General features: G+C 60.8%; 35 protein-coding genes and 1 pseudogene. 30 read left to right on the top strand and 6 right to left on the bottom strand.

Going from position 1 to position 42,789, the window contains the following annotated elements; translation table 11 throughout:
- Positions 1-469 precede the first annotated feature (469 nt).
- The 6 genes from BGI27_RS09900 to BGI27_RS09880 all read left to right on the top strand — a co-directional run bounded on the left by BGI27_RS09900 (position 470) and on the right by BGI27_RS09880 (position 6,870).
- A complete protein-coding gene (locus BGI27_RS09900) occupies positions 470-1,897 on the top strand; it encodes a capsular polysaccharide export protein, LipB/KpsS family (protein ID WP_223871729.1) in 1,428 nt (475 codons plus the stop codon).
- Entirely contained in the window at positions 1,780-2,592 is an 813-nt protein-coding gene (locus BGI27_RS18060; protein ID WP_223871730.1) for a capsular polysaccharide export protein, LipB/KpsS family, read from the top strand. The genes BGI27_RS09900 and BGI27_RS18060 overlap by 118 nt, the downstream gene beginning before the upstream one ends.
- 50 nt (positions 2,593-2,642) lie before the next feature.
- Positions 2,643-3,911 carry a capsule biosynthesis protein gene (locus BGI27_RS09895; protein ID WP_095524710.1) on the top strand — a complete coding sequence of 423 codons (1,269 nt, stop codon included), beginning with the start codon at positions 2,643-2,645 and terminating at the stop codon, positions 3,909-3,911.
- A 109-nt stretch (positions 3,912-4,020) separates the two neighbouring features.
- Complete coding sequence (locus BGI27_RS09890; protein ID WP_223871728.1) at positions 4,021-4,764, top strand: SDR family NAD(P)-dependent oxidoreductase; 744 nt, start codon at positions 4,021-4,023, stop codon at positions 4,762-4,764.
- 70 nt (positions 4,765-4,834) lie between these two features.
- Positions 4,835-6,259: an LTA synthase family protein gene (locus tag BGI27_RS09885; protein WP_170942996.1), complete on the top strand. Its 1,425-nt coding sequence runs from the start codon at positions 4,835-4,837 to the stop codon at positions 6,257-6,259.
- A gap of 2 nt (positions 6,260-6,261) precedes the next feature.
- Positions 6,262-6,870, top strand: coding sequence for a GNAT family N-acetyltransferase (locus BGI27_RS09880; protein WP_095524707.1), 609 nt, complete (start codon positions 6,262-6,264; stop codon positions 6,868-6,870).
- 7 nt (positions 6,871-6,877) lie between these two features.
- Here the strand turns inward: BGI27_RS09880 and BGI27_RS09875 are convergent, their stop codons facing one another.
- A complete protein-coding gene (locus BGI27_RS09875; protein WP_095524706.1) occupies positions 6,878-8,224 on the bottom strand; it encodes an aminotransferase class I/II-fold pyridoxal phosphate-dependent enzyme in 1,347 nt (448 codons plus the stop codon).
- Positions 8,221-15,717 carry a type I polyketide synthase gene (locus BGI27_RS09870; RefSeq protein ID WP_095524705.1) on the bottom strand — a complete coding sequence of 2,499 codons (7,497 nt, stop codon included), beginning with the start codon at positions 15,715-15,717 and terminating at the stop codon, positions 8,221-8,223. The genes BGI27_RS09875 and BGI27_RS09870 overlap by 4 nt, the downstream gene beginning before the upstream one ends.
- 520 nt (positions 15,718-16,237) lie before the next feature.
- Between BGI27_RS09870 and BGI27_RS09865 the strand changes: the two genes are divergently transcribed.
- Positions 16,238-17,602: a TrpB-like pyridoxal phosphate-dependent enzyme gene (locus BGI27_RS09865; protein WP_095524704.1), complete on the top strand. Its 1,365-nt coding sequence runs from the start codon at positions 16,238-16,240 to the stop codon at positions 17,600-17,602.
- Positions 17,603-17,658: 56 nt separating this feature from the next.
- Here BGI27_RS09865 and BGI27_RS09860 read toward each other — a convergent pair whose 3' ends face one another.
- Positions 17,659-20,556, bottom strand: a complete 2,898-nt coding sequence (locus BGI27_RS09860) for an Rne/Rng family ribonuclease (protein WP_095524703.1) — start codon at positions 20,554-20,556, stop codon at positions 17,659-17,661.
- A gap of 520 nt (positions 20,557-21,076) precedes the next feature.
- Here BGI27_RS09860 and BGI27_RS09855 point away from each other — a divergent pair.
- The 4 genes from BGI27_RS09855 to BGI27_RS09840 are packed head-to-tail and all read left to right on the top strand — an operon-like array spanning position 21,077 to position 23,990.
- Positions 21,077-22,063 (top strand): RluA family pseudouridine synthase, encoded by a 987-nt coding sequence (locus BGI27_RS09855; RefSeq protein ID WP_095524702.1) that lies wholly within the window; start codon positions 21,077-21,079, stop codon positions 22,061-22,063.
- Positions 22,056-22,715, top strand: coding sequence for an HAD family hydrolase (locus tag BGI27_RS09850; protein ID WP_095524701.1), 660 nt, complete (start codon positions 22,056-22,058; stop codon positions 22,713-22,715). Before BGI27_RS09855 ends, BGI27_RS09850 begins: the two co-directional genes overlap by 8 nt.
- A complete protein-coding gene (locus tag BGI27_RS09845; protein ID WP_095524700.1) occupies positions 22,703-23,050 on the top strand; it encodes a Rieske (2Fe-2S) protein in 348 nt (115 codons plus the stop codon). Before BGI27_RS09850 ends, BGI27_RS09845 begins: the two co-directional genes overlap by 13 nt.
- Positions 23,043-23,990 (top strand): S49 family peptidase, encoded by a 948-nt coding sequence (locus tag BGI27_RS09840; RefSeq protein ID WP_095524699.1) that lies wholly within the window; start codon positions 23,043-23,045, stop codon positions 23,988-23,990. The genes BGI27_RS09845 and BGI27_RS09840 overlap by 8 nt, the downstream gene beginning before the upstream one ends.
- 115 nt (positions 23,991-24,105) lie before the next feature.
- On the opposite strand, the gene BGI27_RS09835 is transcribed toward BGI27_RS09840, so the two are convergent.
- Positions 24,106-24,816, bottom strand: coding sequence for an SAM-dependent methyltransferase (locus BGI27_RS09835; RefSeq protein ID WP_095524698.1), 711 nt, complete (start codon positions 24,814-24,816; stop codon positions 24,106-24,108).
- Complete coding sequence (locus tag BGI27_RS09830) at positions 24,813-25,409, bottom strand: Maf family protein (protein ID WP_223871727.1); 597 nt, start codon at positions 25,407-25,409, stop codon at positions 24,813-24,815. Before BGI27_RS09830 ends, BGI27_RS09835 begins: the two co-directional genes overlap by 4 nt.
- Before the next feature lie 48 nt (positions 25,410-25,457).
- On the opposite strand from BGI27_RS09830, the gene BGI27_RS09825 reads away from it, so the two are divergent.
- The 9 genes from BGI27_RS09825 (at position 25,458) to BGI27_RS09785 (ending at position 32,247) form a co-directional block, all read left to right on the top strand.
- On the top strand, positions 25,458-25,973 hold the full coding sequence (locus BGI27_RS09825; protein ID WP_095524696.1) for a YceD family protein: 516 nt from the start codon (positions 25,458-25,460) through the stop codon (positions 25,971-25,973).
- A 56-nt stretch (positions 25,974-26,029) separates the two neighbouring features.
- Complete coding sequence (rpmF, locus tag BGI27_RS09820) at positions 26,030-26,209, top strand: 50S ribosomal protein L32 (protein WP_095524695.1); 180 nt, start codon at positions 26,030-26,032, stop codon at positions 26,207-26,209.
- A gap of 180 nt (positions 26,210-26,389) precedes the next feature.
- Positions 26,390-27,430, top strand: a complete 1,041-nt coding sequence (plsX, locus tag BGI27_RS09815) for a phosphate acyltransferase PlsX (RefSeq protein WP_095524694.1) — start codon at positions 26,390-26,392, stop codon at positions 27,428-27,430.
- A 12-nt stretch (positions 27,431-27,442) separates the two neighbouring features.
- Entirely contained in the window at positions 27,443-28,408 is a 966-nt protein-coding gene (locus BGI27_RS09810; RefSeq protein WP_095524693.1) for a beta-ketoacyl-ACP synthase III, read from the top strand.
- An 11-nt stretch (positions 28,409-28,419) separates the two neighbouring features.
- Positions 28,420-29,370, top strand: a complete 951-nt coding sequence (gene fabD / locus BGI27_RS09805) for an ACP S-malonyltransferase (protein WP_095524692.1) — start codon at positions 28,420-28,422, stop codon at positions 29,368-29,370.
- A 12-nt stretch (positions 29,371-29,382) separates the two neighbouring features.
- The gene (gene fabG, locus BGI27_RS09800; protein WP_478210100.1) at positions 29,383-30,129 is read left to right on the top strand and encodes a 3-oxoacyl-ACP reductase FabG; all 747 of its coding nucleotides are present in this window, start codon (positions 29,383-29,385) and stop codon (positions 30,127-30,129) included.
- Positions 30,130-30,235: 106 nt separating this feature from the next.
- Positions 30,236-30,475 carry an acyl carrier protein gene (acpP, locus tag BGI27_RS09795; RefSeq protein WP_095524690.1) on the top strand — a complete coding sequence of 80 codons (240 nt, stop codon included), beginning with the start codon at positions 30,236-30,238 and terminating at the stop codon, positions 30,473-30,475.
- A 38-nt stretch (positions 30,476-30,513) separates the two neighbouring features.
- The gene (gene fabF, locus BGI27_RS09790) at positions 30,514-31,752 is read left to right on the top strand and encodes a beta-ketoacyl-ACP synthase II (RefSeq protein ID WP_095524689.1); all 1,239 of its coding nucleotides are present in this window, start codon (positions 30,514-30,516) and stop codon (positions 31,750-31,752) included.
- Positions 31,753-31,812: 60 nt separating this feature from the next.
- On the top strand, positions 31,813-32,247 hold the full coding sequence (locus BGI27_RS09785) for a protein YgfX (protein WP_095524688.1): 435 nt from the start codon (positions 31,813-31,815) through the stop codon (positions 32,245-32,247).
- Here the strand turns inward: BGI27_RS09785 and nadB are convergent.
- A pseudogene (gene nadB, locus BGI27_RS09780) lies at positions 32,212-33,688 on the bottom strand (L-aspartate oxidase). The gene BGI27_RS09785 and the pseudogene nadB sit on opposite strands and share 36 nt — an antisense overlap.
- Before the next feature lie 201 nt (positions 33,689-33,889).
- Here nadB and rpoE point away from each other — a divergent pair.
- The 10 genes from rpoE (at position 33,890) to era (ending at position 42,496) form a co-directional block, all read left to right on the top strand.
- On the top strand, positions 33,890-34,489 hold the full coding sequence (gene rpoE, locus BGI27_RS09775) for an RNA polymerase sigma factor RpoE (protein ID WP_095524687.1): 600 nt from the start codon (positions 33,890-33,892) through the stop codon (positions 34,487-34,489).
- A 1-nt stretch (position 34,490) separates the two neighbouring features.
- Positions 34,491-35,018, top strand: a complete 528-nt coding sequence (locus BGI27_RS09770) for a sigma-E factor negative regulatory protein (RefSeq protein WP_095524686.1) — start codon at positions 34,491-34,493, stop codon at positions 35,016-35,018.
- The gene (locus tag BGI27_RS09765) at positions 35,018-35,986 is read left to right on the top strand and encodes a MucB/RseB C-terminal domain-containing protein (RefSeq protein WP_095524685.1); all 969 of its coding nucleotides are present in this window, start codon (positions 35,018-35,020) and stop codon (positions 35,984-35,986) included. The genes BGI27_RS09770 and BGI27_RS09765 overlap by 1 nt, the downstream gene beginning before the upstream one ends.
- A gap of 12 nt (positions 35,987-35,998) precedes the next feature.
- Entirely contained in the window at positions 35,999-36,409 is a 411-nt protein-coding gene (locus BGI27_RS09760; RefSeq protein WP_095524684.1) for a SoxR reducing system RseC family protein, read from the top strand.
- Positions 36,409-37,821: a Do family serine endopeptidase gene (locus BGI27_RS09755; protein ID WP_095524683.1), complete on the top strand. Its 1,413-nt coding sequence runs from the start codon at positions 36,409-36,411 to the stop codon at positions 37,819-37,821. The genes BGI27_RS09760 and BGI27_RS09755 overlap by 1 nt, the downstream gene beginning before the upstream one ends.
- A gap of 103 nt (positions 37,822-37,924) precedes the next feature.
- Positions 37,925-39,718 (top strand): translation elongation factor 4, encoded by a 1,794-nt coding sequence (gene lepA, locus BGI27_RS09750; RefSeq protein WP_095524682.1) that lies wholly within the window; start codon positions 37,925-37,927, stop codon positions 39,716-39,718.
- Between the two features lie 21 nt (positions 39,719-39,739).
- Positions 39,740-40,558, top strand: a complete 819-nt coding sequence (lepB, locus tag BGI27_RS09745; RefSeq protein WP_095524681.1) for a signal peptidase I — start codon at positions 39,740-39,742, stop codon at positions 40,556-40,558.
- Positions 40,559-40,575: 17 nt separating this feature from the next.
- Positions 40,576-40,926 carry a DUF4845 domain-containing protein gene (locus BGI27_RS09740; protein WP_095524680.1) on the top strand — a complete coding sequence of 117 codons (351 nt, stop codon included), beginning with the start codon at positions 40,576-40,578 and terminating at the stop codon, positions 40,924-40,926.
- The gene (gene rnc, locus BGI27_RS09735; RefSeq protein WP_095524679.1) at positions 40,923-41,603 is read left to right on the top strand and encodes a ribonuclease III; all 681 of its coding nucleotides are present in this window, start codon (positions 40,923-40,925) and stop codon (positions 41,601-41,603) included. The genes BGI27_RS09740 and rnc overlap by 4 nt, the downstream gene beginning before the upstream one ends.
- Positions 41,600-42,496: a GTPase Era gene (gene era / locus BGI27_RS09730; protein WP_095524678.1), complete on the top strand. Its 897-nt coding sequence runs from the start codon at positions 41,600-41,602 to the stop codon at positions 42,494-42,496. The genes rnc and era overlap by 4 nt, the downstream gene beginning before the upstream one ends.
- Positions 42,497-42,789 lie beyond the last annotated feature (293 nt).

Raw genomic sequence — 42,789 nt, 5'->3', positions numbered from 1 at the left:
TCCGGCTCAGGCGCCCAGTGCTCAGTCACGGGCTTCAAACATCCCAGAGGCCGCTCGGGCTACCCGAGCCGGTCCGAGGCTTAAAGATACAAGGCCATGAGCTGGTTGCTGGATTCGAGCCTGCAGGTCAGTCGCTATCGATTGAGCGTATGCATGGTACCCGCAATTTGATTCAGGGCCGTTGGAATTCCGTGTGTCGAGCCCTCCAGAATTCCGGTATGTCTTTGGTTGGGTGCCACCTCGGTAGACTGGATTCGGCACGGAAAGCGTTGCCTGTGCAGAACCTCAAGTTGAGGAAGGCCAGAGGGAAGATCGCAGTCAGGTGCCTGTCGCACGGCTGAAAAAAAACTACGGTGACCGGTCTCAACCTGCCCGAAGGTCTGTGGTGGTAGCTGCTCGCATCTTTACAACAAGGTAAAATTTCACACTTTTGGTCACTTGGGCCGGTTTTCTGAGCTGGCTGGGTGACATGCATGCCTTGCTTGGCGTGCTTTCTGAGCTTACTGACTGGATATCTGTGGATCGCTTCCTGGCTTACGGCTGGTTCCTGCAAGGGACTACGTCGCTGGACTCATTGTTCGATGGCGCTGAGGTGCTGCGTGGCCGGGCTGCCCGCAGGCGTGCCGATCTGACGGGGGTTCTGGCTTGGGGGCGCAAGCCCAGTGCCCGGCGTGCGGAGGCGTTCGCGGCCCGGCGCGGGTTGCGTGTGATCCGGGCTGAGGATGGCTTCCTGCGTTCCTACGGCACCGGGGATCGCTTCCCACCGCTGGTCGTGACCATCGATGAGGAAGGGATCTATTACGACAGTACGGCTCCGAGTGTGCTGGAATCCCTGCTCAACTCTTCCACCGATGTGCTTGCCGGAATCCAGGAGGATGTCATCCGGGCCAAGGCCTTGATCCTGGGGAACAGGCTGAGCAAGTACAATCATGCTCCGCCTTTCGATCCAGCCTTGCTTCGCCCTGGGGATCGGCAGCGTGTGCTTGTGATCGATCAGACTGCGGGAGACCTGGCCATCGTCTGTGGAGGCGCCGGGCCGGAGAGCTTCGCGCGGATGCTTCAGGCGGCGCTAGATGAAAACCCCGATGCGACGGTCTATGTGAAGACCCACCCGGAGGTGACTGCAGGGCGCAAAGGAGGCTATCTCACCGATGTACGCGACGGTGATCGCGTCGTGGTGCTGCGTGGTTTCGTCAATCCACTGAGTCTGATCGAACACATGGACCGGGTTTATGCGGTCACTTCCACCATGGGTTTCGAGGCCCTGCTGGCCGGCAAGCAGGTGAGTTGTTTTGGCATGCCGTGGTATGCGGGCTGGGGCGCGACCGAGGATCGGCTGACCTGTGCCCGGCGTGTCCGCCGGCGTTCAGTGGATGAGATCTTCGCTGCGGCCTATTTTCATTATTCGCGTTACGTGAATCCGGATACCGATGAGCGCGGAACGATCTTCGACGTGATCGACTGGCTGATCAGGCAGTGCGCGATGGAGGCCCGGCAGGGCGGGCGCAGTATCTGGGTGGGCATGCAGCGCTGGAAGTTTGCTTATGTGCTGCCCATGCTGTCGTTGCACCAGGGGCGTGCATTTCTGGTCCAGGATGCTGCCGCTGCGGCCCGGTTGATGCCCACATCGGCAGACCGCCTGATCGTCTGGGGCGCGGAGGTTCAGGACGAAATCGTTCGATTGGCCGAGCAGACGGGGTGTCGTCTTGTCCGGGCGGAGGACGGTTTCTTGCGTTCGGTGGGGTTGGGGTCCAACTTCATCCCCCGTTGTCGTTGGTGCTGGATGAGCGTGGGCTGTATTTCGATCCCCGTCGTCCGTCGGATCTCGAATGCGTGCTGTCCGAGGGACGTTTTGACGAAGCAGAACTGGCCGAAGCGCGTGCGGTGCGGGCCTTGATCGTCGAGCAGGGGTTGAGCAAGTACAACGTGGCGAGCCGGAATGCTGCACGGTGGCCTGCCCAGGGGCGGCGCGTGGTGTTGGTGCCGGGCCAGGTGGAGGACGATGCCTCCATCCGTTTCGGCTGTGCGGGTATCCGCAGTAATCGTGAGCTGCTGGAAGCCGCGCGCAGTGCTTGCCCGGAAGCGTTCATCGTCTACAAACCACATCCGGATGTGCTTTCTGGGCGCCGGGCAGGCGCGGTTTCTGCTAAGGATCTTGCACGCTGGGCGGACCACGTGGAAACGGAACTCTCCGTGGTGAGCTGTATCGAGGCCAGTGACGAAGTACATACGCTGACTTCGTTGACGGGGTTTGATGCCTTGCTGCGCGGCAAGCATGTCGTGACCTATGGCATGCCTTTCTACGCTGGCTGGGGACTGACGCAGGATTGTGGCCCTGAGGGGCCGGCCCATCGGCGCCGATTACGGCGCTTGCATCTGGATGAACTGGTGGCCGGAGCGCTGTTGCGTTATCCGTTGTATTGGGATTCGCGTTTCAGGGGCTATGCCTCTTGTCGGGGCATCATCCACCGGATGGTGTCACTGCGCGAAAAATTGGAACAGACAGGCGAACTGGAGCGTTTGCGTCTGGGGTGGATCTTCCGGTTGGGGCGTCGTTTGCGCTTGCTGGTGGATTCCTGGCGCATGTTATAGACATGGATCGATTTCTCCACGATGCGGTTTTGAAGCGGACTGGGCCTGTGATGGAAAGACGTGTCTTTCTGTTCCTGCAGGGTGTGTGTTCGCCATTCTTCGCGCGTTTGGCCGATCGCCTCGTGGCGGATGGGCATCAGGTTCTGAAGGTGAATTTCAACGTGGGTGACTGGATGTATTGGGCGCCCCGTCCGGCGGTGAGTTTCCGTCAGCCGCTCTCCATGCTTTCCGCTTTCTTGGGCGACCTGTATGCGCGCTATGGCGTGACGGACCAGATCCTGTTCGGAGATTGCCGGCCAGTGCACCGGCCAGCAGTCGAGAAGGCGCGTGGCCTGGGCATCAGGACGCATGTCTTCGAGGAAGGTTATTTCCGTCCGTTCTGGGTAACACTCGAACGGGAAGGCGTTAATAGCTATTCGCGATTGCCGCGTGATCCAGATTGGTACCGGGCGCTGGGGCCGACCTTACCCGAGTACGGGCGAGGAAAGTCGTTTGTGCTGCCATTCAGGGTTCGTGCCGGGCATGACGTGGCCTATCACCTGGCCGGTGCCCTGAACCCGTTACTGTTTCCCAATTACCGGACGCATCATCCTGACAACGCCGCATTGCAGTATCTGGGTTACATGCATCGCCTGCCGATGTTGAGATTGCATGCTCCCCGTGACACGAACCGGATCTACGACCTTATCCAGAGAGGTAAGCCTTTCTACGTGCTGCCTTTGCAGATGAATGGTGATGCACAGATCCGCGACCATTCCCGTTTCAGGGATATGGAGGAGGTGATGTGGTTCGTGATGGATTCGTTTGCCCCCCGTGCGCCGGGTGACGCGCATCTGGTCATCAAGAATCATCCGCTGGATTACGGACTCGTACCGCACGCACGTACCGCAGCACATCTGAGCCGGCATTTCGGTCTGCAAGGGCGCGTGCATTATCTGGAGACAGGCAACTTGCGCCATCTCTTGCAGCGGGCGCACGGCACCGTGACGGTGAATAGCACGGTGGGATCGGTGGCTTTGGGTCATGTCTGCCCCACTATCTGCCTTGCTTCGCCGATCTACGATCTGCCCGGGCTGACCTTCCAGGGGGAACTGGATGACTTCTGGCGCGAGCGCCAGGAGCCCGACATGAAGCTGTTCCGCTATTTCCGCAGTGCCGTGATCCATACGACACAGGTCAACGGGGGCTTCTACAGTCGCGCGGGTATCGAGCAACTGGTGGAGAACTGTCTGCCCCGCTTGCTTGCAGAGCAGTCTGTTCTGGAAACGTTGCTGCCTGCGACGCAGGCTGACACGGTCGGAAGCGTCATCCACGGGTGATCGTACGAGCACCGGGCGTCGCCGCGTATGCGGCCGGCAGGTGGCAGTGTGGTGCTGGCGGGATGCCGGCGCTGCCTAGATTTTTGGGGATCGTGGTGTGCCGAACAGGGTGATCTGGATTACCGGAGCGAGCGGATCGATTGGCGCCGCTTTGGCAGAGGCGTATGCCGGGGTGGGAGTGCATCTGGTATTGCAGGGGCGGGATGAAGCCAGGCTTTCCGACTTGATGGATCGTTGCAAGGCGCGCGGTGCAGAGGTGTCTTTATGGCTGGTGGATCTGTGTGACCTTGTTGCGATGAGGCGATGGCTGGCAGAGGCGGATACGCCGGATCTGCTGATAGCCAATGCCGGACGCAATACGCATGTGGGGCCGAACGGCGAGCCCGAGCCTTGGAGTAAGGTCGAGGCTTTGCTGGATGTGAACCTGCGTGCGGTGATGGCGTTGGTGCATGGCGTACTTCCGGGGATGCGTAAACGGGGTAGCGGCCAGATTGCACTGGTGAGTTCGCTCGCAGGGTATTTCGGCCTGCCGATGACGCCTGCCTATTCGGCCAGCAAGGCTGCGGTCAAGGCCTATGGTGAAGCATTGCGTGGCTGGTTGGCGCCGGAAGGCGTCAGGGTGAGCGTGATCATGCCGGGTTATGTAGCGTCCCCCATGTGCCACGCAATGCCGGGGCCCAAGCCTTTCCTGTGGCCTCCGGAGAGAGCCGCGCAAGTGATCTTGCGAGGGTTGGCACGTAACCGTGCCCGCATCGTGTTTCCGCGTCTATTGGCCTGGGGCTGCTGGTGGCTGGCGGTACTGCCGCCGGCTCTGTCGTGTCGTATCCTGCGCTGGCTGGATTATCGTGCCTGATGGGTTGAAGGTTGTGTTGTGGCCGATGCTGCTGGCGTTTGTGCTGACTGCGTTGGCGGAGGCCTGCCTCATGCAACCTCGGCCGTTCCTGCGGCGGCCTGCCTGGACCTGTGCACTGCATGCGGGTTCCGTCGGGGTATTGTTCGTGCTCGGGCTGCTGGTATTTCGCCGACCTTGGTTTGCAGCCTGTCAGCCGTTGGCCTGGCACTTTCTGCTGCTCGCGGTGAATTGGGTGAAGCGGGATGCGTTGCGCGAACCCTTTGTGTTCCAGGATTTCGAGTATTTCGTCGATTTGCTGCGTCATCCGCGTCTGTATCTGCCTTTCTTCGGCTATTGCAACGCGTTGCTGGGCATTGCCGCGGCGGTGATTTTCATCACCACTGGCATGCTGTTGGAGCCTGGGCTGGATGCCAAGCTTTTCCGTCAGGGAGTGCTGCTCAGCGCATTGCTGACGGTCCTGGCCTTGCTGGTGGGGTGGTGGCATGGGCGACGGATTGTCGCCAGTTTTGATGCGGATGCCGATCTTCGATGCTTCGGCCTTGCTGCCAACTTGTGGCTGTACGCGTTGGCCGAGCGGCGGAAGCCGCAGTTGCCTTCCCGTTTTGTGGGCCAGCTTTCATTGCTGGCAGCCGAAAATACGCCGCATCTGGTGGTCGTACAGAGCGAGTCGTTTTTCGACGCGCGGCGTGTGTATGAAGGCGTGGCGCCTTCGGTATATGCGTGGCTGGATGCAGCCAAGGCGGATGCCGTGCTGCACGGATTGCTGGAAGTGCCTGCCTGGGGGGCCAACACCGTACGTTCCGAATTTGCGTTTCTTTCCGGTCTGCGCAACGAGGCGCTGGGGGTGCATCGCTTCAACCCTTATCGCCGCCTGCGCGAGGTCGATACGGTGGCCTGGGCATTGAGGCGGGCAGGCTACCGCACGGTGTGCGTACATCCCTATTCCGCGAACTTCTATCAGCGTGACCGGCAGTTCCCCTTGTTTGGCTTCGATGAATTCGTGGACATCCGCGCCTTTTCAGCCGAAGACCGGGTCGGGGCTTATATTGGCGACATCGCAGTTGCGGACAGGGTGGCGGAGCTGTTGCAGGCGGCCGATGCACCTCTCTTCGTGTTCGTGATCACCATGGAGAACCATGGTCCGCTGCACCTTGAAACGGTCGGTGCCGGAGACGAGGCCATGCTGTACAGTGGGCAGCCACCATCCGGGCATGCGGATCTCACCGCTTATCTGCGTCACATCGTCAATGCAGGCCAGATGCAGCAACGGTTATGCGATTGTCTTGCTGCGCAGTCGCGGGATGGTTGGTTATGCTGGTATGGCGATCACTTGCCAATCATGCCTTCGGTATACCGTCAGGCTGGCTTCGAGGACGCGCGTACCGATTATTTCATTTGGCATGCCCGCCGACCTGCATCTGCTTCCACCCGCCGGGACATGCATATGGCCGATCTGGCCGAGAACCTGTTGAGTGTGATGCAAGGAGCCCGGTGAGAATGCTTGAAGCCAGAAATTGGCGCATCGTGGCGCCGAATTCAGTAGCCGAGGTTGATCGTACGGGCTTGCGCCTGGTGGCGACAGGGCGAGGTTTGTTGCGAAAGTTACTGGGGGAGGCAGACGATCGTCATCGCCTGTTTTGCGATTGCATCCGGTGGGACAGGGTCTTGCTGATCGTCAGCGAATCTGGGGAGACCGGCGGTTTCGTGACCTTCAAGCAGCAGGGGCGTGGTCCGTACACCCCGGCGTTGCGTACTTTCCAGAAAGTGTTCGGGTTGTGGTCAGGCCTGTGGCGTTTTCTCGCGTTTTGGCTGCTGGAGGCACGCGATCTGGGCAACGGGTTTTACATATACGGCCTGAAGGTGTCTGTACATCATCGTCGTGAGGGCCTGGCCAGACTGCTGGTCGCCGCCGTGGAGCAAGAAGCCTGGCGCCGTGGTGCATGCCACGTGACGCTTGAGGTGGGCGAGGAAAACATTCCCGCCCGTACCCTCTATGAAAGCCTTGGCTACGCTCGCTATCGCACGATATCCCTGCGCGGGCTATCCCGCTTCTTTCCTTTTTCCCGTCTCCACCGGCTGCGCAAATTACGCCCTTCGACGCTATAACCCTTGCTCAAAGGTCTGCAAGCGTTTCGGCGGTGCACCGGGCTGCATGCTGAAGTTCGGCGGGGCTATGTTCGCAGGAGACGAAGAAGCGCAGGCGTGCAGCTTTTTCGGGCACGGCTGGATAGAGAATGGGTTGTACGTTGATACCTTGCTCGAGCAGCGAGGCTGACAGCCGGGTGGCCTTGACCGAGCTGCCGACGATGGCGGGTACCACGGCGAGACCTGTGCTATGGCCTGTGTCGATCCCTTTGCGTTGCAGGCTTTCCAGCAGCAGTTGCCCGTTGTGCTGCAGTTTTTCCACGCGTGCGGGCTCGGCATGCAAGCATTCCAGTGCCGCGAGAGAGGCCGCGGCAAGTGGGGGCGCCATGCCCACACTGTAGAGGAAACCGGGGGCCAGGAATTTCAGGTGCTCGATGAGGGCGTGCTCACCGGCGATGTAGCCACCGCAGCCGGCCAGTGTCTTGGACAGGGTTCCCATCCAGATATCGACATCGCTGCCTTGCAGGCCGAAATGCTCGCGAATGCCGTAGCCACGCTTGCCCATCACACCCAGCGAATGCGCTTCGTCTACCATCAGGAAACACTGGTGACGGTTCCGGATCTCGACGAAGCGGGGTAGATCCGGGTAGTCGCCATCCATGCTGTAAATGCCTTTAACAACGATCAGCACTCTTTCGAAATCGTTGCGTTGCCGTTCCAGCAGGCTGTCCAGCGCTGCCCAATCGTTATGGGCGAAGGGCAGGCGCTTGGCGCCGGAGAGCTTGATGCCCTGCAGGATGCTGTTGTGCACGAGTTCGTCATGCACGATCAGATCGCGCGGCCCGAAGAGATGGCCGATAGTGGTCACGTTGGCCGCGTGACCGCTGACCATCACCACGGCGTCATCCGTTCCATAGAGTGCGGCCAGGCTACGCTCCAGTTCGCGATGGATAGGGCGTTCGCCGGAGACTACGCGGCTTGCTGATACCGATGTGCCATAGCGCTCGATGGCCGCCACGGCGGCGGCGTTGACGCGCGGGTCGCCAGAGAAGCCCAGGTAGTTGTAGTTGGCGAAGTTCAGCAGATCCTTGCCGGCGATGGTGGTATGCGCGCCGGCGCGGCCTTCGTGCAGCTTGAAGAAGGGGTTGGCGATGCCCAGGCGCGTGCCGCCCTCGCTGATGATGCGCAGTTGCTGGTAGCCCGGATGCTGGTCGAAGCGCCTGAACTGTTCGGGAACCTGCTGGGCCTTGGCGCCAGCGCGTGGCGCCTGGGGGGGCTGAGTGGTTTGCCCTGCGCTGCGCAGGCGTCGCTCCAGGCTTTGCTGGATGAGCTTTTCCTTGAGCTGTGCCCCTAGCCCGCTGATGCGCTTGTTCATGGGTTGATCAGCCTTTCGCTGTTCCGGTTGTCTTCGAGTTGGGCCGTCAGCTCCGCCACGGTATCGGTTTGGGTCTCGTGGGCATGGATCGCCGCGAGCTGTTTGACCTGGCTCGAAAGGTCGGACTCCACCGGGTTGCCCTGGCCGGCTTCCTGTTCCCGCAATTGGGCAATGAGGCGATCCGCAAGGCGAGCAATGGTGGGGCTTTCGCTCAGTGCGAGTACCGGCAGCTTGACCCCGAAGCGGTCCTCCAGAGCGATCACGAGTTCCACGCCCATCAGCGAATCCATCCCCAGCTCCTGGATCGGGCGATCCGTCGCGATCTTTTCCGGCTGAATACGTAGGATTTCACCCAGTTCATGGCGCAGCATGTCGGCCACGGTGGCGTGCAACTCCTCGTCGCTGAGCTCTGCAAGCAGGCGGCGCAGATCGTCACCACCATCATCCCCTTGACCCGCCTCGCCGAAAAGGCGACGCAATTCAGCATAGCGGGAGCCTGTGGCAGTGGGCAGGAAGCGGCTGAGCGCATGCCAGTCCAGCTCCAGGATGCCCTGACCGGACTGCCCTTCCAGCAGGGCAATTTCCAGCAGATCCAGCGCAAGGGCCGCGCGCAGCGCAGTGCCACCCATGCGCCCTTGCAGGGCTTCCTTGATCTTTTCGTTGCGGGCAAGGAAGCCTGCGTCGTCGATGGCGCCCCACAGCAGGCAGGTGGCTGGCAGCCCTTGTGCCCGACGATGGCGAGCCAGTGCCTCGAGCCAGCTGTTGGCTGCGACATAGGCCGCTTGCCCCGGGTTGCCGAAAAGCGTGGTGGCCGAGGAATACAGCACGAAGAAGTCCAGTGGCTGTTCGCGGCCGAGCTGATGCAGATGCTCTGCTCCCAGCACTTTGGGCGCGAGGACGCGGGCGATTTTTTCCGCGTCGAGGTTGCGAATCAGCGCATCCTCGATTACTGCGGCGGCATGTACGACGCCACGAAGAGGAGGCAGGCTGGCTCGAGCTTCAGCCAGCAGTGCTTGAAGTGCTTCGCGTTGGGTGACGTCGCAGGCGCGGGCCAGTACCGTCACGCCTTGTGCTTCGAAACCGGCAATGGCTTCCCGTGCTTCTTGGCTTTGCGGGCCGCTGCGACTGATCAGGATGAGGTGGCGGGCGCCACGCTCGACCAGCCACTGCGCGGTACGCAGTCCGAATCCACCCAATCCGCCGGTGACCAGATAGCTTGCCTGTGCTGCAAGTTGCAAGCCTGAGGTGGGTTTCGCGATCCTGGCGGTCTGCATGGCACGGATGCCATCGCGATAGGTCACCACGATCTTGCCGATCTGGCGTGCCTGCTGCATGTGGCGGAAGGCATCGACGACCTGGCCTGCCTCGAACGATTGCCAGGGCAGGGGATGGAAGATGCCTTGCTCGAACAGCTCCATTACCTCGGCGAACAGTCGGCGGGTGAGTGCCGGACGCTCGCGCATGAGCTGATCGGCGTCGATACCGAAATAGGTGAGATTGTTGCGGAAGGGACGCAGACCGACGCGGGTGTTTTCGTAGAAATCGCGCTTGCCGAGTTCGAGGAAGCGCCCGAAAGGTTTGAGGATCTGGAAGTTCCGGTTGATCGCTTCGCCGGCGAGTGAGTTCAGTACCACATCCACACCTTCACCTTGTGTGAGCTGCAGGATGTCGTCGGCGTAGGAGAGCGAGCGGGAATCCAGCACGTGGTCGGCACCCAGCAGACGCAGGAACTCGCGCTTCTCGTCGGAGCCCGCCGTGGCATATACGGTGGCGCCGATCCAGCGCGCGATCTGGATGGCCGCAATGCCGACGCCACCTGCACCGCCATGGATCAGTACGCGTTCGCCCGGCTCCAGACGGGCCAGATGGTGCAGTGCGTAGTAAGCCGTGAAGAAGGTGGTGGGGATGGTGGCAGCCGCTTCGAAGCTGATCCCAGCTGGTACTGGCGCGACCGTACTGGCGCGTGTGACCAGCTTGTTGGCGAAACAGGCCGAGCCGAAACCCACGACCCGGTCTCCAGGGACGTAACCTTCCACCCCGTTGCCGCAGCGCAGTACCGTGCCGGCGAACTCCAGCCCCAGCGTGGCGCCAGCGAAACCATTTTCCAGCGCTTCATCGGACAACAACCCGAGGGCATACATGACATCGCGGAAATTCAGGCCGGTGGCCTCGACGCGGATTTCCAGCTCGTCTGCTGCAGGCTCGGGCAGCGTGCTGGGCTGCCAGGTCAGATGACGCAACTGACCGGGGAGCGAGAAGCCGAGTTTCCAGCCTGTGGTTTCTTCGGGCATGCCAGGCGGCAGGCTCAGGCGGGTGGCGAAGCGCTCACCCTCCGGGCCGATCAGCAGCTCGCTTTCCTGAGCATCACTTTGCAGCGTTGCGGCAAGTTGGGCTGCAGCCTGCATGGGCTCCTTGCAGCTCAGATCGATGAGCCGCAACGGTTGTCCGATCTCGTTGGCGAGTGTGCGGCCAAAACCCCACAAGGCGGAATCCGGGTGGATATGAGTACCCGTTCTGCGTAGTGCCACGGGCAGCAGATCACTCATGGCTCCCTGCGTGACGAGCAGCAGGGGCTGCAGACAGGATGCAGCTTCGCAGGCATTGGCCACGGCGGCTGCTTGCTGGCAAGCCAGACCGAGCATTTGCACATCGGTTTGCGCGCGGGCGGCAAGACCGCTCAACAGCACAATGCCTTTGTTGTTCTCAGGCAGAGATTGCAGTGCCGTGGCAAGGCCGGCCGGGGTGAAGTCCCGGCTGATCTGCACTGTGTCGCCCCGTGCTTGCAGGGCCTCTGCCAGCGTTCCGGAGAATGCGGCTTCTGGGTTTTCATCTTCGCTGAGCAGCAGCCAATGGGCCGGGGTGCTCGTCGGCGCGGAAGCCGTTTGCGATACGGCCAGCAACAGGCAACAGCTGGGGCTTTGCTGCAGCCAGCGCGGGGCGTCGAACCCGGCTGCCTGCAATGTTTCCGGGAGCGCTGCCGGATCCTCGGGTAGAGGGAGACCTGCAATGCCCAGATTCCCTCGCAGCCATTCATCGGATTGCTGGGTGATCAGCAGCAGGCTGCCCCCTGGCGTGAGTTGCTGGTGGGCGAAGTGCAGCAGGCGTCTGACTTCGTCGCCTTCCAGCCCGTCCAGCACGAACAGGACGAGGTCGTGCCGATCGGCAGAGGAGGGCTCATCCGTCGTGACAGGCAGGAAGCGCAGTGCAGGATGCTGCTCCGCCAGCTCTGTCGTGAGTGTTGCCTGGGCTTCCTGGCGACTGGAAAAGCTGTAGTCGCCACAGGCCAGTGGCAGTTCCGGACAAAGGCGGCTGGCGAATACCGGTGCATCGTCGGCAAGTTCCAGGATGCGCAGGCGCTGGCCCGGTTGAAGGCGATCCAGATGCTGTCGGATTTGCTGCTGCAAGGTTTCGGCAATTTGCTGAAGCTTTTCGCGGCCAAGCATGTGACGGCTGAGACTGGCAACGCTGAAGCCTGCAGGCAGTTCCAGAGGGGATTGTTGCGTGCCGAAAAGCACCGCGGCTAATTGCTGCCCCAGGTGGCTGATCGTATGGATCAGCGGGAAATGATCCGGATATTCACGCAGCAGTAGTTGCCAGATTTCGGCGGTAGGCGTTTCGTCTTCGCCGGCCAGCAGGTTTTGATTCCGGGCATCCAGCAGGTTGGCGCGTTGTGCTGCTGCGAGCAAGTTCTCGAATGCAGGCTGACGAGGATCTTCGTCTCGTGCCAGCTGCGCGTGCCATTGGGCGAGGCCTTCTGGATGCGCAGCCAGGCAATCCGCAAGGATTTCGCGCACTTTGCTCAGGTAGAGCGCATCCAGAAGCGGTGAAAGTTCTTCCTCGTATCTTGCCTGTGTCGGGGAAACGTCAGGAAGGCATGTCTGGAAAGCTTGTGCCAGCGCTTCGCTGTCGATCAGCGACATGCCCGGCAGCGGTGCTGCGATCAGGATGTCCTGCAACTGACGGATGCGTTCAGTCTGACTGCGGAACAGGCGTACGGCGCGGAAGCGGACCTCTTCGAGCACCGCGACGGCTTTTCCTTCTGCATCGAAGAGCTGGAAATCGGCCAGCAGCGAATGCGGCGAGTGGCGGCGCAGGATGACCTGGCTGAAGCGCACGGCACCGGCCTGTTGGCGCAGTGCGAGGCGACCGATACGCGTGGGGATGAAGGCCAGTCCGTTTGCCTGCTCCGTATGCTCGCGCAGCAGTTGTGCGATCAGCTGGAAGCAGCTGTCCAGTACACCGGGATGCAGCAGATATTCGGTCTGGGTGGCTGCAATGGCGGCGGGTTGCTCCAGGAAGGCCAGCGCACGGTTCTGTTCCAGCCAGCCTCGTGCGATGGCCTGAAAGGCCGGGCCGTAGTGCAGCCCCAGCGAACGGTTGAGTTCGAGGTGACTTTCTCGTGTGAAATCCGGCTGACGCGTGGGGAGGCCTGGCCAGCTGGCTTCGTCCAGCAGGCGAGCTCCGGGTTCGGCCAGCAGGCGTGCGCAGGCGTGCAGGGCCCAGTCGTTATCACTGGCATACTCACGGGCCTGGATGTTCAGTCTGCCGTCCGTGTCCTCCAGCGTGACGCGCAGGCGCTGCGATTGCCCGTTGCCGAAAAGCAGAGGTGCGCGGATTTCCAGGGCCTCGATTTCGATCCAGGGGTGATCGAATTTCTCGCGTGCCACGGCCAAAGCCAGCTCCGCGTAGGCTGCGCCCGGGAAAACGACGGCGTCACCGACCACGTGATCGGCCAGCATCGGCTGCAGTTGCGCGTCGAGCACGCTTTCCCACTGGTTCGGCTGTTGCCGGAGCTCACGGCCCAGTAGTGGATGACAGGGCTCCTGGGTCAGTCGATCCAGGGATTCGCCGGTGCTGGGGTGCCAATGGGCTTCGCGTTGCCAGCAGTAGGTGGGGAAATCGACGAAATTGCCGGCAACCGGGAAATGTACGGACCAATCGGTTTCTCCGCCAGCGATCATGTGTTCGGCGCATGTGCTCAGGATGCGAGCGGGGGAGTCGTCGCCACGCCGCCCGGTTGGGAGGATGCGACCGCTGCGGTCCGCTTCCTTGAGCGCGTCATTGAGATAGCTGCGCAGAACCGGTTGCGGACCGATTTCGATGAATTCGTTGAAGCCATCGGCGATCATGGCCTGGATGGCCGGTGCGAAGGCAACGGGCTGGCGGATGTTTTGCCACCAGTAATCGGCCCCCAGTATTTCCCCTTCCTGCAGACCGCCCGCAACGGTGGAGTAGAAAGGTGTCGTCGCTGACTGCGGAGACAGACTGCCGAGCAGACGATGGATATCGTGTTCGATGCCATCCATGGCAGGACTGTGAAAGGCATAGTCCAGTGGCAGGCGCTTGTAGAAACATCCTTGGGTGTGCAGTTGCGCTTCAAGGCGGGCAGCTCGTCGAGCTGGCCCGCACCGTGACACCCTTGCCGCTGTGATCCCTGCGATGCAGATATTTCGGAGGCCAATATGAGTGATGAGTTCTTTGGCCGCATCGACATTGAGGCCGACTGCGCTCATCTGGCCTTGACCGCGTGTCTGCCCCTGCAGATGGCTGCGTTGGTAGATGACATGCACGGCGTCAGCCAGGGAAAGCGCGCCGCAGGCCCAGGCTGCGGCCACTTCTCCGACGCTGTGGCCACCGACTGCGAGTGGCTTCACGCCTTGTGCTCGCAGCATCTCGGTGATGCCTACCTGGATGGCGAACAGGCAGGGTTGGGCGATTTCGGTAAGGTCCAGGCGCTGGATGTCGACTTCCCTGCTGAGTTCGCTGCGCAGCGAAAACCCTGCCAGCGGTTCGAAATGCTGGTCAATCTGTCGCAGTGCTTCGCTGAATACCGGGTGTTCCAGCAAGGCTTTGCCCATGCCGAACCATTGCGAGCCATTACCTGAGTAGATGAATGCGGGGCCTTTTACCGACGGGATTGTGGTACCGGCGTAGATACCGGGTTCTCGTCCTTCTGTTGCGAAGCGTTGCAGGCGGGTTGCCGCATCGGTGGCGTTTTCGGCGAATACCACCGCGCGCTGTTCGAATGCTTCGCGCCTGAACAATGCATGCCAGGCCGCATCGTAGAGCGTGTGTTTGCCAGAAATCAGACTTTCTGCGAGTGCGGCTGCGTTGGCACGCAGGGCTGCTTCATTGCGCCCTTGAATGACCAGTGGTTGTGCTGCGCGGAAATCGCCCCTGACCGGAGTGCATTTGGCTTCATGGCTTTCTAGAATGACGTGTGCATTTGCGCCGCCAAAGCCGAACGAGTTGATTCCGATCACCAGTCGGCCTTCGGATTTCAGCGGGCGGTTTTCGGTGATGACATCGAGGTTCCACTCGTCGAGGCGAATTTTCGGATTCAGGGTCTTGATGCCGATGGTGGCTGGCACCATGCGGTACTGGATGGCATGCAGGGCTTTGGCCAGGCCAGCTACACCGGAAGCGGTTTCCATGTGGCCTAGATTGCTCTTCACCGATCCTATCGGCAGAGGAGAATCCTTAGGGCGCTGGCTCCCTAGTGCAACGCCCAACGCAGAGGTTTCGAGTGGGTCGCCAACTGCAGTACCCGTTCCGTGCGCTTCGAGGTAATCAATCTCGGCGGGATGAATTCCCGCCTCGGTGTAGGCGCTACGTAGCAGCGCTGCCTGCGCATCCGGGTTGGGGACGGTGAGCCCGGATTTTCGTCCATCCGTATTCACAGCTGAATGGGCGACGACAGCAAGGATATGGTCGCCGTCTGCGATCGCTTGCTCGTAGTCCTTGAGCAGGAATAGCCCACCCCCCTCGGAGCGGACATAGCCATCGCCATCTGCATCGAAAGTGTTGCACCGCCCATTGGGCGACAGCATGGAGGCTTTTGAAAAGATGATGAAGCCATAGGGGTGCAGATGCAGGCTGATGCCCCCTGTGATGGCGTAGGGCACTTCACCGGAAGCGATGGCGCGGCAGGCCTGATGGAATGCGACCAGAGAGGAAGAGCAGGCTGTGTCGATGGCCATGCTCGGGCCATGCCAGTCGAAGAAGTAGGAGAGGCGGTTGGCGGCGACACTGGCGGTGTTGCCAGTGGCGGTGCTGGCATCTATGGCGGCCAGATCATCGGCGTAGCGATATGAGTAGTCCGCGCTGGCCAGACCGATGAATACGCCGCAGCGGCTACCACGCAGGCTTGAGGGGGGGATGCCTGCACTTTCCAGCGCTTCCCAGGCCATTTCCAGCAACAGGCGTTGCTGAGGATCCATCTGGGCAGCTTCGCGAGGCGAAATACCGAAAAACTCTGCATCAAAGCCTGAGACATCGCCGATCGAACCAGCCGCAAAGGTATAGGCCGTACCAGGGTGTGTTTTGTCGGGGTGCAGAAAACTGGGTTTACTCCAGCGCTCTGATGCAACTTTTGTGACGAGATCCTTGCCTGCGAGCAGATCTTGCCATAGCCGGGCGCTACAAGTGGAGGGGAATCGATAGGCGCTGCCGATGATAGCGACACGACGTGGAACAGACTTTTCTTGTTGCAAAGCTACTGGCCTTTGTATGCACGCTGGTTTGTGCGATGGGGGTTCTGGACTGAACGGCAGAGCACGTTGTTTTTATTGAAGGTTAGCTTGCCGGCAAGGTACGCATAATTACCACGCGTCCAGCGCGATCACGCGTACGGACGTCGGCTTGGATGCGACTCACGGTGTATTTGTATGGAAATAGAGGAAATTTTACATTTTCTGTAAAGCTTCGGAGCGTCAGGGATTTCATCTCGATTGCAATTTTAGCCCGGGACTTTGCTGTGCAGTTATTTACGGGGAATTGCTTCGCAAGGAATGTCCTAGTCATGCGCCTTTCGGCGAGTGTTTGCCTTTTCCCTGACCATGCGTGCGGTGTCGTTTTTTGTCGCCGCGCTGTTCCAAGACAGAAGGCGCCCCTTTTGAGGTAGCGACCACGCGTAGCGGAGGAGTGTGTGGGCTTTTTGAACCTTGATTGTCGTCGGAGCTGGTTCCGGGGCCCGTAGTAAGCTCGACCCTTTGACATACTGGAGAACATACGATGCCCGATCGCAATCGCTACCTGCTCGAAGAGTCCCGGATGCCACGTCAGTGGTACAACATCGTGGCGGATCTGCCGGCACCGCCGGCTCCACCGTTGCATCCGGGAACGGGCCAGCCCATCGGGCCGGATGATCTGGCTCCGCTGTTCCCCAAGGCGATCATCGCGCAGGAGGTGAGTACCGAACGCTGGATCGACATCCCCGAGCCGGTATGTGAAGTCTTTCGTATGTGGCGTCCCAGCCCGCTGTTCCGTGCCCGTCGCCTGGAGAAATTGCTGGGCACGCCGGCCAAGATCTATTTCAAGTACGAAGGCGTTTCGCCCGCAGGCAGTCACAAGCCCAACTCCGCCGTGCCACAGGCCTGGTACAACGCTCAGGAAGGCGTGAAGAAGCTGAGTACCGAAACCGGCGCGGGGCAATGGGGAAGCTCGTTGGCCTTCGCCGGCGGCCTTTTCGGTCTGGATGTCACGGTGTATCAGGTGCGTGTGTCCTACGACCAGAAGCCGTATCGCCGCGCGATGATGGAAACCTGGGGGGCGAAATGCTTGCCGTCTCCGTCGGACACCACGGAAGCCGGGCGCGCCGCATTAGCGAAAAACCCGGACTTCATGGGGTCGCTCGGGCTGGCGATTTCCGAGGCGGTAGAAGTCGCGGCGAAGAACGAGGACACCAAGTACGCGTTGGGGTCGGTACTTAATCACGTATTGCTGCACCAGACCATCGTCGGTCAGGAAGCCATCCTGCAGATGGAGATGACTGGTGACGATCCGGATGTGATCGTCGGCTGTACGGGTGGAGGCTCTAATTTCGCTGGTATTGCCTTTCCCTTCATCGGGCAGCAATTGCGCGGCGAGCATGGGAAACGCCGTTTCGTGGCCGTGGAGCCAGCTGCCTGCCCCAGTCTCACGCGTGGCAAGTTTGCCTACGACTTCGGTGATACCTCGCATCTCACGCCACTGGTGAATATGCATACACTGGGCTCCACCTTTACGCCTCCCGGATTCCACGCGGGTGGCCTGCGCTATCACGGCATGGCGCCGATGATCAGCCATGTGGCCGAGCTGGGGCTGATCGAAGCCCAGGCCTATCATCAGAAAGCCTGCTTCGAAGCAGGCGTGATGTTTGCGCGGACTGAAGGCATCGTGCCAGCACCGGAAGCCACGCACGCCATCAAGGGCGCAATCGAGGAAGCGTTGCGCTGCAAGCGTGAGGGCAAGGCCGAAACCATCCTGTTTTGTCTCTCGGGCCATGGCCATCTCGACATGGCGGCCTATCAGGCCTACTTCGATGGCAAGCTGATAGATCAGGACTACGACGAAAAGGAACTGGCGATGGCGTTGTCTCTGTTGCCACAAGTGGCGTGAAATAAAAAATGGCCGCCTGAAAAGGCGGCCATTTTGTTTGTGCTGCTATCTGAAGGTTAGTTACGTGTTTCGACTTGCTGCAGCGGCTCCTCTGCAGACGTCACACGTTCACGGCGTGGAGTGGGAGTTACTGCTTCAGCTGCCTGGGGCGGTTCTGCAGAACGCGCAACCGCTGAGGTTTCAACCATCTGCAGGCTTTCGGCTTCTGCTGCCAGCAACGTCTGCAGGTCGACCTGCGGTGCAGCGGCCGTGACGGTCGTCGTTACAGGGCCAGACTCGGGGAGCGTTTCCACGATGGCGGGTGCACCCACTTCGGGCACGATCGTAGCGATAGGCTCGACGACAACTTCTGCCGGTTGAGTGGACTCTTCGAGCTGCACTGCTGAGACTGGCGTCTCCACTGCCATCGCCGGAGTTTCTGCAACGACAGATAGAGGCGCGGCTTGCTCGGTAGCGATGATGGCTGGCGATTCCGGAGCTTCAACAACGGCCACAGCTTGAATGCTGTTTGTGCTGATGGATTCCTGCGTTTCCAGCACGGCCGGTGCCGCGCTGGTTTCACCAGCAACCTGAGTGACTTCAGGGGCTTCCACCCTGATGAACGTTTCCGCAACGGCCACCGCAGCACTGGCAACTTCAGCCAAGGGTGCTTGCTGGGAAGACGGCTCCGCATCGTTCAGCTGTTCGGTTTGCTCACCATCCAGCACCTGAGCTTCTCCATCCTGACGACGCTCACCACGACCGCGGCCACGACGACCGCGGCGATTGCGGCCTTCTCTTCCTTCGCGTGCTTCAGGCGTGCCCGTGGTTTCCGATGCATCCACCGTCAGTGCTTCGGCGGCGACAGATGCTGCTGCAACAACGGCCAGTTCGGCGGTTTGTTGCTCTGACACTTGGGCTTCACGTGCTTGGCGAGGCGAGCGCTCGCGGCGTTCGCGGGGCTGGCGAGGTTCAGCTTTTTGGGTCTCCGGCTTGTCGGTACGTGCTTCCGGCTTGGCCTGTTCCTTGCGCTCGTTGCGGTTGCGATCCGGACGTTCTGCCCTGTCGCCCCGTTCCTGACGATTGCGCTCCTGGCTTTCTTCGGCGCGCTGTTTGTTTTTGCGCTCGCCATTGGCTTCGGTGCGATCCTTACTACGGCCTCCGTTGCGATTGTCGTCGCGGCGGCGCTCGCCACGGCGCTCATTGCGGCCACGAGGTGCAGGCGCCGCAGCCTTGGGGGCCGCTTCGCTGTCGCCAGCAAGCCAGTCGAGAATGCGACGGAAGAAACCACGCGTTTCGCTGGGTTTGGCAGTGGGGGCGACAGTCGGGGCCGGTTGTTCGGGCGTGATGCCCTTCACCGCGGCTTCCTGACGAACCGGGCGGCTTTCCTTCTGGGCAGCGACCCCGGCATCGGCGGCATCGGCCGGTGCGGCGGCGCGCTTGTAACTGGGCAGGTTGCTGTCGTCCTGGTTGAGCTGGTCGTGGCGCAGGCGCACGATTTCCTGCTGCGGGGTTTCCAGGTGGCGATTGGGGATGATCAGCAGGCTGACCTTGTGGCGCAGCTCGATCTTGGCGATGTCGTCACGCTTCTCGTTGAGCAGGAAGGTGGCGACATCCACGGGTACCTGGCAGTGCAGCGCGCCGGTATTTTCCTTCATCGCTTCTTCTTCAAGGATGCGCAGGATATGCAACGCAGCCGATTCGGTGGAGCGGATGTGGCCGGTGCCGGTACAGCGCGGGCAGGGGATGTAGCTGGTCTCTGCGAGCGCAGGGCGCAGGCGCTGGCGCGAGAGCTCCAGCAGACCGAAACGACTGATCTTGCCAGTCTGTACGCGAGCGCGGTCATAGCGCAGCGCGTCGCGCAGGCGGTTTTCCACCTCGCGTTGGTTGCGCTGGTTTTCCATGTCGATGAAGTCAATCACGATCAGACCGCCAAGGTCGCGCAGGCGCAGCTGGCGGGCCACTTCGTCGGCGGCCTCGAGATTGGTACGCAGGGCGGTTTCCTCGATATCGCTGCCCTTGGTGGCGCGGCCCGAGTTGACGTCGATGGCGACCAGTGCCTCAGTGTGGTCGATCACCACGGCACCGCCGGAGGGCAGGTTAACCTGGCGTCCGTAGGCGGATTCGATCTGGTGTTCGATCTGGAAACGCGAGAACAGCGGTACGTCGTCGTGGTAGCGCTTGACGCGATTGACCGCGCTGGGCATCACGTGGGCCATGAACTGCGTGGCCTGTTCGAAGATGTCGTCCGTATCGATGAGGATTTCACCGATATCGGGCTGGAAGTAATCGCGGATGGCGCGGATGACGAGACTGCTTTCCTGATAGATCAGGAAAGGGGCCGGATTCTGGCGCTTCTTGCTTTCCGCGTCGAAATCCGGCGTAGCGGCGTCGTCGATAGCAGTCCACAGTTGCAGCAGGTAGTTCATGTCCCACTGCAGCTCTTCGGCGCTGCGGCCGATGGCAGCCGTGCGTGCGATCAGGCTCATGCCGGCCGGCACGTCCAGGGAGTCCATGACTTCACGCAGCTCGGTGCGCTCGTCACCTTCGACGCGGCGCGATACGCCACCACCACGCGGGTTGTTGGGCATCAGGACCAGATAGCGGCCAGCCAGGGAAACGTAGGTGGTGAGGGCCGCGCCCTTGTTGCCACGTTCTTCCTTTTCAACCTGGACGATGATTTCCTGGCCTTCGCGCAACGCTTCCTTGATGGTGGCACGGGATGCGTCCACACCTTCCTTGAAGTAGCTACGGGAAATTTCCTTGAAGGGCAGGAATCCGTGGCGCTCTGCACCGTAATTGACAAAGGCGGCTTCGAGGCTGGGCTCGATGCGCGTGATCACACCTTTATAGATGTTGCTCTTGCGCTGTTCCTTTGATGCCAATTCGATGTCGAGGTCAATGATTTTTTGACCATCAACGATCGCAACGCGGAGTTCCTCGGCCTGCGTTGCATTGAAAAGCATGCGCTTCATTTAAGTTCTTCTCCCGCGCGCGATTGCGGGCAGGGCGAACCATGGCCTTTCTCCGCAGAGAAAGGCCGGTGACTCAACTTGTGGGGAACAGATAGCTCATGTGTTCTTGTGCAAGGAGTGAATCGGATTCGCCTTGTATCGCGACTCCAAGGCCATATCCAGCCTGGAGCCCTTCAATTCTGTTTCGCGTTCGCGCGCAAAATGGGTCGATCAATCAATTGGTTTGGGCTACCATCGGCCGTTTTTCCCGGCCGACTTGTTTTCGCGTGGCAGTGTCACTCCGGCACAACGTGTGCACGCAGCCTTGCCGTTCAGTGCGCGGAACCTCGTCTTTCCGGGCCGGATCACTCTACGGCCTTGTGCGCTGCGGAAGGGGCACGCGGGGCACTTCGGCCCGGGGTGCCTGTTCGGTTCCGGAGGGAATGCAACAGGAAAGCAGGTATTCCGCCAGGCAGGGCCGGCCGATGCTGCTGGCCGGGGCGTAGGAGCCCGCAAGAACCAATGCAGTATATGGGATGCAATGACTTTAGGCAAAACTCTGACCGATCAGGCGGCTGGTACTCCCGCGGTGCGTCGTGTACGCATTGATGAGGCTGTGGCGGGCCAGCGCATCGACAATTTCCTGCTGACCTTCTGCAAGGGTGTGCCACGCAGTCACATCTACCGCATCCTGCGCAGCGGCGAGGTGCGGGTGAATGGCGGACGCGTGACGCAGACCTATCGCCTGAAAGAGGGCGACGAAGTGCGCGTGCCGCCCGTTCGAGTGGCCGAGCGGGAAGCGCCTGTTGTGCCGGCTCGTGCTGTACGTCAGGTGCTCGATGTGGTGTTCGAGGACGAAGCGCTTCTGGTCATCGACAAGCCCGCCGGGTTGGCGGTGCATGGCGGCAGCGGTGTGAGCTTCGGCGTGATCGAGCTACTTCGTGAGCAGCGGCCTGAAGCGCATTTTCTGGAACTGGCGCATCGCCTGGATCGCGAAACCTCCGGTTTGTTGATCATTTGCAAGAAACGGTCCGCGCTCCGGGTGGTGCAGGATGCAATGCGCCATGGACAGATGGAGAAACGCTATCTGACAATGGTGCGTGGGCGCTGGATGAATCCACTGGAGCATCTGCGCCAGCCACTCTTCAAGTATCTGACCCCCGAGGGAGAGCGGCGCGTGATGGTGAGCCCGGAGGGCAAACCTTCGCATAGCATCGCCCGTTTGGTGAAGCGCTGGGAACGGTACAGCCTGCTGGAGGTCGAGCTCAAGACCGGACGCACTCACCAGATCCGTGTCCATCTGCAGTCGCGTGGTTTTCCCCTGTTGGGGGACGACAAATATGGGGATTTCCCTCTCAACAAGGCGTTGGCGCATGGCGAGTTGGCACGTATGTTCCTGCATGCGGCGAGCCTGCGTCTTGCTCATCCGGTGACGGGGAAAGTGCTGGCGCTTTCCGCGGCTCTTCCCAAGGAGTTGCAGGCTTTCGTCGATCAGGTTGACGTAACCCAGAAGAGAGACTATGGCTGAAAAGAAGTTTGATCTGATTGTCTTCGATTGGGATGGCACCCTGATGGATTCCACGGCTTTGATCGTGGATTCGATCCGCGCAGCCTGTATGGATATGGGGGTGGCTGTGCCCTCGCGTGCGCAGGCAGCCCATGTGATCGGACTGAGTCTGGTTGGTGCGATGCGCGAAGTGGCTCCTGGCCTGGATGAGGCCGAGGTGCAGGAACTGGCCCGCCGCTACCGTGCGCATTACTTGGCCCGGGACAATGAAACCGTGCTTTTCGAAGGTACCCGGGAGCTGCTTGAGCTGTTGTGCGCCGAGGGCTACACCCTGGCGATCGCGACCGGCAAGGCGCGTGCGGGGCTGGATCGGGTGCTTGCCAGCAGTGGGTTGGCGCCATTGTTCCAGGCCACGCGTTGCGCTGACGAGAGCTTTTCCAAGCCTCACCCAGGCATGTTGCTGGATTTGATGGATCGCCTTGTGGTGGATCCTGAGCGTACCTTGATGGTCGGAGACACCACGCATGATCTGCTGATGGCGCGCAGCGCGGGCGTGTCGGCCGTGGCGGTGACCTGTGGCGCCCATCCGGAAGGCGTGTTGCGTGCCGAGTCGCCCGCTGCGGTGTTGCCCTCTGTGGCTTCGCTGGGGGATTGGCTGGCATGCGCCACCTGATCTGCACCGTGGCTGAGCTGACTGATGGAGGAGAGGCCCGGCGGTTCGAGCTGGATCTGGCGGGCGAGCGTGTGCCGGCATTCGCTCAGCGTTGGCAGGGACAGGTCTATGCCTATGTGAATCGTTGCGCTCACATACCCATCGAGCTGGATTGGAATCCGGGCAAGCTGCTGGATGATTCCGGTCAGTATCTGATTTGCGCCACTCATGGTGCGCTTTACGCGCCTGATAGCGGCGAATGTCTGGCCGGCCCTTGTGCAGGTCAGCGCCTGCGGGCGTTGGCAGTGTGCGAGGATGGCGGCAATGTCTATCTGGAGATCGAAAGCAATGAGTGAGGACACCAGTCAGCCGGGGTGGGAACGCAAGGTCATCGAGCAACTGGCGTTCGAAAGCCTGCGTGAAACGAGGCGTAAGCGTCGCTGGGGGTTGTTCTTTCGCTTCCTCGGGTTTGGATATGTGGGCGTGCTGATCTTTCTGGTGTGGAATGCGCAGAGCGGGCAGCGCATCGTCGATGGAGCGGCGCATACCGCCGTGATTTCGATCGAGGGGGCTATCGGCCCGCAATCCGAAGTCAAGGCCCAGGACACCATTGCAGCGCTTCAGGCCGCTTTTGAGGCGCCGGGCGCGCAGGGTGTGATCCTGCGCATCAATAGTCCGGGCGGTAGTCCGGTACAGGCCGGCATGATCAACGATGAGATCCGCCGCCTGCGCGGGCAGCATCCGGACAAGCCCGTGTATGCGGTGGTTGAGGATGTCTGCGCATCAGGGGCGTATTACGTGGCCGTGGCCGCGGACAAGATTTTCGTCGACAAGGCCAGCCTTGTCGGCTCCATCGGAGTACGAATGGATGGCTTCGGCTTCACCGGTACGATGGAGAAAATCGGCGTGGAGCGGCGCAGCATTACTGCTGGCGAGAACAAGAACTTTCTCGATCCCTTCTCGCCACAGAACCCCGCACACGTGACCTTTGCTCGTGCAATGCTTGCCGAAATTCATCAACAGTTCATCGATGTGGTGCGCAAGGGGCGGGGCGAACGCTTGAAGGAAACGCCGGAACTGTATTCTGGCTTGGTCTGGAGTGGTGAGCGTAGTGTCGAGATGGGGCTGAGCGACGGTCTGGGTTCGGTGGCATCCGTTGCGCGTGACCTGACCAAGGCCGAGAAATTGCGCGATTACACCCGTCGCGAGAACATCGCGGAGCGCTTTGCCAAGCGGCTGGGGGCCGAGATCGGCAGCAGCCTGCGTAGTAGCGTGGAACAGCTTGACTGGCGATGAGGTAGCTTTTCGGGGGTGGAGAGCAGGAGCGTTTCGGCGATGCTTGCCATCTGAACGATAGAGGTGGGCATGGCCTTGCATGAGCTTAGGTCCCCATACTCTTATTGACGCCCTATCAGGCCAGCAGCAGGAATACGGTGGGTTGGCGCTCTAGGTCGGGCGCTGGTTGGCGTTTCCAGTCAGCTGCGCTGCGCGTCATGATCCATTCGCTGGCCGTACTGAGGCCACGCGCAACGCAGACAAGCGTCTGGGGCGAGCAGGCATCGAGCAGGCTGGCGAACATGGCGGCGTTGCGATAGGGCGTTTCGATGAACAGTTGGGTACGGCGTAGCTTCGCCGATTCGCGCTCAAGCTGGTTGATGGCCCGTAAACGCTCATCCGTCTTCTGCGGCAAATAGCCGTGAAAGGCGAAACTCTGGCCATTCAGGCCTGATGCCATCAGGGCCAGCAGCAGTGATGATGGTCCTATGTGTGGAATCACACGGATTCCCAGTCGGTGGGCTTCGCGTACGACCAGGGCGCCGGGGTCTGCCACGGCCGGGCAGCCTGCTTCCGAGACAAGGCCGCCGTTGCGTCCCTGGAACAACGGTTCCAGAAGCAGGGCGAGCCCCTTGCTGTCCGGCCTTTCTGGCAGTTCGTGGATTTCTGCCTCCTGGATAGGGCGGCTATAGCCCAGGCGCTTGAGTTCGGCACGCGCGGTCTTGGCACGTTCGGCAATGAAATAATCCAAAGCGTCGAAACGTTGCAGCACGCCTGCTGGATGTGTGAGTGTTGGGTCGGCCAGGCCAAGCCCGACCGGCAGCAGGTGCAGACAGCCTGTACTCATGGCACTGAGATGCCGTGGCTGCGCAGCAGTCGGGATAGTGCAATCAGCGGCAAACCGATGAGCGCCGTGGGGTCGTCGCCGCGCATGTATTCAAGCAGGCTGATGCCCAGCCCTTCTGACTTGGCGCTGCCGGCACAGTCCAGTGGAGCCTCGCGCTCCACATAGCGTACGATTTCTGCTTCCGACAGCGTACGGAAACGTGCCTCCGTGGGAACACCGATGCATTCGGACTGGCCGCTATCGGCGTCGAGCAAGCATACAGCGGTGTGGAAAACGATGCTCTGACCACTCATATTGCGCAATTGGGCGATTGCACGTTCGGCTGTACCGGGTTTGTCGAAGCGCTGCGTGCCGCGATGGGCGACCTGGTCGCTACCGATGATCAATGCGCCGGGGTGGCGTGCAGCAACAGCACGCGCTTTTTCCTGGGCAAGCCGCTCCGCCGTGCCGACCGGGGTTTCCCCCGCCCGAGGCGTTTCGTCTACTTCGGGTCGGTCCGTGATGAAGGGCAGACCAAGGCGTTCCAGCAACTGGCGGCGATAGATTGATGTCGAGGCGAGTACCAGGACTTGTGTGGGTATGGCGGCTGGCATGCAGAGGTCTTTGACAGGCAGAGGGAAAAATAATAGCATTGCCCGTTTATGTCGCACCAGCAACCGTTACGGCAGCGTTTCATTGCCGACCCTTTTGAGTTTGCCCGTCGTGGCGATGAGCTGGCTGGTGAGCTTGATGCGCGCGAGTTGTCGCGTGTGGCGGAGATGCTGTGGTCGGTACAGGCGGCACAGCCGGTGCGGTATGTGCTGAGCGGCACTCATGTCGATGGCAAGGGTTATCTATCCATCGATATCGATGCTGTACTGGTGATGCAGTGTCAGCGTTGTCTGGGTGATGTCGAATGTCGGCCGCAGGCCCATTCCCGCCTGATGCTGGTACGGCGCGGGGAACCGCTGCCTGATGAGGATCTCGAGCATGACGATTTCGATCCGGTGCATGCCGGCCGGGATTTCGACGTGCTCGAAGCTGTGGAAGAAGAGTTGCTGTTAGCCTTGCCATTGGCGCCCGCACATGATGCGTGCAGTCTGCCCGGTGCAGGGAATGACGGTGCTGAAGGTTCGCCATTCGCCGTGCTGAAAGGCTTGAAGCTCAAGGGAGCTTGAAGTCTGCAGCCTGACGAAGGCTATGATTATTCGATGAAGTTTCAAGGAGCTGAAAAATGGCCGTTCAACAGAACAAGAAGTCGCCTTCCAAGCGCGGCATGCATCGTGCGCACGATTTTCTGACTGCCCCCGCCCTGGCGGTGGAGCCCACCACCGGCGAAGCGCATCTGCGCCACCACATTTCGCCGAACGGTTTCTACCGTGGCAAGAAGGTCCTGAAGGTCAAGGGCGAGTAATCCTCGCTTGTACACGGCTGGCCTGATGGTTTCTGCATGCCGCCGTAATTTTGCTACCTTCAATTTAATATCGCGCTGTGACCTTGCTTGCAGTCGCGTGTTTTCAGCCCGGAGCCGGCCTGCTGTGTCCGTTTGAACGGATAGCGGGGCGGCTTTCGCGCGTCTTCTGATTTCGTCTAGATGTCCATCACCCTCGCGATTGACTGCATGGGCGGCGATCACGGCCCGTCCGTGACGATCCCCGCCGCGTTCGAATTCCTCCGGGAAGACAAGGATGTGCGGGTGGTGCTTGTTGGCCGCCCCGAAGTATTCGACCCCGCCTTTAAGGCTCGTGCCGCACAATTCGGCGAGCGTCTGCGCGTGAAGCATGCCAGTGAGGTTGTCGGTATGGACGATGCACCTGCCATCGCTATGCGCAGCAAGAAGGATTCTTCGATGCGCGTGGCCATTGACCTGGTCAAGGCTGGCGAGGCCAATGCCGCGGTGTCCGCCGGCAATACCGGCGCCCTGATGGCGATTTCGCGTTTCGTGCTCAAGACCTTGCCGGGCATCGACAGACCTGCCATCGCGACGATCATCCCGTCGATGCGTGGTCAGACCTACATGCTTGATCTTGGCGCCAACGTCGACTGTACGGCCGAGCATCTGCTGCAGTTCGCGATCATGGGATCCAAGTTGCTCGAGGCTGTCGAGCACAGTGATGCGCCGTCCGTCGGTCTTCTCAATATCGGAGAAGAAGACATCAAGGGCAATGAAGTGGTGAAGCAGGCCGCCGAGCTGCTGCGCAACTCGGGCCTGAACTTCTATGGCAACGTTGAAGGTAATGACATCTTCAAGGGCACTACGGATGTCGTGGTATGCGATGGTTTTGTCGGTAACGTGGCGTTGAAGTCCGCAGAAGGTGTGGCGCATATGGTGACGACCTACCTGCGTGAGGAATTCCGTCGCGGGCTGCTGTCCAAGCTGATTGCTTTGCTGGCTATGCCGGTGTTGCGTCGTTTCAAGAAGCGTTTCGATCCGCGCCGTTACAATGGCGCCAGTCTGCTGGGGTTGCGTGGCGTGGTGGTCAAGAGCCATGGCTCGGCGGACGTGTTCGGATACGTATGGGCGATGCGCCGTGCAGCCGAGGCTGCGCGCAACAATCTGATCGAACGCATCTCCGCCAGCGTTGGCGGGTTTACCAACGCGGCTGCCGGGGCCGAGCGCCTGGGTGCCGAGTAACAGGAAGAAAGCATGATTTTTTCCCGTGTGATCGGTACTGGCAGCATCGTTCCGGGCGCGCCTGTCAGTAATGACGATCTCGTTGCGCGTGGTGTGGAAACCTCCGATGCGTGGGTTTCAGAGCGTACCGGAATCCGCTTCCGCCATCTGGCCGACAAGGGTGTAAGCACCAGCGATTTGGCAACCGAAGCCGCACGCCGTGCGCTGGAGGCCGCTGGGTTGCGGCCGGCCGATATCGATCTGGTGATCGTGGCGACTACGACACCGGACATGGTGTTCCCCAGTACGGCCTGTCTCGTGCAGAGCGCGCTGGGTGTTCCTGCGGGTGCACCGGCGTTTGATGTGCAGGCAGTGTGCAGCGGGTTTGTATATGCGCTGACGATCGCTGACAAATTTCTGCGTTCCGGTAGCCACAAGCGTGCATTGATCATCGGCGCCGAGACGCTGTCGCGCATTCTGGACTGGAGTGATCGCTCCACTTGCGTTCTGTTCGGCGATGGTGCTGGTGCCGTAGTGCTGGAAGCGGGCGACACGCCGGGCATCCTGGCCTCCGCATTGCATGCCGATGGCACGCAGCACGGCATTCTGTCTGTGCCGAGTCATCCGGAAGGTGGTTCGCTGGTTGGTTGTCCCTTCATCCGCATGGACGGACAGGCTGTATTCAAGTTCGCCGTCCGGGTGTTGGCCGACGTGGCGCGCGAGGTGCTTGAGCAGGCTGCGTTGCCGCTGGAGCAGCTCGACTGGCTGCTGCCGCATCAGGCCAATGTGCGCATCCTGCAGGGAACGGCAAAACGGTTGGGGTTGAGTGAAGAGAATGTCATCGTGACCGTGGATCGTCACGGGAATACTTCTGCTGCTTCCGTGCCACTGGCGCTGGATGTGGCGGTGCGTGAAGGACGCATCCTGCCCGGTCAGACTGTATTGCTCGAAGGTGTGGGTGGCGGTTTCACCTGGGGTGCTGTGTTGTTGCGGATCTGAGGAATCGGGAAATGAGCAATACATTGGAACAATTCGCTGTCGTCTTTCCCGGCCAGGGCTCCCAGTCGGTCGGCATGATGACCTCCTTTGGCGACGATGCCGCCGTGCGCGAGACGTTTGCCGAGGCTTCCGAGGTACTGGGGCAGGATCTGTGGCAACTGGTGGCTGATGGCCCTGTCGAGTTGCTGGGGCAGACTATCAATACCCAGCCTGTAATGCTCACAGCGGGTATCGCCGTCTGGCGTGCCTGGTTGGCCCGTGGCGGTGTGCGTCCTGCCTTGGTGGCCGGCCATTCTCTGGGTGAATACGCTGCGCTGGTGGCTGCCGGAGCCATCGAATTCGCGGAGGCCGTCAAGCTGGTGCGTTTTCGTGCTCAGGTGATGCAGGAAGCTGTGCCGGTGGGTGAGGGCGGCATGGCTGCAATCCTCAATCTGGCACCTGAGCTGGTGATCGAGGCTTGTGCCGAAGCTGCTCAAGGGCAGATCGTGGCGCCCGCCAATATGAATTCCCCTGTGCAGATCGTGATCGCGGGTCACGCAGCGGCCGTCGAGCGTGCCATGGAAGCATGCAAGGCGCGTGGTGCCAAGCGTGCGGTCTCGCTGCCTGTCAGCGCGCCTTTCCATAGCGCTTTGATGAAGCCTGCGGCTGAGCGTCTGGCCGAGCGTCTGGCCGCAGTGACGATCACCGAGCCCGAGATTGCGGTGCTCAACAATGTTGATGTAAAAACCGAAACCTCGCCGGCAGCCATCCGCGATGCGCTGGTGCGCCAGGCCTACAGCCCGGTACGCTGGATCGAGAGTGTCGAGGCGATGGGCGCGCGCGGTATCCGTACTGTCTGTGAATTCGGTCCGGGCAAGGTTCTGGCCGGTTTGGTCAAGCGTATCAATGGCGAACTTGCGGTCGAGGCTGTCACGGATGCTGAAGCCTTGCTGCGTGTGCGTGAACAGATTTCGTCCGTTTAAGGAGAGCGTATTTTGAAAGCACTGGAAGGCCAGTTTGCCCTCGTCACGGGTGCGACACGTGGTATCGGTCGTGCCATTGCCCTGGACCTGGCGCAAGCCGGCGCAACGGTGGTTGGCACGGCCACTTCTGCAGAAGGCGCGGCTACGATTTCCGCGTTTCTGGAAGAAGGTGGTTTCAAAGGGCGTGGCATCGCCCTGAATGTGACCGATGCCGCAGCCTGCGAAGCAGCGGTCAGTGCCTGTGAGGCTGAGTTCGGTGCCCTGGGGATCCTTGTCAACAATGCAGGCATCACACGCGACAACATCGCCATGCGCATGAAGGACGAGGAGTGGGAGGCCGTGATCGATACCAACCTCAAGGCGGTATTCCGCATGTCGAGGCTGGTGATGCGCGGCATGATGAAAGCCCGCGCGGGCCGTATCATCAATATCACTTCCGTGGTGGGTGCGTCCGGCAACGCCGGACAAGCCAACTATGCTGCGGCCAAGGCAGGCGTGGCAGGCATGACGCGTGCTCTGGCACGCGAGCTGGGCAGCCGTAACATTACCGTCAACTGTGTGGCGCCTGGCTTCATCGATACTGACATGACTCGCGACCTGCCGGATGCGCAGCGTGACATGCTGCAATCCCAGATCGCACTCGGCCGCCTCGGGCGCCCCGAAGAAATTTCCGCCGTGGTAGGCTTTCTCGCCTCGCCGGCAGCGAGCTACATCACTGGTGCGACCATTCACGTCAATGGCGGGATGTACATGGCATAACCCTGCCGTGCCTTGACGAACGGCGGAGATGGCTGAAGTTGTGGCCTGATTCTGCTAAGATTAGCGGGTTTTTTATTACTGTCAGCCTTTACTGAAGGAGTAATTCATGGAGAACATCGAACAGCGCGTCCGCAAGATCGTTGCTGAGCAACTGGGTGCGAACGAAGCCGACATCAAAAACGAGTCTTCGTTCGTCGACGATCTGGGTGCTGATTCGCTCGATACCGTTGAGCTGGTCATGGCGCTGGAAGAGGAATTCGAGTGCGAGATTCCTGACGAAGAAGCCGAGAAGATCACCAGTGTGCAGCAGGCGATCGACTACGTCTCCGCTCATCTGAAGGCCTGATTCGTTCAGCTTTCGCATCTAGCTTTGAGGAGTGACCTTTGACGCGTCGCAGAGTTGTTGTGACCGGCCTCGGCATCATTTCGCCGGTCGGTAATACCGTTGCTTCCGCTTGGGACAGTATCGTCAATGGTCGTTCCGGCATCGGACCGGTGACCCGGTTCGATGCCAGCTCGCTGACCACCCGTATCGCCGGTGAGGTGAAGGATTTCGATGTTGCGGCCTATCTTTCTTCGAAAGAAGCACGCCGTTTCGATACCTTCATCCATTATGGCCTTGCCGCAGCGATCGATGCCATCAAGGATGCCGGCATCAGTGAGCATCCGGACAATGCCGAGCGTATCGGTGTCTGTATCGGGTCTGGAATCGGTGGCCTGCCGCTGATCGAAGACACCATGCATGCCATCGCCGCAGGCGGTGCGCGCAAGATTTCCCCGTTCTTTGTGCCGGGTTCGATCATCAACATGGTTTCTGGCCTGTTGTCGATCAACTATGGCTTCAAGGGGCCGAACTTCGCCACGGTCAGCGCTTGTGCATCCGGAGCGCATTCCGTCGGTGAGGCACAGCGCCTGATCGAATATGGCGATGCCGACATCATGATTGCCGGTGGTGCCGAATCCACTGTTTCGTTGCTGGGGTTGGGCGGCTTCTGCTCGGCCAAGGCGTTGTCGACACGCAACGATGATCCGCAAGGGGCAAGCCGTCCTTGGGACAAGGATCGCGATGGTTTCGTCCTTGGCGAAGGGGCTGGCGTTCTCGTGCTCGAAGAGTATGAACATGCCAAGGCTCGGGGGGCGAAGATCTATGCCGAAGTCGCAGGTTATGGCATGAGCTCCGACGCCTACCACATCACGGCTCCGGCCGAAGGGGGGGAGGGGGCTGCTCGCAGCATGATCAACGCCCTGCGTAACAGCCGTGTCGCGCCGGATGAGGTGCAATACGTGAATGCGCATGGCACCTCCACGCCGCTTGGCGATGTGGGAGAAACGTTGGCGGCGAAGCGTTGTTTCGGTGCCCATGCCAGCAAGCTGGCGATGAGTTCCACCAAATCCATGACGGGCCACCTGTTGGGCGCCGCTGCTGGTATTGAAGCGGTGTTTTCGGTGTTGGCGATTCGCGATCAGATCGCGCCGCCGACGATTAATCTCGTCGACCCCAGCCCGGAGTGCGATCTGGATTACGTGCCGAATGAGGCACGCAAGATGGCTATTAATGTGGTCGTCTCCAATTCATTCGGTTTTGGTGGCACCAACAGCACGCTGGTGTTCCGCAAGATCTGATTCTGGTCGGGCATCGGTGTGGTCCAGCCCGGTTCGATCCCTGACAAAGGCGCCTGACTCATGTCGGCGCCTTTGTTGCATCTGTCACTGCCCCTGAAGCGTTCCCGTTTGTTGCTGATCACTTTGTCCGTGATGCATGGGTTGCCATTGCTGGCGATACTGCCATCGCAAGTGGCTGTGCCGATCAAACTGCCGGTATTGCTGGGCATCGTCCTGTCGGTGCTGTGGCAATGGCGGGAATGGAAACGCCTGCGCGGAGAATGCCTGCAGCAAGGGCCGGAGTCATGGCTGCTGGAGACAGCGCAAGGCAGGTTTGAAGTCGATCTGCAGGCGGGCTGCTTCGAATCCAGTCACCTGGTCGTGTTGAGCTGGCGCGAGCGCGCCAGCGGCCGGCGCGGCAAGGTCGCCCTGATGCGTGATGCCTTGTCTGCGGACGATTGGCGCCGCCTGCGACGGACGTTACGTCTCCTCCTGTCCCCAGCGCCGCAAGCCTGAGGGCCAGCGTGGATTGTTGAGCACTGTGGGGCGTGCGGCTGCTGCGATCTGCGGGTAATCCTTGGAGAAGTGCAGGCCGCGGGACTCCTTGCGCCGTAAGGCGCTGCGCACGATGCCGACGTAGTCCCACATGAAACGGCGCAGCTCGTCCCAGTTGTGTGCAATTACGACCTCCTCGTCAGCATCGGAGACGCGGCTTTCGTCCCAGGCTGGCAGGTCTTCGGGGATCGGGCGCTTGTTGGCACGGATATCCCGGGCCGCGGCCTGGGAGAACACCACGCATTCGAGCAGTGAGTTGCTGGCCAGGCGGTTGGCGCCGTGAAGGCCGGAGCAGGTGGTTTCACCGATGGCATAGAGACCCGGCAAGTCGGTACGGGCGCGCAGGTCGATCTGTACGCCACCACAGGTGTAGTGCGCTGCCGGGACGACCGGAATCGGCTCCCGTGTGATGTCGATGCCTAGCTCCAGGCAGCGCGCGGTGATGTTGGGAAAGTGCTCGTGCAGGAATTCCGGACTCTTGTGGGAGATGTCGAGAAAGACGCTGTCGATACCGCGCTTCTTCATCTCGAAGTCGATGGCACGGGCGACGATATCCCGAGGCGCGAGCTCGCCGCGTGGATCATGCCGCGGCATGAAACGTGTGCCGTCAGGCAGGCGCAGCACGCCACCCTCACCTCGCACGGCTTCCGAAATGAGAAAAGACTTCGCCTGAGGGTGGTACAGGCAGGTCGGATGGAACTGGATGAACTCCATATTGCTGATGCGGCAGCCTGCACGCCAGGCCATGGCTATGCCGTCGCCAGTGGAGGTATCCGGGTTGGTGGTGTAGAGATACACCTTGCCGGCGCCCCCAGTGGCCAATACGGTATGGGCAGCACCTACCGCACGTACGTGATTGGTATTGCAGTCCAGCAGATAGGCTCCCAGGCAGCCGGCTTCCGGTGTGCCCAGCTTATGGCCGACGATGAGGTCGATGGCCACATGGTCTTCCAGGATGTGGATATTCGGATGGCGCTTGACGCGTTCAGTCAGCGTTTCCTGTACCGCAGCCCCCGTGGCGTCGGCCACATGCACGATGCGTCGATGGCTGTGGCCACCCTCGCGTGTCAGATGCATGCCCCAGGAAGTCTCAGGGTCCGGCGTGAAGGGCACGCCCTGTTCCCGCAGCCAGGCAATGGCTTGTGAGCCGTTGTCGACCACGAAACGGGTGGCTGCCGGATCGCACAGATGAGCGCCGGCGATCTGGGTGTCTTCGTAGTGCGAGGAGGTTGAGTCGCTGGGATCGATCACTGCCGCGATCCCCACCCTGAGCATGCGAACTGGCGCCATCTTCGAGTTTGCGCTTGGTGACGAGGGCGATCCGATGGGTTTCTGCCAGATGCAGGGCCAGTGATTGGCCGGCCAGGCCGCTGCCAAGAATGAGTACGTCGTAGCGGTCCACGCGGGGACTCCAGGGAGCTTCTGAATGAGGGCGTAATCCTATTCCTGTTGGCGGAACGACTCCAGTTGTTGTTGCGCAAATCCTGCGCATGTCCGGCTGAACTTTACCCGGACTCCCTCAGTCAGAGCGGGCAGGAACACCCGGACGCTTCGGCTATACTCGCGCATCCGCTCCCGAGTGAATGACTTTTAACCGAAGCCGATGAGTGACAGAGAGATTGATCAGCAACTGGTCGAGCGAGTGCAGCGCGGCGACAAGCAGGCCTTTGGCCTGCTTGTGAGCAAGTATCAGCGCAAGCTGGGACGGTTGCTGTCACGGATGATTCGTGATCCGGCAGAGGTCGAGGATGTGACCCAGGAAGCCTTCATCAAGGCCTACCGGGCGCTGTCCTCTTTCAGGGGTGAAAGTGCCTTCTACACCTGGCTCTACCGGATCGGGATCAACACCGCGAAGAACTACATTGTTTCCAAGGGGCGCCGTGCGCCCACGAGTACGGAGATCGAGCTGGATGATGCTGAACAGTATGCCGAGGGCGACCTGCTGCGAGATGCAGATACCCCCGAGCGCCTGCTGCACACCAAGCAGATCGGCCAGACCGTGGAGCTGGCACTGGCAGACCTGCCCGACGATCTGCGTACGGCGATCACGCTGCGCGAGATCGAGGGATTGAGTTACGAAGAGATTGCGACCGTGATGGATTGTCCGATAGGAACCGTGCGGTCGCGGATTTTCCGGGCGCGTGAGGCGATTTCCGAGCGTTTGCGGCCCTTGCTGGACGTGGCGCCCGATAAAAGGTGGTGAGATGAAAGAGCAGATATCTGGCTGGATCGATGGCGAACTGGCTCCACAAGAGGCAGAACGTTTGGTGGCAAGTGTTCCACGGGATGCTGCGCAGCGGGCTTGCTGCAGCACCTACTGGCTGATCGGCGATGCATTGCGCGAAGAGGCTCAGCCTTGCCTCGGCGAAGACTTCACTGCGCGGGTCATGGTTGGGCTGGAGCAGGAGCCTACGGTACTTGCGCCCGTCGCTGCGAAGCCGCGATTCCGGCATCCGCCCTGGTATGCGATGGCTGCAGCAGTTTCCGGGGTCGTGATGGCAGTCTGGATGGGGCTGAGTCTTTGGCCTGCCGCGTCGGTCGACGCTGGCATGGCTACGGTTGCGGTACAGCCTGTCACTGCGCCCGGTGTTGCTGAGATCGTTCCGGTGTCCGATCAGGACATCGATGATCGCGCCTATCTCATGGCGCATCGCGCGTCGGTGATGGGTTCGCCAGTCGGCGTGGCGGCATCGATCCGTACGGTCAGTGACGAACGGATGGGTACGCGCTGATGAAGTTTTTGTGTGCAGGTATGCTGAGCCTGCTGGCCGGCCTGTCCTCAACACAGGCGCTGGCAGGATATGAAGTCGAGCAGTGGTTGCAGAAGATGAACCAAGCTTCGCGCAGCCTGAACTTCGAAGGCGTGTTCGTCTATCAGAGCCAGGGGCGGTCAGAAACTTCCCGCATTGCGCGGTTGGTCGATGCTTCCGGCGAACGCGAGCGTCTGGAGACTCTGGATGGTGCGCCACGCGAGGTCGTGCGCCACAATGAGGACGTCCACTGCTATCTGCCCGAAGACAAGGTACTGGTGTTGGACCGAGTTCCCTTCGGGCGCCAGCCTGGTCGCCTGAGTATCAACCCGAGTCAGTTGCGCGAGCATTATCAGATCCGTGAACTGGGGGCAGGGCGCGTGGCGGGACGCAAGGCCAAGGTGCTGGAGCTTGAACCTCGGGATGAGCTGCGTTATGGCCATACCCTGTGGATCGATATAGCCAGTGGTCTGCTGCTCAAGGCCCGCATGCAAGGGCCCCATAGTAGCATGGTGGAGCAATTTACCTTCACCGAAATTCGCCCCGGCGGCAACATCGACGCCGACCTCCTGCGTACGCGTACGACACAGTCGGCTGACTGGCGTGTGGTGGATGCGCGTGGTGAGGAATTGCGCCCCGAGGATGTGCCTTGGACTTTCAAGGCCCTGCCTGCAGGCTTCCGGGAGGTTTCCTTGGTCAAACGCGTGGTCCGTCGTGACGGCGTGCAGGCGGTACATGCCGTCTTCTCGGATGGCCTGGTAAACCTGTCCGTGTTCGTTGAGCGAGCAATGGGCAATTCGCCGCTGGTACTGCAGGACAGCACCCTGCATGCCGGATCGACCAGTATCTATCGTCGTGCCAGCGGCGACTACGTGATCACGGTAATGGGCGAGGTGCCTGAAGCAGCCTTGCGCCTAGTTGCCTACGGTGTCGAACGGCGCAAGCCGTAAGCGGAGACCGGGGTGCGGGTGGAAGGGGTTGTCGTCAGGGTCGAGGCCGCGCAGGCCGTGGTACAGGTCCGTCGCCAGGGTGGCTGCGGGCGCTGCACTGAACCGGGTGGTTGCGGTGGCGGTAGCGAAGGCGGCTGCAGTGAATATTGGCTGGATAACCCGGCTCGTGCCCGCGCAGGCCAGCGGGTGCTCGTCGATCTGCCGGAAGGGCAGGCAGCACGTGCGGCTCTGTTGGCGTACGCGACCCCTTTGCTGGTGCTGCTGCTGGCGGCCGGCGGAGCCACTTTGTCCGGCTGGCCGGATCCTGTCGTGGCCATGGTTGCGCTGGCCGGTCTGGTACTGAGTCTGCTAGGCTTGCGATTGGCCCGTCATATGGGGTGGCTGCGTCTGGCGCGCCCCTGTATCGCACAAGTGATCTCCTGATGCTGCGCGTCCTGTTGCTGTGTTGCTGCCTGCTGGGCGGCACGATGTCCGCGTCTGCGCGGAATCTTCCTGAATTCGCGACGCTGGCGGCAGCACAGGCTGGCGTGGTTGTCAACATCAGTGCCGTGCGTGCTCCGGCGCAGACTTCAGCGCCTTTCCTACAACCCGAGGCCAAACCCGATCTGCCTTCCTGGTTACGCAAGCTGTTGCCTTCCAGACCGGATACCGATGATGGCGAGGGTGTCGAAGACGATGGTCGCTCCGTAGGATCGGGCTTCGTGATTGCACCGGATGGTTACATCTTGACCAATGCACATGTTGTGGAGGATGCGACCGAGATCCTGGTGCGTCTGGCGGACAAACGCGAATATCTGGCCCGGCTGGTGGGCGCGGATACGCGCAGCGATGTGGCCTTGTTGAAGGTGGATGCGGAGCGTCTCCCCGTTGCGCGTCTGGGAGATCCGGCGCGACTGCGTGTGGGTGACTGGGTGCTTGCGATCGGTTCCCCCTTCGGCTTTGAAAGTTCGGTGACGGCCGGCATCGTCAGCGCCAAGGGGCGTGCACTGCCGGATGAGTCTTTGGTGCCCTTCATCCAGACCGACGTGGCCATCAACCCGGGCAATTCGGGAGGGCCGCTGTTCAATCTCGCCGGCGAAGTCGTCGGTATCAACTCGCAGATATACAGCCGTACCGGCGGATTCATGGGGATGTCTTTTTCCATTCCCATTGACGTGGCGATGGATGTGCAAGCCCAACTGCGCGAAAGCGGTAAGGTCAATCGCGGCCGTATCGGTGTGCTGATCCAGGAGGTCACGCAGGATCTGGCGGAGAGCTTCGCGTTGCCCGCCGCGCGTGGGGCACTGGTCAGTGAAGTGGAGGCGGGCGGTCCCGCGGCACGGGCCGGCATTCTGGTCGGTGATGTGCTGTTGGCCTTCAATGGACGCCGGATCGAGAGTTCTGTCGAGCTGCCCCGGGTGGTGAGCGCAACGCGGCCGGGAACCCGTTCGCACCTGGAGTATTGGCGGGATGGGCGCATGCAGTCTGCCGTACTGGAGGTGACGAGTTTTCCCGACGAACAGAAAGCTGTTGTCCAGCGGTCGGACAAGTTGCCTCCCGGAGCCAACCGACTGGGGTTGTTACTGGCCGAGCCCACGCGCGAGCAGCGTCAGACGCTGGAGCTACCTGCTGGCGGCGTTGTGATTACGCGGGTGGCGGGTGCTGCTGCGCGTGCCGAGCTGAAGGCGGGGGACGCGGTTGTCGATCTGGTGATTCGTGGCCGCTCGCATGCTGTGGTGTCACCCAGGCAGTTCGATCAGTTGCTGGCCGACGTGCCCAAGGGAGGCGCCCTCGGGTTGCGCGTGCGTCGTGGCCCCAGCCAGAGTTTTGTTGCCCTGCGCTTGCCTGCACATTGAGCGTCGGCGAGGCGCTTCGTATCGGCTATAATCGCCCGCTTTTTCAGCGTTTTAGCACAGGGCGCAACGCCCTCCGCATTCAACCCGCAATCCGGCCCAAGGCATGCAGCACATTCGCAATTTCTCGATCATCGCCCACATTGACCATGGCAAGTCCACGCTCGCGGACCGTCTCATCCAGATCTGCGGTGGGCTGTCCGACCGTGAGATGGAAGAGCAGGTGCTCGACTCCATGGATCTGGAGCGCGAGCGCGGCATCACCATCAAGGCACAGACTGCGGCATTGAGTTACCGGGCCAGGGATGGGCAGGTCTACAACCTGAACCTGATTGACACACCGGGGCACGTCGACTTTTCCTATGAGGTCAGTCGCTCCTTGTCCGCTTGCGAAGGCGCGCTGCTGGTGGTGGATGCCACCCAGGGCGTGGAGGCGCAGACGGTGGCCAACTGCTATACGGCGATCGAGCTGGGTGTGGAAGTGCTGCCCGTACTCAACAAGATGGACCTGCCCTCGGCGGATCCGGATGGTGCGCGGCAGGAAGTCGAGGATGTGATCGGCATCGATGCCACCGAGGCGATCCCGTGCTCGGCGAAGACCGGAATGGGGGTCGAAGACATTCTGGAGATGATCGTCGCCAAGGTGCCGGCTCCGCGTGGCAATCCGACCGGGCCGTTGAAAGCGCTGATCATCGATTCCTGGTTCGACAACTATGTCGGTGTGGTAATGCTGGTGCGTGTCGTCGACGGGGAGATGCGTCCCAAGGACAAACTGTTGTTCATGAGCACCGGTGCGCAGCATCTGTGCGAACAGGTTGGTGTGTTCAGCCCGAAGTCCGTGCAGCGCGATGCGTTGCGGGCGGGTGAGGTGGGTTTCGTGATCGCCGGTATCAAGGAATTGGGCTCGGCCAAGGTAGGTGACACCATCACGCTCGCTTCCAGCCCGGCGACCCAGCCGCTGGAGGGCTTCAAAGAGATCAAGCCGCAGGTCTTTGCCGGCCTGTATCCGGTTGAATCCAGCGAGTACGACCAGTTGCGCGACTCGCTTGAAAAACTCAAACTCAACGATGCTTCGCTGCAGTACGAGCCGGAAGTTTCCCAGGCTCTGGGCTTCGGTTTCCGCTGCGGTTTTCTTGGTCTGCTGCACATGGAGATCGTGCAGGAGCGCCTGGAGCGCGAGTTCGACATGGATCTCATCACCACGGCACCGACGGTGGTTTATGAGGTGGTGCTCAACGATGGCTCGGTGATCAAGGTGGAGAACCCGGCCAAGTTGCCCGAGGTTTCCAAGTATCAGGAAATCCGGGAGCCGATGATCACGGCGACGATCTTCGTACCGCAGGACTACCTGGGGCCGGTGATGACGCTGTGCAACCAGAAGCGTGGCAGCCAGGTAGACATGCACTACCACGGCCGTCAGGTGAAGCTGGTGTATGACATGCCGATGGCCGAGGTCGTTATGGATTTCTTCGACCGCCTGAAGTCCGTCTCGCGTGGTTACGCCTCGCTGGACTACGACTTCAAGGAATATCGGGCCGCCGACGTGGTCAAGCTCGATGTGCTGGTTTCCAGCGAGAAGGTCGATGCGCTGTCGGTGATCGTGCACCGTGCCAGCGCCCAGTATCGTGGTCGTGAACTTGCGGAGAAGCTGCGCGGATTGATTCCACGCCAGATGTTCGACGTTCCGGTGCAGGCAGCCATTGGTGCGCACATCATTGCGCGCGAAACCATCAAGGCATTGCGCAAGAACGTGCTGGCTAAGTGTTACGGTGGTGACATCACGCGCAAGAAGAAGCTGTTGGAGAAGCAGAAGGAAGGCAAGAAGCGCATGAAGATGGTGGGGAATGTGGAAATCCCCCAGGAAGCCTTCCTTGCGGTGCTTCGCACCGACGACAAATAACCCGGGAATGGAGAAGCCCAAGTGGATTTTGCCCTGATCCTGTTCGTCCTCAGCGTGCTCAGCGGTGTGCTGTGGTTCTACGATGTATTCAAGGCGCGCAAGCGCCGTACCAAGGGAACGCCGGACCCCTGGTGGGTGGAGTACGGGGCGAGTTTCTTCCCGGTGATCCTGCCCATCTTCATGCTGCGTTCCTTCTGGATCGAGCCTTTCCGCATCCCGTCGGGCTCAATGTATCCGACCCTGCAGGTCGGCGATTTCATCCTGGTGAACAAGTACGCCTACGGCGTGCGCCTGCCGGTGCTGAACAAGAAGGTGATTGAGGTCGGTCAGCCGCAGCGTGGTGACGTGATGGTGTTCCGCTATCCTCTCGACCCGTCGCAGGATTACATCAAGCGCGTGATCGGCCTGCCCGGAGATCGCGTCGAGTACATCAACAAGCGTCTGACCATCAATGGTCAGGTGGTGCCCGTGAAGCAGGAAGCGGATTACTTGATCCCGAATACGCTGGATGTCTTCCAGCGCTTCGAGGAACAGATCGGCGACAAGCCACATTCGGTGCTCAACCATCGCGATGCCCAGGCCTTCATTCCGGAATACCAGCTGTTGCGCCATGCCTACTCCGGCAATTGCAATTACAGTGGCAGCGGCGTCAGCTGTACCGTGCCGGAAGGGCATTACTTCGTGATGGGGGATAACCGTGACGCCAGTGCCGATTCGCGCGTCTGGGGTTTCGTGCCGGATCAGAACATCGTCGGACGTGCGTTCTTTATCTGGTGCCACGCGGACAGCATGATTCCGCCGGCTGGGATAAGCTTCAGCCGTATCGGTCGTTTCAATTGATTCGGGAGGGTGGCACCATGCACAGCCAACGAGGTCTCTCGCTGATTTCCACACTCATTGTCGGCGTCGTGCTGATGAGCCTGCTGATCCTGGCCTTCAAGCTGGTGCCGGTGTATTCCGAGTATTTTGGCGTCAAGAAGGCTTTTGCCGGAGTTACCACTGCACTGGATCCCTCCCTGCCGCCGGCGACCTTCCGCAATGAATTCTGGAAGTACGCCTACGCCAACGACATCACTTCGGTGGACAAGGATTCGATTCTCGTGACCAAGGAAGGCGGCCGAGTGATCCTGGAGACCAGCTATCGGCGCGAGGTGCCCTTGTTCGGCAATGCCGGATTGTATTTCGATTTTCACGTGGTTTCCGAGTGAGTCAGGCTGTTTCCAGGACCGAGGCTCTAGAGCAAGCACTGGCCTATCGATTTGCAACGCCAGCGCTGCTGCGGCAGGCGCTCACTCACCGCAGCTATGCTGCCGACCACAACGAACGCTTGGAATTTCTGGGCGATAGCCTGCTCAACATGGTCATAGCGATGGCGTTGTTCGAGCGCTTCCCGCAGGCCAGGGAGGGCGAACTTTCCCGTCTGCGCGCTCGCTTGGTCTGTCAGGACAGTCTGCATGGCGTTGCGCTGGAGTTGAGCCTGGGTGAATACCTGCTCCTGGGTGAGGGCGAAGTACGTAACGGTGGTCAGCAGCGCCCCTCAATGCTCGCAGATGCCGTGGAGGCCATTTTCGGCGCCATCTATCGTGACGGTGGTTTCGAACCCGCTCGCCGGACGATCGAGCGTCTGCTTGCCACGGCGCTTGCCGCGGCCAGTCTGGACAGCCTCAAGGATCCCAAGACTGCCTTGCAGGAAGAGCTTCAGGGGCGCCGCCTGCCCTTGCCACGTTATGAACTGTGCGCGACGCATGGCGCAGCGCATGCGCAGGAGTTCGAGGTGGCTTGTGTGGTCGAGGCGCTTTCCCTCCGCAGCACAGGCCGCGGAAGCAGCCGGCGCATTGCCGAACAACAGGCCGCGGCAGCGGTCCTTGCAGAGATCAAGGCATGAGTGAAGAACAAGCATTCCGCACGGGCATGGTTGCCATCGTCGGGCGGCCGAACGTCGGCAAATCCACGCTGCTCAACCGGCTGGTGGGGCAGAAGGTCAGCATCGTCTCGCGCAAGGCGCAGACCACGCGTCACCGCATCACTGGCGTGCTGACCGAGAATCGTTGCCAGTTCATCTTTGTCGACACGCCAGGCTTCCAGACCCGTCACCGCAATGCGCTGAATGCCACCATGAACCGCACGGTGGGGCAGGTGCTGCAAGAGGTGGATGTGGTGATGTTCCTCATCGGGGCCGGACGTTACGGCCCGGATGACCAGAAGGTGCTGAAACTATTGCCACCAGAGGGCCGGGTGGTGCTGGTGATCAACAAGGTCGACCTCGAAGAGGACAAAAGCCGTCTGTTACCTTGCATGGAAAAGATGGCTGCCGAGTTTCCGTTTGCCGAGATCGTGCCGGTCAGCGCCGAGCGTGGCAGCAATGTGCCCGAGCTGCTGGCTACCCTGGGTCGCTATCTGCCCGAGGGAGAGCCACTGTTCGACGAGGATGACATCACTGATCGCAGTGAACGCTTCCTTGCGGCCGAATTCCTGCGCGAAAAGCTGTTCCGTCTATTGGGGGAGGAGCTGCCTTACGGCATGACCGTGGAGATCGAGAAATTCGAGGTTGAAGGCAACCTGCGCCGCATCTTCGCTGCAATCATCGTCGACAAGGCCGGGCACAAGGGCATCGTGATCGGCCGTGGTGGCGTCACGCTCAAGCGGATCTCCAGTGAGGCACGTGTGGAGCTGGAACGGCTTTTCGACGGCAAGGTGTATCTGGAAACCTGGGTGAAGGTGAAAAGTGGCTGGGCTGATGATGAGCGGGCGCTGAAGTCGCTCGGATACGACGGATAAGTCGCCTTCTGGCCGCAAGAAAAAGCCCGGCACCGCAAGGTAGCTGAAGCGCCGCGAAAAAAATTTCCCTGCAAACTTGGGGATAAATTCAGGCCCATCCGCTTTCGTATGTCTAAAGCGAATTGAGCCATAGTACAGGGAACAAAAAAGGCCGGCAGTTGCCGGCCTTTGCTTTGGGACGGTACTGATTTGATCAGTACCCCGAGACGTCGAACAGCAGCAACTGCCCACCAGCAGTTGTCGGCGCCGAAGTAAAACTGAGCCAACGTGCCGACCGAAATGTGAGCCGGGGC

Origin of the sequence: Candidatus Dactylopiibacterium carminicum, from assembly GCF_014736495.1 — a bacterium.
Lineage (GTDB): Bacteria > Pseudomonadota > Gammaproteobacteria > Burkholderiales > Rhodocyclaceae > Uliginosibacterium > Uliginosibacterium carminicum.
This window is presented reverse-complemented; position numbering and strand designations above follow the sequence as displayed.

Bases quoted from the DNA above. Each gene is read 5' to 3' on its own strand.
- BGI27_RS09900 (WP_223871729.1), top strand. From the start codon at position 470: ATGCATGCCTTGCTTGGCGTGCTTTCTGAGCTTACTGACTGGATATCT.
- BGI27_RS09895 (WP_095524710.1), top strand. From the start codon at position 2,643: ATGGAAAGACGTGTCTTTCTGTTCCTGCAGGGTGTGTGTTCGCCATTC.
- BGI27_RS09885 (WP_170942996.1), top strand. From the start codon at position 4,835: ATGCAACCTCGGCCGTTCCTGCGGCGGCCTGCCTGGACCTGTGCACTG.
- BGI27_RS09880 (WP_095524707.1), top strand. From the start codon at position 6,262: ATGCTTGAAGCCAGAAATTGGCGCATCGTGGCGCCGAATTCAGTAGCC.
- BGI27_RS09875 (WP_095524706.1), bottom strand. From the start codon at position 8,224: ATGAACAAGCGCATCAGCGGGCTAGGGGCACAGCTCAAGGAAAAGCTC.
- BGI27_RS09865 (WP_095524704.1), top strand. From the start codon at position 16,238: ATGCCCGATCGCAATCGCTACCTGCTCGAAGAGTCCCGGATGCCACGT.
- BGI27_RS09860 (WP_095524703.1), bottom strand. From the start codon at position 20,556: ATGAAGCGCATGCTTTTCAATGCAACGCAGGCCGAGGAACTCCGCGTT.
- BGI27_RS09855 (WP_095524702.1), top strand. From the start codon at position 21,077: ATGACTTTAGGCAAAACTCTGACCGATCAGGCGGCTGGTACTCCCGCG.
- BGI27_RS09850 (WP_095524701.1), top strand. From the start codon at position 22,056: ATGGCTGAAAAGAAGTTTGATCTGATTGTCTTCGATTGGGATGGCACC.
- BGI27_RS09845 (WP_095524700.1), top strand. From the start codon at position 22,703: ATGCGCCACCTGATCTGCACCGTGGCTGAGCTGACTGATGGAGGAGAG.
- BGI27_RS09840 (WP_095524699.1), top strand. From the start codon at position 23,043: ATGAGTGAGGACACCAGTCAGCCGGGGTGGGAACGCAAGGTCATCGAG.
- BGI27_RS09835 (WP_095524698.1), bottom strand. From the start codon at position 24,816: ATGAGTACAGGCTGTCTGCACCTGCTGCCGGTCGGGCTTGGCCTGGCC.
- BGI27_RS09830 (WP_223871727.1), bottom strand. From the start codon at position 25,409: ATGCCAGCCGCCATACCCACACAAGTCCTGGTACTCGCCTCGACATCA.
- BGI27_RS09825 (WP_095524696.1), top strand. From the start codon at position 25,458: ATGTCGCACCAGCAACCGTTACGGCAGCGTTTCATTGCCGACCCTTTT.
- rpmF (WP_095524695.1), top strand. From the start codon at position 26,030: ATGGCCGTTCAACAGAACAAGAAGTCGCCTTCCAAGCGCGGCATGCAT.
- plsX (WP_095524694.1), top strand. From the start codon at position 26,390: ATGTCCATCACCCTCGCGATTGACTGCATGGGCGGCGATCACGGCCCG.
- BGI27_RS09810 (WP_095524693.1), top strand. From the start codon at position 27,443: ATGATTTTTTCCCGTGTGATCGGTACTGGCAGCATCGTTCCGGGCGCG.
- fabD (WP_095524692.1), top strand. From the start codon at position 28,420: ATGAGCAATACATTGGAACAATTCGCTGTCGTCTTTCCCGGCCAGGGC.
- acpP (WP_095524690.1), top strand. From the start codon at position 30,236: ATGGAGAACATCGAACAGCGCGTCCGCAAGATCGTTGCTGAGCAACTG.
- BGI27_RS09785 (WP_095524688.1), top strand. From the start codon at position 31,813: ATGTCGGCGCCTTTGTTGCATCTGTCACTGCCCCTGAAGCGTTCCCGT.
- rpoE (WP_095524687.1), top strand. From the start codon at position 33,890: ATGAGTGACAGAGAGATTGATCAGCAACTGGTCGAGCGAGTGCAGCGC.
- BGI27_RS09770 (WP_095524686.1), top strand. From the start codon at position 34,491: ATGAAAGAGCAGATATCTGGCTGGATCGATGGCGAACTGGCTCCACAA.
- BGI27_RS09765 (WP_095524685.1), top strand. From the start codon at position 35,018: ATGAAGTTTTTGTGTGCAGGTATGCTGAGCCTGCTGGCCGGCCTGTCC.
- BGI27_RS09755 (WP_095524683.1), top strand. From the start codon at position 36,409: ATGCTGCGCGTCCTGTTGCTGTGTTGCTGCCTGCTGGGCGGCACGATG.
- lepA (WP_095524682.1), top strand. From the start codon at position 37,925: ATGCAGCACATTCGCAATTTCTCGATCATCGCCCACATTGACCATGGC.
- BGI27_RS09740 (WP_095524680.1), top strand. From the start codon at position 40,576: ATGCACAGCCAACGAGGTCTCTCGCTGATTTCCACACTCATTGTCGGC.
- era (WP_095524678.1), top strand. From the start codon at position 41,600: ATGAGTGAAGAACAAGCATTCCGCACGGGCATGGTTGCCATCGTCGGG.